54 protein-coding genes and 1 other annotated feature (2 of these 55 cut by a window edge) are annotated in these 57,098 nt (G+C 57.1%); of the genes, 29 read left to right on the top strand and 25 right to left on the bottom strand.

From position 1 onward, the window contains the following. From ppiB to mnmH, 6 genes are all read left to right on the top strand, one after another. Positions 1-373 carry the 3' portion of a peptidylprolyl isomerase B gene (gene ppiB, locus USH94_RS12780; RefSeq protein WP_111963369.1) on the top strand. Its footprint begins 122 nt before the window's first position, so only the last 373 of its 495 coding nucleotides appear in the window; its start codon lies beyond the left edge, outside the window; its stop codon occupies positions 371-373. Between the two features lie 3 nt (positions 374-376). Continuing rightward, the gene (gene lpxH, locus USH94_RS12775) at positions 377-1,099 is read left to right on the top strand and encodes a UDP-2,3-diacylglucosamine diphosphatase (RefSeq protein ID WP_111963487.1); all 723 of its coding nucleotides are present in this window, start codon (positions 377-379) and stop codon (positions 1,097-1,099) included. Between the two features lie 138 nt (positions 1,100-1,237). Continuing rightward, on the top strand, positions 1,238-1,447 hold the full coding sequence (locus USH94_RS12770; protein WP_111963370.1) for a YdgH/BhsA/McbA-like domain containing protein: 210 nt from the start codon (positions 1,238-1,240) through the stop codon (positions 1,445-1,447). Between the two features lie 171 nt (positions 1,448-1,618). Then, a complete protein-coding gene (gene purE / locus USH94_RS12765; RefSeq protein ID WP_014882834.1) occupies positions 1,619-2,128 on the top strand; it encodes a 5-(carboxyamino)imidazole ribonucleotide mutase in 510 nt (169 codons plus the stop codon). Next, positions 2,125-3,192 carry a 5-(carboxyamino)imidazole ribonucleotide synthase gene (gene purK / locus USH94_RS12760; RefSeq protein ID WP_111963371.1) on the top strand — a complete coding sequence of 356 codons (1,068 nt, stop codon included), beginning with the start codon at positions 2,125-2,127 and terminating at the stop codon, positions 3,190-3,192. The genes purE and purK overlap by 4 nt, the downstream gene beginning before the upstream one ends. Positions 3,193-3,276: 84 nt before the next feature. Then, complete coding sequence (gene mnmH, locus USH94_RS12755) at positions 3,277-4,347, top strand: tRNA 2-selenouridine(34) synthase MnmH (RefSeq protein WP_111963372.1); 1,071 nt, start codon at positions 3,277-3,279, stop codon at positions 4,345-4,347. 123 nt (positions 4,348-4,470) lie between these two features. On the opposite strand, the gene USH94_RS12750 is transcribed toward mnmH, so the two are convergent. From USH94_RS12750 to ybbA, 3 genes are all read right to left on the bottom strand, one after another. Then, positions 4,471-5,616 carry a porin gene (locus USH94_RS12750; protein WP_111963373.1) on the bottom strand — a complete coding sequence of 382 codons (1,146 nt, stop codon included), beginning with the start codon at positions 5,614-5,616 and terminating at the stop codon, positions 4,471-4,473. Positions 5,617-5,800: 184 nt separating this feature from the next. Beyond that, entirely contained in the window at positions 5,801-8,215 is a 2,415-nt protein-coding gene (gene ybbP, locus USH94_RS12745; RefSeq protein ID WP_111963374.1) for a putative ABC transporter permease subunit YbbP, read from the bottom strand. Continuing rightward, entirely contained in the window at positions 8,212-8,898 is a 687-nt protein-coding gene (gene ybbA, locus USH94_RS12740; RefSeq protein ID WP_111963489.1) for a putative ABC transporter ATP-binding protein YbbA, read from the bottom strand. The genes ybbP and ybbA overlap by 4 nt, the downstream gene beginning before the upstream one ends. Between ybbA and tesA the strand changes: the two genes are divergently transcribed. The 3 genes from tesA to USH94_RS12725 are packed head-to-tail and all read left to right on the top strand — an operon-like array spanning position 8,869 to position 11,204. Continuing rightward, entirely contained in the window at positions 8,869-9,492 is a 624-nt protein-coding gene (tesA, locus tag USH94_RS12735) for a multifunctional acyl-CoA thioesterase I/protease I/lysophospholipase L1 (RefSeq protein ID WP_111963490.1), read from the top strand. The two genes, ybbA and tesA, sit on opposite strands and share 30 nt — an antisense overlap. Before the next feature lie 28 nt (positions 9,493-9,520). Further along, positions 9,521-10,291 carry an SDR family oxidoreductase gene (locus USH94_RS12730; protein ID WP_111963375.1) on the top strand — a complete coding sequence of 257 codons (771 nt, stop codon included), beginning with the start codon at positions 9,521-9,523 and terminating at the stop codon, positions 10,289-10,291. Positions 10,292-10,349: 58 nt separating this feature from the next. Next, positions 10,350-11,204 carry a co-chaperone YbbN gene (locus USH94_RS12725; RefSeq protein ID WP_023310624.1) on the top strand — a complete coding sequence of 285 codons (855 nt, stop codon included), beginning with the start codon at positions 10,350-10,352 and terminating at the stop codon, positions 11,202-11,204. A 50-nt stretch (positions 11,205-11,254) separates the two neighbouring features. Here USH94_RS12725 and fetB read toward each other — a convergent pair whose 3' ends face one another. Then, entirely contained in the window at positions 11,255-12,037 is a 783-nt protein-coding gene (gene fetB, locus USH94_RS12720; RefSeq protein WP_111963376.1) for an iron efflux ABC transporter permease subunit FetB, read from the bottom strand. Further along, positions 12,030-12,701 carry an iron efflux ABC transporter ATP-binding subunit FetA gene (gene fetA / locus USH94_RS12715; RefSeq protein ID WP_111963377.1) on the bottom strand — a complete coding sequence of 224 codons (672 nt, stop codon included), beginning with the start codon at positions 12,699-12,701 and terminating at the stop codon, positions 12,030-12,032. The genes fetB and fetA overlap by 8 nt, the downstream gene beginning before the upstream one ends. A gap of 143 nt (positions 12,702-12,844) precedes the next feature. On the opposite strand from fetA, the gene USH94_RS12710 reads away from it, so the two are divergent. The 3 genes from USH94_RS12710 to USH94_RS12700 are packed head-to-tail and all read left to right on the top strand — an operon-like array spanning position 12,845 to position 15,104. Then, positions 12,845-13,696: a hypothetical protein gene (locus USH94_RS12710; RefSeq protein WP_111963378.1), complete on the top strand. Its 852-nt coding sequence runs from the start codon at positions 12,845-12,847 to the stop codon at positions 13,694-13,696. 44 nt (positions 13,697-13,740) lie between these two features. Beyond that, on the top strand, positions 13,741-14,655 hold the full coding sequence (locus USH94_RS12705) for an SPFH domain-containing protein (RefSeq protein WP_008499312.1): 915 nt from the start codon (positions 13,741-13,743) through the stop codon (positions 14,653-14,655). Continuing rightward, positions 14,652-15,104 carry an NfeD family protein gene (locus tag USH94_RS12700; RefSeq protein WP_032656590.1) on the top strand — a complete coding sequence of 151 codons (453 nt, stop codon included), beginning with the start codon at positions 14,652-14,654 and terminating at the stop codon, positions 15,102-15,104. Before USH94_RS12705 ends, USH94_RS12700 begins: the two co-directional genes overlap by 4 nt. Here the strand turns inward: USH94_RS12700 and cueR are convergent. Continuing rightward, positions 15,101-15,511 (bottom strand): Cu(I)-responsive transcriptional regulator, encoded by a 411-nt coding sequence (gene cueR, locus USH94_RS12695; protein WP_021241620.1) that lies wholly within the window; start codon positions 15,509-15,511, stop codon positions 15,101-15,103. The genes USH94_RS12700 and cueR overlap by 4 nt on opposite strands. 108 nt (positions 15,512-15,619) lie before the next feature. Between cueR and copA the strand changes: the two genes are divergently transcribed. From copA to ybaK, 3 genes are all read left to right on the top strand, one after another. Further along, positions 15,620-18,118: a copper-exporting P-type ATPase CopA gene (gene copA / locus USH94_RS12690; protein ID WP_111963379.1), complete on the top strand. Its 2,499-nt coding sequence runs from the start codon at positions 15,620-15,622 to the stop codon at positions 18,116-18,118. 50 nt (positions 18,119-18,168) lie between these two features. Continuing rightward, entirely contained in the window at positions 18,169-18,963 is a 795-nt protein-coding gene (locus tag USH94_RS12685; protein ID WP_111963380.1) for a TraB/GumN family protein, read from the top strand. A gap of 199 nt (positions 18,964-19,162) precedes the next feature. Then, entirely contained in the window at positions 19,163-19,642 is a 480-nt protein-coding gene (gene ybaK, locus USH94_RS12680; protein WP_023343509.1) for a Cys-tRNA(Pro)/Cys-tRNA(Cys) deacylase YbaK, read from the top strand. A 121-nt stretch (positions 19,643-19,763) separates the two neighbouring features. Here ybaK and ushA read toward each other — a convergent pair whose 3' ends face one another. After that, positions 19,764-21,416, bottom strand: a complete 1,653-nt coding sequence (gene ushA, locus USH94_RS12675) for a bifunctional UDP-sugar hydrolase/5'-nucleotidase UshA (protein ID WP_111963381.1) — start codon at positions 21,414-21,416, stop codon at positions 19,764-19,766. A 169-nt stretch (positions 21,417-21,585) separates the two neighbouring features. Here ushA and USH94_RS12670 point away from each other — a divergent pair, with 169 nt between their 5' ends. Together USH94_RS12670 and ybaL are read left to right on the top strand one after the other, a co-directional pair. Continuing rightward, complete coding sequence (locus USH94_RS12670) at positions 21,586-22,794, top strand: MFS transporter (protein ID WP_111963382.1); 1,209 nt, start codon at positions 21,586-21,588, stop codon at positions 22,792-22,794. Positions 22,795-23,024: 230 nt separating this feature from the next. Further along, positions 23,025-24,701: a YbaL family putative K(+) efflux transporter gene (gene ybaL, locus USH94_RS12665; protein ID WP_111963383.1), complete on the top strand. Its 1,677-nt coding sequence runs from the start codon at positions 23,025-23,027 to the stop codon at positions 24,699-24,701. Positions 24,702-24,792: 91 nt separating this feature from the next. Here the strand turns inward: ybaL and USH94_RS12660 are convergent, their stop codons facing one another. The 9 genes from USH94_RS12660 to USH94_RS12620 form a co-directional block, all read right to left on the bottom strand. Further along, positions 24,793-26,097: an inosine/guanosine kinase gene (locus USH94_RS12660; protein WP_111963384.1), complete on the bottom strand. Its 1,305-nt coding sequence runs from the start codon at positions 26,095-26,097 to the stop codon at positions 24,793-24,795. Between the two features lie 62 nt (positions 26,098-26,159). Then, the gene (gene hemH / locus USH94_RS12655; RefSeq protein WP_111963385.1) at positions 26,160-27,122 is read right to left on the bottom strand and encodes a ferrochelatase; all 963 of its coding nucleotides are present in this window, start codon (positions 27,120-27,122) and stop codon (positions 26,160-26,162) included. Positions 27,123-27,246: 124 nt separating this feature from the next. Then, complete coding sequence (adk, locus tag USH94_RS12650; RefSeq protein WP_006809841.1) at positions 27,247-27,891, bottom strand: adenylate kinase; 645 nt, start codon at positions 27,889-27,891, stop codon at positions 27,247-27,249. Positions 27,892-28,086: 195 nt separating this feature from the next. Then, entirely contained in the window at positions 28,087-29,961 is a 1,875-nt protein-coding gene (gene htpG, locus USH94_RS12645) for a molecular chaperone HtpG (RefSeq protein ID WP_111963386.1), read from the bottom strand. Positions 29,962-30,071: 110 nt separating this feature from the next. After that, positions 30,072-30,677 carry a recombination mediator RecR gene (recR, locus tag USH94_RS12640; RefSeq protein ID WP_008499298.1) on the bottom strand — a complete coding sequence of 202 codons (606 nt, stop codon included), beginning with the start codon at positions 30,675-30,677 and terminating at the stop codon, positions 30,072-30,074. Continuing rightward, complete coding sequence (locus USH94_RS12635) at positions 30,677-31,009, bottom strand: YbaB/EbfC family nucleoid-associated protein (RefSeq protein WP_003858972.1); 333 nt, start codon at positions 31,007-31,009, stop codon at positions 30,677-30,679. The genes recR and USH94_RS12635 overlap by 1 nt, the downstream gene beginning before the upstream one ends. Positions 31,010-31,064: 55 nt before the next feature. After that, a complete protein-coding gene (gene dnaX, locus USH94_RS12630) occupies positions 31,065-32,993 on the bottom strand; it encodes a DNA polymerase III subunit gamma/tau (protein WP_111963387.1) in 1,929 nt (642 codons plus the stop codon). Next, positions 31,671-31,735: a sequence feature (DnaX frameshifting element), on the bottom strand. (Overlaps the previous gene by 65 nt.) A gap of 88 nt (positions 32,994-33,081) precedes the next feature. Next, positions 33,082-33,633, bottom strand: coding sequence for an adenine phosphoribosyltransferase (gene apt, locus USH94_RS12625; RefSeq protein WP_000127359.1), 552 nt, complete (start codon positions 33,631-33,633; stop codon positions 33,082-33,084). A gap of 150 nt (positions 33,634-33,783) precedes the next feature. Further along, the gene (locus tag USH94_RS12620; protein ID WP_024906851.1) at positions 33,784-34,161 is read right to left on the bottom strand and encodes a DUF454 family protein; all 378 of its coding nucleotides are present in this window, start codon (positions 34,159-34,161) and stop codon (positions 33,784-33,786) included. Between the two features lie 50 nt (positions 34,162-34,211). Between USH94_RS12620 and priC the strand changes: the two genes are divergently transcribed. Together priC and rsmS are read left to right on the top strand one after the other, a co-directional pair. Then, positions 34,212-34,739 carry a primosomal replication protein N'' gene (gene priC / locus USH94_RS12615; RefSeq protein WP_111963388.1) on the top strand — a complete coding sequence of 176 codons (528 nt, stop codon included), beginning with the start codon at positions 34,212-34,214 and terminating at the stop codon, positions 34,737-34,739. Between the two features lie 14 nt (positions 34,740-34,753). After that, positions 34,754-34,930 carry a pleiotropic regulatory protein RsmS gene (gene rsmS / locus USH94_RS12610; RefSeq protein ID WP_111963389.1) on the top strand — a complete coding sequence of 59 codons (177 nt, stop codon included), beginning with the start codon at positions 34,754-34,756 and terminating at the stop codon, positions 34,928-34,930. Position 34,931: 1 nt separating this feature from the next. On the opposite strand, the gene mscK is transcribed toward rsmS, so the two are convergent. Continuing rightward, entirely contained in the window at positions 34,932-38,279 is a 3,348-nt protein-coding gene (mscK, locus tag USH94_RS12605) for a mechanosensitive channel MscK (RefSeq protein WP_111963390.1), read from the bottom strand. A gap of 113 nt (positions 38,280-38,392) precedes the next feature. Then, complete coding sequence (gene acrR / locus USH94_RS12600; protein ID WP_111963391.1) at positions 38,393-39,046, bottom strand: multidrug efflux transporter transcriptional repressor AcrR; 654 nt, start codon at positions 39,044-39,046, stop codon at positions 38,393-38,395. A gap of 140 nt (positions 39,047-39,186) precedes the next feature. On the opposite strand from acrR, the gene acrA reads away from it, so the two are divergent. From acrA to USH94_RS12570, 6 genes are all read left to right on the top strand, one after another. After that, positions 39,187-40,380 carry a multidrug efflux RND transporter periplasmic adaptor subunit AcrA gene (acrA, locus tag USH94_RS12595; protein WP_023310601.1) on the top strand — a complete coding sequence of 398 codons (1,194 nt, stop codon included), beginning with the start codon at positions 39,187-39,189 and terminating at the stop codon, positions 40,378-40,380. Positions 40,381-40,402: 22 nt separating this feature from the next. After that, positions 40,403-43,549, top strand: coding sequence for a multidrug efflux RND transporter permease subunit AcrB (gene acrB, locus USH94_RS12590; protein WP_029741964.1), 3,147 nt, complete (start codon positions 40,403-40,405; stop codon positions 43,547-43,549). Positions 43,550-44,059: 510 nt separating this feature from the next. Further along, complete coding sequence (gene tomB / locus USH94_RS12585) at positions 44,060-44,434, top strand: Hha toxicity modulator TomB (protein ID WP_008499288.1); 375 nt, start codon at positions 44,060-44,062, stop codon at positions 44,432-44,434. A gap of 27 nt (positions 44,435-44,461) precedes the next feature. Beyond that, positions 44,462-44,680 (top strand): HHA domain-containing protein, encoded by a 219-nt coding sequence (locus tag USH94_RS12580; protein ID WP_008499287.1) that lies wholly within the window; start codon positions 44,462-44,464, stop codon positions 44,678-44,680. Between the two features lie 204 nt (positions 44,681-44,884). Beyond that, a complete protein-coding gene (maa, locus tag USH94_RS12575) occupies positions 44,885-45,436 on the top strand; it encodes a maltose O-acetyltransferase (RefSeq protein ID WP_111963392.1) in 552 nt (183 codons plus the stop codon). A 117-nt stretch (positions 45,437-45,553) separates the two neighbouring features. Continuing rightward, positions 45,554-46,021 carry a YlaC family protein gene (locus USH94_RS12570; RefSeq protein WP_111963393.1) on the top strand — a complete coding sequence of 156 codons (468 nt, stop codon included), beginning with the start codon at positions 45,554-45,556 and terminating at the stop codon, positions 46,019-46,021. Here USH94_RS12570 and USH94_RS12565 read toward each other — a convergent pair. Then, on the bottom strand, positions 45,993-47,453 hold the full coding sequence (locus USH94_RS12565; RefSeq protein ID WP_111963394.1) for a PLP-dependent aminotransferase family protein: 1,461 nt from the start codon (positions 47,451-47,453) through the stop codon (positions 45,993-45,995). The genes USH94_RS12570 and USH94_RS12565 overlap by 29 nt on opposite strands. Before the next feature lie 101 nt (positions 47,454-47,554). On the opposite strand from USH94_RS12565, the gene USH94_RS12560 reads away from it, so the two are divergent. Next, entirely contained in the window at positions 47,555-48,265 is a 711-nt protein-coding gene (locus USH94_RS12560; protein ID WP_111963395.1) for a GNAT family N-acetyltransferase, read from the top strand. On the opposite strand, the gene ykgO is transcribed toward USH94_RS12560, so the two are convergent. Both ykgO and USH94_RS12550 read right to left on the bottom strand, forming a co-directional pair. After that, positions 48,262-48,402, bottom strand: a complete 141-nt coding sequence (gene ykgO / locus USH94_RS12555; protein WP_111963396.1) for a type B 50S ribosomal protein L36 — start codon at positions 48,400-48,402, stop codon at positions 48,262-48,264. The genes USH94_RS12560 and ykgO overlap by 4 nt on opposite strands. Before the next feature lie 2 nt (positions 48,403-48,404). After that, positions 48,405-48,665, bottom strand: a complete 261-nt coding sequence (locus USH94_RS12550) for a type B 50S ribosomal protein L31 (protein ID WP_010428154.1) — start codon at positions 48,663-48,665, stop codon at positions 48,405-48,407. Positions 48,666-48,885: 220 nt separating this feature from the next. On the opposite strand from USH94_RS12550, the gene USH94_RS12545 reads away from it, so the two are divergent. Then, complete coding sequence (locus USH94_RS12545) at positions 48,886-50,451, top strand: EAL domain-containing protein (RefSeq protein WP_111963397.1); 1,566 nt, start codon at positions 48,886-48,888, stop codon at positions 50,449-50,451. Here the strand turns inward: USH94_RS12545 and USH94_RS12540 are convergent. Then, positions 50,444-50,716: a metal-sensing transcriptional repressor gene (locus USH94_RS12540; protein ID WP_111963398.1), complete on the bottom strand. Its 273-nt coding sequence runs from the start codon at positions 50,714-50,716 to the stop codon at positions 50,444-50,446. The two genes, USH94_RS12545 and USH94_RS12540, sit on opposite strands and share 8 nt — an antisense overlap. Positions 50,717-50,850: 134 nt before the next feature. On the opposite strand from USH94_RS12540, the gene USH94_RS12535 reads away from it, so the two are divergent. Further along, complete coding sequence (locus USH94_RS12535) at positions 50,851-51,702, top strand: nickel/cobalt efflux protein RcnA (protein WP_111963399.1); 852 nt, start codon at positions 50,851-50,853, stop codon at positions 51,700-51,702. Positions 51,703-51,741: 39 nt separating this feature from the next. On the opposite strand, the gene USH94_RS12530 is transcribed toward USH94_RS12535, so the two are convergent. The 3 genes from USH94_RS12530 to USH94_RS12520 all read right to left on the bottom strand — a co-directional run bounded on the left by USH94_RS12530 (position 51,742) and on the right by USH94_RS12520 (position 56,694). Next, complete coding sequence (locus USH94_RS12530; RefSeq protein ID WP_111963400.1) at positions 51,742-54,831, bottom strand: beta-galactosidase; 3,090 nt, start codon at positions 54,829-54,831, stop codon at positions 51,742-51,744. A 102-nt stretch (positions 54,832-54,933) separates the two neighbouring features. After that, the gene (locus USH94_RS12525; RefSeq protein WP_111963401.1) at positions 54,934-56,004 is read right to left on the bottom strand and encodes a LacI family DNA-binding transcriptional regulator; all 1,071 of its coding nucleotides are present in this window, start codon (positions 56,002-56,004) and stop codon (positions 54,934-54,936) included. A gap of 78 nt (positions 56,005-56,082) precedes the next feature. Beyond that, on the bottom strand, positions 56,083-56,694 hold the full coding sequence (locus USH94_RS12520; RefSeq protein WP_111963402.1) for a YczE/YyaS/YitT family protein: 612 nt from the start codon (positions 56,692-56,694) through the stop codon (positions 56,083-56,085). An 86-nt stretch (positions 56,695-56,780) separates the two neighbouring features. Here USH94_RS12520 and USH94_RS12515 point away from each other — a divergent pair, with 86 nt between their 5' ends. Continuing rightward, on the top strand, positions 56,781-57,098 hold the start of the coding sequence (locus USH94_RS12515) for a PLP-dependent aminotransferase family protein (protein WP_111963403.1). Its footprint extends 1,104 nt past the window's final position; 318 of the gene's 1,422 nt are visible here — the first part of the coding sequence; it begins with the start codon at positions 56,781-56,783; its stop codon lies beyond the right edge, outside the window.

Raw genomic sequence — 57,098 nt, 5'->3', positions numbered from 1 at the left:
CCACCGCGTGATCAACGGTTTTATGATCCAGGGCGGCGGTTTCGAACCTGGCATGAACCAGAAAGCCACCAAAGAAGCGATCAAAAACGAAGCGAACAACGGCCTGAAAAACACCCGCGGCACGCTGGCGATGGCGCGTACTCAGGCACCTCACTCTGCTACCGCGCAGTTCTTCATTAACGTGGCTGACAACGACTTCCTGAACTTCTCCGGCGAAAGCCTGCAGGGTTGGGGCTACTGCGTATTCGCAGAAGTGGTTGAAGGTATGGACGTGGTTGACAAGATCAAAGCCGTCGCTACTGGCCGCAGCGGTATGCACCAGGACGTTCCTAAAGAAGACGTTGTGATTACAAGCGTGACCGTCAGCGAGTAATTGGTGGCGACACTCTTTATTGCAGATCTGCATCTGCAAACAGAAGAACCGGCGATTACCGCCGGTTTTCTGCGTTTTTTACGCGGTGAAGCGAAAAGCGCCGATGCGCTGTACATCCTGGGCGACCTGTTTGAAGCCTGGATTGGCGACGACGACCCTAACCCGCTGCACAGTGAAATGGCCGCCGCCATTCACGCGCTGGTAGATTCCGGCGTCCCCTGCTACTTCATTCACGGCAATCGTGATTTCCTGATCGGCAAGCGCTACGCCCGCGAAAGCGGCATGACGCTGCTGCCGGAAGAACGGGTACTCAATCTCTATGGCCGCAAGGTCCTGATCATGCACGGCGACACGCTCTGCACCGACGATACCGGCTACCTGGCGTTTCGCGCCAAGGTCCACACCCCGTGGATCCAGAAGGTGTTCCTTGCCCTGCCGCTGTTTATCCGCAACCGTATCGCTGCCAGAATGCGTGCGGGCAGCAAAGCCGCCAACAGCAGCAAATCCATGACCATCATGGACGTGAATCCGCAGGCCGTGGTGAGCGTGATGGAAAAGCATGGCGTTCAGTGGTTGATACACGGTCATACCCATCGTCCAGACGTGCATTCCCTTATCGCCAACGGCGAACCGGCCCATCGCGTGGTGTTGGGTGCCTGGCACACCGAAGGCTCCATGGTCAAAGTCACGCCAGAGGGCGTCGAGCTGATCGCTTTCCCGTTTTAATCCCCCTCAAAATTCATTCTATTTTTTTGAACAATATTGGCAAATTGTTTCGATTTTAATCAGTCCGTGGTCGGTCTACTATTTATCACATCAGGGCAAGACACCCTATCCCAAACAAAATACTTAAGGAATACGACCATGAAATCCATCAAAACTTTCGTTGCAGTTGCTGCTCTGTCTCTGGCTTCTTTCGGTTCTTTCGCTCAAAGCGTGAGCGCAACTGCCTCTACCCTTGACCGCGCAGAAGCGAAAATCGCTGCACAGGCTGCTGAACAGGGTGCGTCTTACAAAATCACCAGCGCGAAGGTCGACAACCGCGTCTATATGACCGCAGAACTGACGAAATAATGATTGCCCATCGACGAAAACAGACCGCCAGAATGCGGTCTGTTTTGTTATGAATTGACGGCAACAACGGCTCAAGATTTAACCGCGCAACCGTTTTCCTTGCCCGTATAACATGCTATTCTCTGTGCCCTCGAAAGCAGTGTGTTTCGCACCACAGGAGTTTTAAGACGCATGTCTTCCCGCAATAATCCGGCGCGTGTCGCCATCGTGATGGGGTCCAAAAGCGACTGGGCTACCATGCAGTTCGCCGCCGAAATCTTTGAAATCCTGAATGTTCCGCACCACGTTGAAGTGGTCTCCGCGCACCGTACGCCTGACAAACTGTTCAGCTTCGCAGAAAGCGCCGAAGAGAATGGTTATGAGGTGATCATTGCCGGCGCGGGCGGCGCAGCACATCTGCCGGGCATGATTGCCGCCAAAACCCTGGTACCGGTTCTGGGCGTCCCGGTACAAAGCGCCGCGTTAAGCGGTGTGGATAGCCTCTACTCCATCGTCCAGATGCCGCGCGGTATTCCTGTCGGCACGCTGGCGATTGGTAAAGCGGGTGCCGCCAATGCCGCCCTGCTGGCTGCGCAGATCCTGGCGACACACGATAAAGCGTTGCATCAGCGTCTGGCGGAGTGGCGTAAAGCCCAGACCGACGAAGTGCTGGACAATCCAGACCCGCGGGGTGCGGCATGAAGCAGGTTTGCGTCCTCGGTAACGGCCAGTTAGGCCGCATGCTGCGTCAGGCCGGTGAACCTCTGGGGATTGCCGTCTGGCCCGTCGGGCTGGACGCCGAGCCGGAAGCCGTCCCATTCCACCAGAGCGTGATCACCGCCGAGATCGAACGCTGGCCGGAGACCGCTCTGACCCGCGAGCTGGCGCGTCACAACGCTTTTGTTAACCGCGACGTGTTCCCAATCATTGCCGACCGTCTGACGCAAAAGCAGCTGTTCGACAAGCTCGGTTTGCCGACCGCACCGTGGCAGCTCCTGTCCGATAAAAGCGAGTGGAACGACGTCTTCGCCATGCTGGGCGAGCTGGCGATCGTGAAGCGCCGCGTGGGCGGCTACGACGGCCGCGGCCAGTGGCGCCTGCGCGCAAACGACACCGCCGAGCTGCCGGACGACTGCTACGGCGAATGCATCGTTGAGCAGGGCATTAACTTCAGCGGTGAAGTCTCGCTGGTTGGCGCGCGCGGGCATGACGGCCGCACGGTGTTTTATCCGCTGACGCATAACCTGCATCAGGACGGCATTCTGCGCACCAGCGTCGCCTTCCCGCACGCCAATGCTGACCAGCAGGCGCAGGCGGAAGAGATGCTCTCAGCCATCATGCACGAGCTGGGCTACGTGGGCGTCATGGCGATGGAGTGTTTTGTTACGCCGTCTGGTCTGCTAATCAACGAGCTGGCACCGCGCGTGCACAACAGCGGCCACTGGACGCAAAATGGCGCGTCCATCAGCCAGTTCGAACTGCACCTGCGCGCCATCACCGACCTGCCGCTGCCGCAGCCGGTGGTCAATAGCCCGTCGGTGATGATCAACCTGATCGGCACCGATCTGAACTACGACTGGCTGAAGCTGCCGCTCGTGCATCTACACTGGTATGACAAAGAGGTTCGCGAGGGTCGTAAGGTCGGTCACCTGAACCTGAACGACAGCGACACGGGCCGCCTGAGCGCCACCCTGGAAGCCATGATCCCTCTCCTGCCGCCGGAATACGCGAGCGGTATTGTCTGGGCACAGTCAAAGCTCAAGTAAGACATCTGCGCCGGGGAGTTGACCTTCCCCTTCCCCGGCGTAAAATCCCCGCCCATTGCTGCTGAGTTTTCTTCTGGAATAACCATGAACGATGGAACGGACTATCGCGCGATCCTCGCGTCTGATACCCCTTTAATCGACGTTCGCGCGCCGATCGAATTTGCCCAGGGTGCGATGCCCGCCGCCATTAACCTGCCGTTGATGAATGACGACGAGCGCGCCGCCGTCGGCACCTGCTATAAAAGCCAGGGCCCCGAGGCCGCGCTGGCGCTCGGCCATCGCCTGGTGAACGGCGACACGCGTGAAGCACGCATCAACGCCTGGCGGGAAGCCAGCCTTGCCCATCCTGAGGGCTTTCTCTGCTGCGCGCGCGGCGGCCAGCGCTCGCATATCTCACAGGCCTGGCTGAAAGAGGCGGGTATCGACTACCCGCTGATCCGCGGCGGCTATAAGGCCCTGCGCCAGACTGCGATTCAGGTGACCATTGAGCAGTCGCAAAAGCCGATGGTGCTTATTGGCGGCTGTACCGGGAACGGTAAAACCCTGCTGGTGAAGCAGCACGCGCAGGGTATCGATCTGGAAGGGCTGGCGCACCATCGCGGTTCGTCGTTTGGCCGCACGCTCACGCCGCAGCTTTCCCAGGCCAGCTTTGAAAATCACCTTGCGGCTGAGCTCCTGAAAAAAGACGCCGCGCGCTGGGTGCTGGAAGACGAAGGCCGGATGATTGGCTCCAACCACCTGCCGGAGTGCCTGCGCGACCGCATGGTTGAAGCCCCTATCGTGGTGGTCGAGGATCCGTTTGAGATCCGTCTTGAACGGCTGCGCGAAGAGTATTTCGACCACATGTGGGCGGATTTTTCTGCGGCCTACGGTGAAGAAGCGGGATGGAAAGAATACAGCGAGTACCTGCATCACGGCCTGTTCGCCATTCGCCGCCGCCTGGGGCTGCAGCGCTTTGCGGAATTTACCGCGCTGTTAGATTCCGCGCTGTTGGAACAGCAACGATCTGGCCGCACGGACGCGCACTTCAGCTGGCTTGCGCCGCTGCTGAACGACTATTACGACCCGATGTACGGCTATCAGCTGGAGAAAAAGGCGGAGAAAATTGTCTATCGCGGGACGTACGGCGAGGTCGCTGACTGGCTTAATCGCTGAAAAAAAGCCGGGTGGCGAGGTAAAAGCAAAACGGCAACCTGGGTTGCCGTTTTTAATGTTTTTTCCCTCTCCCCGTGGGAGAGGGTCAGGGTGAGGGCATCAGGCCGCACCCTACAACACGGCTTAGAAGTCGTAACGCAGACGCACCAGGTTCATGTCGCCCAGGTTGTCGGTGCTGGAAGTGAACACGTGTTCGTAATCCACGCGGAAACCGTAATCCAGCTGGAAGCTGATACCCACGCCGTTGTCGATGCGCTGGTAGTTACGGCCGTTCACGTAGTCAATACGGTCGCCCATGAAGTAAGGCTGGATGGATTTCACCGCGTACTGACCGACTGGGAATTTGTAACCTGCGAAGTACTCAATACCCCACGCGTCGCCCGCAAAGTAGTCGTTAACAGACACTTTTTTGGTGGTCATGAAGTTCTGGTACCAGCCGCCGCCAACGGAGAAGGTCCAGTTGTCCGGGGTCCAGCTCAGCGCAGTACCGAGGATGTTCTGGTCATAGGTTTTGCTGTCGCCGTTGTCCGGATTACGCATATCCGCGCGGGTGTAGTTCCACGCGGCGCCCCAGGTCAGATCGGTGGTCAGGTGGTAATCCAGACCCAGCGAGCCGCCGCCTTTACGCTTGTAGCGCAGGCCGTTGCCCGGCAGGTATTCGCTGTCTTCAAACAGGTAAGATGCGTAGATGTCAGCATCGCCCACGGTTTTCTTATATTTCAGCATCTTACGTGAACGGTAAGAACCGTCGTAATCGCCTTTGATCCCGTTACCCGGCGCCTGACCGATCATGTCGTAGTCCCAGATATCGGTTTTCGCACCCACCACATCATAGTAAACGCTGTTCTGTTGGCCGAAGGTCAGCGTACCCCAGGTGTCGCTCTTCAGACCGGTGTAGAGCATACGACGCGTCGTGTCGTGGTCGCTCTCGCTGTAGTGGTTATCCCAGTTGAACATTGCAGGGAAGTTCACGCCCAGCTCGTAGTAGCTTACCCAGCTGATGTCATCAAACAGGTAGTAATCTGCTGCAAAACGGAAGCGGGTACCGCCGTCAAAACCGTTACGCTTGTAGCTGTTTTTACCGTCGTCGCCGGTCATGTTCTGGAACTGAGGACGAATGCTGCCGCCAACGGTGAAGTTCAGGCGGCTCAGCGGGTTACCCGCCTGAGGATCCTGCTTAAGAACCGTGATTTCCGCCTGAGAAGCGAAGGTAGTCAATGCCACTGCCGCGCCGATCGTTACCGCCAGCGCTGATTTTTTTATAGTCATTATTTTTCCCTTAATAGACACGCTGCTAAATATTTAGCGGGTGAATATTAACTGGAAATAATCGGGCCGTGTGGTCGGTTTTTTAATGTTTTGTGCTACTAAATGAGTGGGTATTATCACTTTGTGCCATTTTAATACTACGCGCCGGAATTAAAAACCGACGCGTAATTATCACAGTGCTAAATCAACTGGCAAACTGACGGAACAGGGCTTTGCCCTTTAACAGCCGCGTGCCGAGCCAGCCTCCGCAGAGAGAAAGCAGCGCAGCGCCGCACAGAGGCAGGATCAACCAAAGACGCCAGTCAGGCTCCCACGGGAAGTCGAAGACCTTTGTCTGCAGCACCGCCAGCGCCGTCTCTGCGCCAATGGCGGCCACCAGACCGGCCACCAGCCCCAGCAGCGCAAACTCGCTCCAGAGCGTCATTCGCAGCAGCCGCTTTCCGGCCCCCAGCGTGCGGTAAACCACCAGTTCCTGATGGCGCTGGCGCATGCCCACCTGCACCTGGGCCAGCAGCAACAGCACGCCGCAGATCGTCACCAGCACCACCATCACCTCCAGCGCGCGGCTCACCTGCTCCAGCACCTGCCCCACCTGTTTGAGGATCGCGCCGATATCCAGCAGGCTGACCGTCGGAAACTCCCGGTTGAGCTGGGTCAGCATGCCGTTGCCGTTTTCCCAGCGGAAGCTGGTCAGCCAGCTCTGCGGCTGCCCGTCCAGCGCACCCGGCGGGAAGATAAAGAAGAAGTTGGGCCGCAGGCTCTCCCAGTCCACCTTACGCAGGCTGGTGACCTTCGCGGTGAAATCCTGCGTATCGCCTGTGAAGGTGACGCTGTCCCCCAGCTTCACGTTCAGCCGCGTCGCCAGCCCCTCCTCCATCGACACTTCCCCCGCTTTCGGCGGCCAGGTGCCGGCGGTTATCGGGTTGTGGTCAGGGCGTTTCTCCTGCCAGGTGAGGTTCAGCTCGCGGTTAAGCGACTCGTCCTTATTCCCCTCCGTTGGCTGCCCGTTGATCTGCGTCAGACGCGCGCGAACGATGGGATAGAACGACTCGGGAACGATGTGATGCTCCGACAGGAAGCCCTTCAGCGGCGTAACCTGCTCAGGCGCGATATTGATCAGGAAATAGTTCGGGCTTTCAGGCGGCAACTGCTGCTGCCAGCGATCGAGTAGATCGCCGCGCAGCACCAGCAGTAGCGCCAGCAGCATAAACGACAGCGAGAACGCCGACAGCTGGCTGAGCGTAGACCAGGGCTGGTGCAGCAGTCGGTTGACCGCCAGGCGCACGGGCAGCGATTTTACCGTCACCCTTTTCAGGAGGTTGAGTAGGATCCAGCCCAGCACACCGCACAGCAGCGCCAGCACAACCGCCCCGGCCAGCACCGCCCACAGCAGCGTGCTGCCCCCCATCAGCCACGCCAGCAGCCCCACCGCCACCGCAATAATCACCGGAAGGTAGAACTTCAGCGGCCAGACGTTCGCCACCACATCGTTACGGAGCACGCGCAGCGGCTGCGTGGCGAGCAGCAGGCGGTAGGGTCGGAGCCCCACCAGCACCGAGATCACCGTCATCGCGCCCATCGCCCACAGCCACGGCCAGAGGCTGGCAGGCGGCAATGCGGCAGGGAGCACCGGTTTCAGCATCACCATCAGCAGTTTTTCAAACAGCAGCCCCATTATGCCGCCGGTCAGCGCCGACAGAACCAGAAGCATCAGCCACTGGCCGACAATCAGCTTGCGCAGCTGCGCCCGGCCCGCCCCCAGGGTTTTGAGGATCGCCACCAGGTCGTAGCGGCTGCGGCAGTAGTGCCCCATCGCCACGGCCACCGCCGCCACCGCCAGCAGCAGGGTTAACAGTGCCGACAGCAGCAGGAACTGCTGAGAGCGCTCCAGAGATTTACCGAGCGCCCCCTCGTCCTGCTCCAGCCCGTACCAGCGGTGCTCTGGTTTGAGCTGCGGCATAAGCCATTTTTCATAAGCGGCAAGCTGGGCGGGCGTGCCGCCAAACTTATAGCGCCAGGTGACGCGGCTGCCCGGCTGTACGGCATGGGTGGCCGCGACATCCGCGGTGTTCATCAGCAGGCGAGGCGCAAGCTGGAACGGGTTAAAACCGCCGTCGGGCTCCTGCACCACTTCCCCGGCGATTTTCAGCGTGGCGTCGCCGACGTCGATACTGTCTCCAGGTTTCAGGTTCAGCAGCGCCATCAGACGCGATGCCAGCAGCACCGTACCGGGCGTCGGCTTTAACCCTGGCGGACTGGTTTGTAAGTCACCGTACATCGGGTAGATATCATCGACGGCCTTGACGCTCGCCAACTGCGGCGTGTCGCCCGCGAAGGTCATGGTCTGGAAGGTGATTTGTTCCCCCACCTTCAGCCCTTCTTTGCGCGCTGATTCAATCCAGCCCGACGGCACGGGGCGGGAGCTTTCCAGCGCCCTGTCCCCCGCCATAAACTCCCGGCTCTGCTGGCTGAGCCCTTTTTCCATGCGGTCACTGACGCTGCCGAGCGCCAGCACGCAGGCCACTGCCAGGCTTAGCGCCAGCCAGACAATCAGCAGCGAGGGGGAGCGCCACTCGCGCCAGAACCAGCGGGTAATCATGCTTCCTCCTGCAGAACGCCGTTCACCAGCCGCAGACGACGGTCGCAGCGCGCGGCGAGCTGCGGATCGTGGGTCACAAGGATAAGCGTAGTGCCGTGCTCGCGGTTGAGCGAAAACAGCAGGTCGGCAATCCGGTCTCCGGTGTTACGATCAAGGTTGCCGGTAGGCTCATCGGCAAACAGCACCTCAGGGCGGCCGTTAAACGCGCGGGCCAGCGCCACGCGCTGCTGCTCACCGCCGGAAAGCTGGGCGGGAAGATGGTTGAGACGTTTCCCCAGACCGAGCTGTTCCAGCAGCGCCTTCGCGTGAGCGCGGCTTTCACGGCTATTTTCACCGCGCAGCAGCGCCGGGAGCTCGACGTTTTCCAGCGCGTTCAGGGTCGGGATCAGCATAAAGGACTGAAAGACAAAACCAACGTGACGCGCGCGCAGCGCGGCCCGCGCCTCTTCATCAAGCTGATGCAGCGGCTGTCCGACAAGATGGACCTCGCCGCTGCTGCCGTCGTCCAGACCGGCCAAAATCGCCAGCAGCGTGGACTTGCCGGAACCGGATTCGCCAATCAGCGCGATGGTTTCAGCGCGTTTGACAACGAGTTCAACTCCAGTAAGGATGGAAAGCTCGTGCTCCCCCTGACCGACGGACTTCTTAAGATGATGAACTTCAACACTGTTTTCCGCTGGCATTTGCCCTTCCTGTTTTTGATTCTGATGACCTTCCGCGCGGCGGCAGCGGACACGTTACTGGTTCTCGGCGACAGCCTGAGCGCAGGCTATCGCATGGCGGCCAGCGCGGCCTGGCCCGCCCTGCTCAATGACAAATGGCAAAGCAAGACCGCTGTAATCAACGCCAGCATCAGCGGCGATACCTCGCAGCAGGGTTTATCGCGCCTGCCTGCGCTGCTCAAACAGCATAAGCCGCGCTGGGTGCTGGTTGAGCTTGGCGGTAATGATGGATTGCGCGGTTTCCAGCCTCAGCAAACCGAGCAAACGCTGCGTACCATTTTGCAGGACATCAAGGCGGCAAACGCCCAGCCGCTGCTGATGCAAATTCGCCTGCCCGCCAACTACGGTCGTCGGTATAATGAGGCCTTTAGCGCGATCTACCCTAAGCTTGCCAAAGAGTTTGATATTCCGCTGCTGCCATTTTTCATGGAAGAGGTCTATCTCAAACCCCAGTGGATGCAAGACGACGGGATCCACCCCAATCGCGATGCGCAGCCGTTTATTGCCGACTGGATGGCAACGCGGCTGGCTCCTTTAGTTAAACATGACTCCTGATTAAGCGGAGATCCTGACAGGTAAAGTTATGCAAAAATCGGTCTTAATTACAGGATGTTCCAGTGGAATCGGCCTGGAAAGCGCGCTCGAACTGAAGCGCCAGGGGTTTCGGGTTCTGGCGGCCTGTCGTAAACCTGACGACGTCGAACGCATGAACGGTCTGGGCTTTACCGGCGTGCTGCTGGATATGGACTCGCCGGAAAGCGTTGAGCGCGCCGCCGATGAGGTGATCGCGCTGACCGGTAATCGTCTGTACGGGCTCTTTAATAATGCCGGCTACGGCGTGTATGGCCCGCTGGATACCCTCACCCGCGAAACGCTGGAGAAGCAGTTTTCGACCAACTTCTTCGGCGTGCATCAGCTCACCATGCGTCTGCTCCCCGCGATGCTGCCGCACGGTGAAGGGCGCATCGTGATGACGTCGTCGGTGATGGGACTGATTTCCACCCCGGGCCGCGGCGCCTACGCCGCCAGCAAATATGCGCTGGAGGCCTGGTCCGACGCCCTGCGCATGGAGTTACGCCACAGCGGCATTAAGGTCAGCCTGATTGAGCCCGGCCCGATCCGCACCCGCTTTACCGAAAACGTGAACCAGACCCAGGCGGATAAACCGGTCGAGAACCCCGGCATCGCCGCGCGTTTTACCCTCGGGCCCGAAGCGGTGGTGGCCAAAGTGCGCCATGCTTTTGAGAGCGACCATCCCAAAATGCGCTATCCGGTAACGCTGGTCACCCATGCCGTAGGCTGGTTAAAACGCCTGCTGCCGGGCAGGATGATGGACAAAATTTTGCGCGGTTGAGTTGAAGCGACGACGCTCATCCCCATGTAAAGAACAAACCGACAAAAGAGAAAGCCGCATGTCCGTACAGAATATCGTCAATATCACAGAAGCTAACCTGCAACAGACTCTTGAACAGTCGATGACCAAACCGGTCCTGTTCTACTTCTGGTCTGAACGCAGCCAACACTGCCTGCAGCTGACGCCGGTGCTGGAAAGCCTTGCCGCCCAGTACAACGGTCAGTTCATTCTCGCCAAGCTGGACTGCGACGCCGAGCCGATGGTAGCGTCTCAGTTTGGCCTGCGCGCCATCCCTACCGTCTATCTGTTCCAGAACGGCCAGCCTGTTGACGGTTTCCAGGGGCCGCAGCCGGAAGAGGCGATTCGCGCCCTGCTGGATAAAGTGCTGCCGCGCGAAGAAGAGCTGAAAGCGCAGGAAGGCATGGCGCTGATGCAGGAAGGCAAATACGACGAAGCGCTGCCGCTGCTCAAAGAGGCGTGGCAGCTGTCGAATCAGAACAGCCAGATTGGCCTGCTGCTGGCGGAAACGCAGATCGCCCTGCACCGCTCAGAAGACGCGGAAGCCGTACTCAAAACGGTTCCGCTCCAGGATCAGGACACCCGCTATCAGGGGCTGGTTGCACAAATTGAGCTCCTGAAGCAGGCGGCGGACACCCCGGAAATTCAGCAGCTGCAGCAGCAGGTAGCCGACAACCCGGCAGATGCCGCGCTGGCAAGCCAGCTTGCGCTGCAGCTGCATCAGGTGGGGCGTAACGAAGAAGCGCTTGAGCTGCTTTTCAGCCATCTGCAAAAAGATTTAGCCGCCGCAGACGGTCAGGCGCGCAAGATGTTCCAGGAGATCCTGGCCGCGCTGGGCACCGGAGACGCGCTGGCGTCGAAGTATCGTCGTCAGCTTTACGCGCTGTTGTATTGATAAAAAAGCCCGGTGGCGGCTTCGCCTTACCGGGCCTGGAAATGCCGATATTACCCCATCTTTTTCAACTGCGTCACCACCAGCTGGTGGCGCGCGTTGTAGAACTTCCGATAGGTCAGGTAGCAGGCAATGATGGTCGACAGGCTTGCCGTGGAAAGCAGCATAAACGTCACCATGATCTGGTACTTAATCGCTTTTACCGGATCGATACCGGCAAAAATCAGCCCCGACATCATGCCCGGCAGGCTCACAAGCCCCACCGTTTTGGCGGAATCCACGGTCGGGATCAGCGATGAGCGAATGCTTTCGCGAATCAGCCGCGCCGAGGCCACTTTAGGCGTCGCCCCCAGGCTTAGTTTCTCCTGCAGCTGCTGCTGTTCGCTGCTGAAACGCTGGCCGAGATTGTTGTAACAGAGCCCAACGGCCACCATCGCGTTCCCCGCAATCATCCCCGAGATAGGGATAACCTGCATCGGCGTAAACTCAATCGAGCCGGAAAGTACCAGCACCGCCAGCGTGAGCGCCGTTCCGGTGGTAATCGCGATAAACGATGAAACAAACGCCTTATCAATGTATTTACTGCGCTTTTGCGCATTCCACGCCGCGTTAAAGCAGATAAAGAGCACCATCAGCAGCGTCAGCACCGCGTGGTTAACGTTGAAGATATACTTCAGCACATAGCCGACGATGATGAGCTGAACCACCGCGCGGCAGATACTCCACACGATATCTTTTTCCAGCCCCAGCTTTTCCCGGTAGCTGACCACAATCGCAATCAGCACCAGCACCATCGAAAAGGCCAGAGATTCGTTGGTAATGTTATGTTCACCCACGGTTTGCCTCCTGCATTTTTCCGCCGTGCGGCTGGAGCGTAATCACGTCATCCGCATGGGTTATTTCGTTAGCGTCGTGCGTCACCCACAGCACGGCAATGTTCTGCTCCCGGGCGTAGCGATGAATTATCTCGTTGACGTTGCGCTTGTTAACGTCATCAAGCGCGCTGGTTATTTCATCCAGCAAAAGCACCTTCGGTAAAAACTGCAGGTTGCGGATCAGCGAGACCCGCTGCTTTTCGCCGCCCGACAGCGCGTTGATGGATTTGGTCAGCGTCTCCTGCGCCAGGCCAAAGCGGGCCAGATCGTGGGTAAACGTTTCCGGCTCCGGCGTTTTATTGCGAATTTGCCACGGGAAAATCAGGTTGTCGTAAACCGTATCGCCAAAAAGCGCGGGCGTTTGCACGCAGTACGAGACCTGCTGGCGATAGCTTTCCGGGGAAAGCGACGCGATATCCTCGCCTTCAAACAGAATGGCTCCCTCCGTCGGGCTGAGGAGTGAAGCCACAATCTTCAGCAGCGTGCTTTTCCCACAGCCTGAGGGACCCGTGATTAATTTAAACTCGCCCGGCGACAGGCTAAACCCGACGTGCTGCAGGATCGTGTTTTCCCCGACTCGAAACCCGACGTCCCTGAGATGCAAAAGGTTTTTTTTATCGTTCATTGCGCTTCCGTTAACCGCTTCGTGTAATAACCGCCTGTAGCATAATCCTTTCGCCCGCACAGCGCGAATAGCCTCACGCTGAAGCAAGTGTTAAACTTTTTGTTTATAAATTGTCACCACCATCACTACAGGAAGTATGCAGCATGGCACATATCTTTTATGAGTTTCCTTCCCTGAAGCCTGGTGTTCCTGATGTCGAAACATTAATGGAAGTCATCAAATCGTCGGAACTCACGCGTTTTGTGATAGGTGCAGAGGTGGTCGATTTTGTTAAGAAGGCGCTCATCGTGAACACCACGATCGGCAGCTTCAAAAATTGCTATTTCGCCTTCGACAACGGGACACACTTCCTTGAATTTGACGGTAAAGGCAAATCAAAACGCTTCAATGAAGTGCCGGACTGGTTCGTCTCTCCGGCGGAATTTTCACGCACACAGTGGCTTATCAACCACGATCTTGCGGATGTGAAAGCCACCCGGTTCATTGAGGTCCTGATGTCCTACCCGCTGAAAGCGCGCCGTGCGCACTGTAATTTGTTATTCGGGCTGGAGCTGGAAAAGGTGAATGCGGTTCCGGCCGCGGCGTCAGCGGCAGGCAAAATCGGCAATAAAAACGGTAAAACGACCAAACCCCGCGTCACCGATCTGGGATCGTTCGAGCTGTTCAGCCAGTTCTTTGCGCGCATGAAAACCGCCGTGCAGGCCGATGAGTTCCCTACTCTGCAGATCCTGACGGGCATGGATAACCTGGCAAAAGCGCCGCATAATTTAAAGCAGGGCATCAGAACCTGGTTTAAAGCCATCGCGGGCGACCTTCCACCGAATAACAAACGCGTTGAGGCGGGAAATGCCGTTCTGTTCTGCGCCCCCATTCGCGAACAGATCCAGCGCATCGAAGCGCTGGGGCTGGAGAATTACTACCAGGGATTATCCAAAGCCATTGCCGAAGCGGGTGATGGCTTCATCTCTGACTTTACCTATACTTACGAGCAATAAACACACACTTTCACTCATCACGGCATGCAAAACAGGAGGTTTTTATGCTTATCGTTGTTCCCGTCCTTATTTTCGTTGCGCTGGTTATCGTGGGCGCTGGCGTCAAAATTGTCCCTCAGGGTTATCAGTGGACCGTCGAGCGTTTCGGCCGATACACCAACACGCTCCAGCCCGGCTTAAGCCTGATTGTCCCGTTCATGGACAGAATTGGACGCAAGATCAACATGATGGAACAGGTGCTGGACATTCCTTCCCAGGAAGTGATCTCAAAGGATAACGCCAACGTCACCATCGACGCCGTGTGCTTTATTCAGGTGATTGACGCGCCGAAGGCGGCCTATGAAGTCAGCAACCTGGAGCTGGCGATCGTCAACCTGACGATGACCAACATCCGTACCGTGCTCGGCTCGATGGAGCTGGACGAGATGCTTTCCCAGCGCGACAGCATTAACACCCGCCTGCTGCACATTGTCGATGAGGCCACCAACCCGTGGGGGATCAAAGTCACCCGCATCGAGATCCGCGACGTGCGCCCACCGGCGGAGCTGATCGCCTCCATGAACGCCCAGATGAAGGCCGAGCGAACCAAGCGCGCCTACATTCTGGAAGCCGAAGGGGTACGCCAGGCGGAGATCCTCAAAGCGGAAGGGGAAAAACAGTCGCAGATCCTGAAAGCGGAAGGCGACCGTCAGTCCGCGTTTTTACAGGCGGAAGCGCGTGAACGTTCAGCCGAAGCGGAAGCCCGCGCCACCCAGATGGTGTCCGAGGCGATTGCCGCCGGTGATATCCAGGCCGTGAACTACTTTGTTGCGCAAAAATATACCGACGCGCTGAAAGAGATCGGCTCCGCGAACAACAGCAAAGTGGTGATGATGCCGCTGGACGCCAGCAGCCTGATGGGCTCTATCGCGGGCATAGCCGAACTGATCAAGGACAGCGGAAACGAGCGTAAAAAATGATTGAGCTGATTGTTGCACATCCTCACGCCTTCTGGCTAAGCCTCGGCGGCTTATTGCTGGCGGCGGAGATGCTGGGCGGCAACGGCTACCTGCTCTGGAGCGGTGTTGCCGCCGTCATTACGGGTCTTCTGGTCTGGATCCTTCCCCTGGACTGGGCGTGGCAGGGCGCGCTGTTCGCCGCGCTGACGCTGGTGGCCGCCTGGCTGTGGTGGCGCTGGCTTAACCGGCGGGTCAAAGAGCAGAAACCGGTCGACGCCCACCTTAACCAGCGCGGACAGCAGATTGTCGGCAAGCGTTTTACGCTCGACACCGCGCTGGTGAACGGACGCGGACACATGCGGGTGGGCGACAGCTCGTGGCCGGTGGTGGCCGACGATGACCTCAGCGCCGGCACGCGGGTGGAGGTCATTGCCGTGGAAGGCATTACCCTGCGGGTGAAAGCCTGCTAAGCGTGGGTTTTACGGTGGCAGCAGCCGGCAAGATTATCGATAATCGGGCAGTCGGCGCTGTCATCCCCCGGACAGGAGTCCGCGAGCTGCAGCAGCTGTTCGCGCATCGCCTGCAGCTCGACGATGTGGCGTTCAATTTCGGCCACTTTTTCCAGCGTGCGTTTTTTCACGTCGGCGCTGTGACGCTTCGGATCGTTGAACAGGTTAACCAGCTCGCCGCACTCTTCCAGATTAAACCCAACCTGTCTTGCCTGGCGAAGCAGCGTCAGCTCATCCAGATGCAGCTGCGTGTAGCTGCGGTAGCCGTTTTCACTGCGCAGCGGCGGCGTGACCAGCCCCTTCTCTTCATAAAAGCGGATCGCTTTGCTGGTTAAGCCGGTTTTTTTTGCCACGTCACTGATATTCACATTTCCCCCTTGACCTTCCCCTTGATGGAAGGTTTAACCTTCATAACAGTTAGCGAAAAGCGTTACTCCGGTCAACAACTGACCAATATATTATACGGGAGTTTTGTTATGTCTCACACTATCGACCTGACGTTGGACGGCCTCTCCTGCGGCCACTGCGTCAAACGCGTTAAAGAAAGCCTGGAACAGCGCCCTGATGTGGAAAGCGCTGACGTCACTATCGATCATGCGGCCGTGACCGGCAGCGCCAGCGCGGATGCGCTGATTGATACTATCAAGCAGGCCGGTTACGGGGCGGAGTTAAGCCACCCAAAGGCTAAACCGCTGGCAGAGTCATCATCCCCGTCGGAAGCACTGACAGCGGCCACTCCTGAGCTTCCGGCAGCGGATGATATTGATGACAGCCAACAGCTGCTGATCAACGGCATGAGCTGCGCCAGCTGCGTCTCCCGGGTACAAAACGCCCTGCAGGCGGTACCGGGCGTCGCCCAGGCACGGGTCAATCTTGCGGAGCGTACTGCGCTGGTGATGGGCAGCGCCTCCGCCGCAGAGTTAGTGCAGGCCGTTGAGAAAGCGGGCTACGGCGCGGAGGCCATCGAAGACGATGCCGAGCGTCGCGAGCGCCAGCAGGAAACGGCTATCGCCACCATGAAGCGCTTCCGCTGGCAGGCGATTGTCGCCCTGCTGGTGGGTATTCCGGTGATGGTGTGGGGCATGATGGGTGACAATATGATGGTCACCGCTGACAACCGCACCCTGTGGCTGGCGATCGGTCTGATTACCCTGGCGGTGATGGTATTCGCAGGCGGTCATTTCTATACCAGCGCCTGGAAGAGCCTGAAAAACCGCACCGCGACGATGGATACGCTGGTTGCGCTCGGTACCGGCGCGGCGTGGCTCTATTCGATGAGCGTGAACGTCTGGCCCCAGTGGTTCCCGATGGAAGCGCGGCATCTCTATTATGAAGCGAGCGCAATGATTATCGGCCTGATCAACTTAGGCCATATGCTGGAAGCCCGCGCCCGCCAGCGCTCATCGAAAGCGCTGGAAAGATTGCTTGATTTAACCCCGCCGACGGCCCGCGTGGTCACGGACGAGGGGGAAAAGAGCGTTCCATTGGCTGAGGTTCAGCCCGGCATGACGCTGCGTCTGACCACGGGGGACCGCGTTCCCGTTGACGGTAAGATAACCCAGGGCGAAGCCTGGCTGGATGAAGCGATGCTGACCGGGGAGCCTATTCCCCAGCAGAAATCAGATGGCGACGCCGTGCATGCCGGTACGGTGGTGCAGGACGGCAGCGTGCTGTTCACCGCCAGTGCCGTCGGCAGCCACACCACGCTGTCGCGTATTATCCGCATGGTGCGCCAGGCGCAAAGCAGCAAGCCGGAGATAGGCCAGCTTGCTGATAAAATCTCGGCCATTTTTGTGCCGGTGGTGGTCGGCATTGCCCTGCTGAGCGCGGCTATCTGGTATTTTTTCGGCCCGGCACCGCAGATTGTGTATACCCTGGTAATCGCCACCACGGTGCTGATCATCGCCTGTCCTTGCGCCCTGGGCCTCGCGACGCCGATGTCGATTATCTCCGGCGTAGGCCGCGCGGCCGAATTTGGCGTACTGGTGCGGGACGCGGACGCGCTGCAGCGGGCCAGCACCCTGGACACGCTGGTGTTTGATAAAACCGGCACGCTGACCGAAGGTAAACCACAGGTGGTCGCCGTTACGACCGCTGGCATTACCGAAGAACAGGCGCTTCGGCTTGCCGCCGCGCTGGAGCAAGGCTCAAGCCATCCGCTGGCGCGCGCCATTCTCGATAAAGCCAATGCGTCTGCCCTGCCGCAGGTGAGCAATTTCCGCACCCTGCGCGGGCTCGGCGTGAGCGGTGAAGCAGAAGGTCACGCGCTGCTGCTGGGCAATCAGGCGTTGCTCAATGAAAACGGTATTGATACCGCCGCGCTGGAAAACGAGCTGAAGGAGCAGGCGTCACAGGGCGCCACCCCGGTTCTGCTGGCGGTGGATGGCAAAGCCGCCGCGCTGCTGGCCGTGCGCGATCCGCTTCGCCAGGACAGCGTGGATGCCTTACAGCGCCTGCACCGTGCGGGCTACCGTCTGGTGATGCTGACCGGGGATAACCCGACCACTGCCAACGCCATCGCAAAAGAGGCCGGTATTGATGAGGTCATTGCAGGCGTACTGCCGGACGGCAAAGCGGACGCCATCAAGAAACTGCAAAGCCAGGGTCGTGAGGTGGCGATGGTCGGCGACGGCATCAACGATGCCCCGGCGCTGGCCCAGGCGGACGTGGGGATCGCAATGGGCGGCGGGAGCGATGTCGCCATCGAAACCGCAGCCATCACGCTGATGCGCCACAGCCTGATGGGCGTTGCCGACGCGCTGGCCATTTCAAAAGCCACGCTGCGTAACATGAAGCAGAACCTGCTGGGGGCGTTTATCTATAACTCGCTCGGCATCCCGATTGCTGCCGGCATTTTGTGGCCGCTGACCGGCACGCTGCTTAACCCGGTGGTCGCGGGTGCGGCAATGGCGCTCTCCTCCATCACCGTGGTCAGCAACGCCAATCGGCTGTTGCGGTTTAAACCGAAGGATTGAACCTTGTACCCGTACGCGCTAGCATGAACCTTTCCGTTTATGGAGCGCGTATGGGTCTGTTTCATCGTATAAAAACATCGTTTCGCGCCCTTTTCCCTCGCCGTTACGCCTGGCCCGGTCTGGATATCTCGCTTCCCGGCGGGCAACACCTGCACCTGGTCGGCAGCATCCATATGGGCACGCAGGATATGTCTCCCCTGCCTCCGGGCCTGATAAAACTGCTTAAACACGCCGACGCGCTGGTCGTTGAGGCGGACATTTCGGGTCAGGAGTCGCCGTTTGCCGGGCTCGAAAGCGATCTCACCCTGGCGGAACGTCTGGATGAAACACAGCTTGCGGAACTGACGCGCGTCGCCGATGAAACGGGCGTCTCGCTCTCCATGATTGACACCCTGCCGCTGTGGCAAATCGCGATGATACTGCAGGCCACGCAGGCGCAGCGTCTGGGCCTGCGCGGTGACTACGGCATTGATTACCAGTTGCTGAACGCGGCAAGGGCGCGCCGTCTGCCCATCATCGAGCTGGAAGGGACGGACAGCCAGATTGCGCTTCTGCGGCAGCTTCCCGACGACGGCCTGATGCTGCTGGACGATACGCTGACCCACTGGCACACCAACGCGCGCCTGCTGCAAACGATGATTGGCTGGTGGCTGGATGCGCCGCCCGCGGACGGCAGGCTAGCGTTACCGTCAACGTTCAGCGAATCGCTGTATGATGTGCTGATGAATGCGCGTAACAAAGCCTGGCGAGAGACGCTGCATGCTTTACCTGCGGGGCATTACGTGGTGGCGGTTGGGGCGTTACATTTGTACGGGGAAGGGAACTTGCCGTCGTTGCTGAAATAAAAAAATGGCCAATATTTCTATTGGCCCGTCAAAGAGGAATTTCATCGTTTTTATTATGCCGAAGGAGACCTTCGGTTGAGCCGATTGTCGCTCAAAGTGACCATCACTGCCAATACTATTGCGCAAGATGGTGCTATTTTTTAGACAAACGTCAGGCGTATGCTGGCTGCATGAATTGTCTGTCGTAAGAAGGATAGCTATGACTCCCGCCGTTAAATTACTCGAAAAAAACAACATTTCTTTCCGGATCCACACCTACGATCACGATCCGAATGAAACCAACTTTGGTGATGAAGTGGTGCGCAAGCTGGGGCTGAACGCTGACCAGGTTTATAAAACGCTGCTGGTGGCGGTGAACGGCGATATGAAGCACCTCGCCGTCGCGGTGACTCCCGTGGCAGGACAGCTGGATCTGAAGAAGGTCGCCAAAGCGCTGGGGGCGAAAAAGGTGGATATGGCGGATCCGATGGTGGCGCAACGCACCACGGGCTATCTGGTGGGCGGGATCAGTCCGCTCGGACAGAAAAAACGCCTGCCGACGCTGATCGATGCTCCTTCACAGGAATTTGACACCATCTTTATATCCGGCGGCAAGCGCGGGCTGGATATTGAGCTGGCGGCGGGCGACCTGGCGAAAATGCTGGACGCGAAGTTTGCGGATATTGCGCGCAGGGATTGAGAAAATTGCCCAGTGGCGGCTACGAGGTAAAAGCAAAACGGTAACAGGCGTTACCGTTTTTTTGTGTTCGTGCCCTCTCCCGGTGGGAGAGGGTTGGGTGAGGGCATCAGGCCGCACAACGCTACTGCCAGCTCACCTCACCTTTCGGCTCGTAGGCATTCACGTCAATCGGCGAATTCTGCTCGATATACTGCTTCAGCACTTCCGCATCGATAAAGCCGGTATTCACGTATCCCGGTTTATTATCAAGATGCGGATAGCCGTCGCCGCCGGTGGCGTTAAAGCTTAACGTCGCCAGACGGTAGGTTTTCGCCGGGTCAACCGGTTCGCCTTTGATCCTGAGGTCGTTAAGCTTGCCGTCTTTCGCTACGAAGCTCACGTTGGCAAACTGCGGATAGGCCCCGGAATCCGGCTTCATCTGCGCCACGGCGGTCAGGTACTCAACAACCTCTTTCCCGCTCATGTCGGCATAGACCACCACGTTACCGAACGGCTGCACCTTCAGAACGTCTTTATAGGTGATGTTTCCACCTTCGATGGAATCTCGAATACCGCCGCCGCTCATCACCCCAAAATCAGCCCCGGTGCGCGCCATTTGCGCCGCCAGCACCAGGTGACCCATGTTGGTCTGCACGAAGCGAACTTTACTGCGGTCCCCCTCCAGACGCCCGTTCAGCGTGCCGATTTTCACGTCCAGCTGCGCCTTGCCTTTGTTCTGGAACGGCGTCAGCAGGGAGAGCATCTGCTGGTTTTCTGCGATTTCTGGCGTGTAAAGTACGCGCTCGCTCTTCCCGTCCGGGTAGGTCACTTTCTTCTTCAGGTTGACCGGAATGAGCTGATAATGCACCAGCTTCATCTCGCCGTTCCGGAACTCAAAGTCCGCCCGGCCTACGTATTTGCCCCACTCGTGCGCCTGCACAATCCAGATACCGTTCTGACGGTCTGGCGCACACGGCGTGCCCGGCACGTAGTCCACCTGCTTTTTATTCTCCGACGCCATGCAAACCGGATCCTGTGAGTGACCACCCACAATCATCGCCAGCGAACCCGCCGGCAGGCTGCGCGCCATCTCCACGTCGCCCGGCGCATTGGAGCCGTGCTCACCGTTGTCGTAGTGCCCCATGTGGGTGGTGGCGATAATCACGTCCGGCTTTTCGTTTTGCTGCAGCTCCTGAATCACCAGCTTCGCTTCGTCTGCCGGTTTGCGGAATTCGATATCGGTAAAGAACTCGGGATTGCCAATTTTCGCCGTGTCGTCGGTGGTTAAGCCGATGACCGCGATCTTCAGATCCTGACGCTTAAACAGCGCCCACGGCTTAAACAGGCGCTCGCCGGTGCTTTTCTGGTAAATGTTGGCGGAGAGGAACGGGAATTTGGCCCATTTCTCCTGCTGACGCAGCACGCTGAGCGGATTATCAAACTCATGGTTACCGACGGCCATCGCGTCGTAGCCAATCAGATTCATGCCGCGAAAGTCGGGCTCGGCGTCCTGCAGGTCGGATTCCGGCACGCCGGTATTGATATCGCCGCCTGAGAGCAACAGCACGCTGCCACCCTGGGCCGCCACTTCTTTACGAATGCCGTCCACCAGCGTTTTTTGTGCCGACAGGCCATATTCGCCGTATTCACTGCGCCAGAAATGGCCGTGGTGGTCGTTGGTATGCAGAATGGTGATTTTATAGGTTTTGTCTTTTTCATACGCCTGCGCGGGCAGGCTTACCAGACCCCACGCCGCGATGAGCGCCAGCGCGACGCCCCGCTTCATTAACTTCATCTTCTCTCTCCCTGACCAATAGACAAAGGCAGAAATTACAGTGACTAATAAGAATAGACAAATAAGTTTTCAGAATTGCGACTTTCTTCAAATGTCCCGGGCGGGTATGTTAGTCGGATAATAATTACACCCTGCACCTCTAATAACTAAAGACGTGGTACTTCTCTCTATGGCAATCAGTGAATCAACTCAGCCCGTTCCGGACGCGCCAGCGTCGCGCACCTCCTTTAAAGTCTTAGGCGCAATCAGTCTCTCGCACCTGCTCAACGATATGATCCAGTCGTTGATTCTGGCAATTTACCCGCTGCTGCAGTCCGAATTTTCGTTAACCTTCGTGCAGATCGGGATGATCACCCTGACCTTCCAGCTGGCTTCCTCGCTGCTGCAGCCGGTGGTGGGCTACTGGACGGATAAATACCCGATGCCGTGGTCGCTGCCGGTTGGCATGTGCTTTACCTTAAGCGGCCTGGTGCTGCTGGCCATGGCGGGGAGTTTTGAAGCCGTGCTGATTGCCGCCGCGCTGGTAGGCACCGGCTCGTCCGTGTTCCATCCGGAGTCTTCCCGCGTGGCGCGCATGGCGTCCGGCGGTCGTCATGGCCTGGCGCAGTCACTTTTCCAGGTGGGCGGTAATTTTGGTAGCTCTCTCGGCCCGCTGCTGGCCGCGGTGATTATTGCCCCGTACGGTAAAGGCAACGTGGCGTGGTTTGTTCTGGCCGCGCTGCTGGCGATTATCGTGCTGGCACAGATTAGCCGCTGGTATGCCGCTCAGCATCGCGTGAATAAAGGAAAACCTAAAGCGAAGGTTATCAATCCCCTGCCGCGCAATAAGGTTATCCTGGCGGTTTCCGTCCTTCTGGTGCTGATTTTCTCGAAATACTTCTATATGGCGAGCATCAGCAGCTATTACACCTTTTATCTGATGCAAAAATTCGGATTATCGGTACAAAACGCGCAGATCCACCTGTTTGCCTTCCTGTTCGCCGTCGCGGCCGGTACGGTCATTGGCGGGCCCGTGGGTGATAAGATCGGGCGGAAATATGTCATTTGGGGCTCTATCCTCGGCGTGGCGCCCTTTACCCTCATTTTGCCGTACGCCAGCCTTGAATGGACGGGCATTTTAACCGTGATTATTGGTTTTATCCTCGCCTCCGCGTTTTCCGCCATTCTGGTCTATGCCCAGGAGCTGCTGCCCGGACGTATCGGTATGGTTTCCGGACTGTTTTTCGGTTTCGCTTTCGGCATGGGGGGGCTTGGGGCAGCGGTTTTAGGGATGGTTGCGGATCACACCAGCATCTTCCTGGTTTATAAAATCTGCGCTTTCCTGCCACTTCTTGGGATGTTGACCATATTCCTGCCTGATAACCGCCACAAAGCGTAAATTACGGGCAGCCAAAGTTTGACTTTGGCTGCCTGACACCCTGATGCCATAAGGGTTTCTTCTTTCTCCACTCGCTGAATTTATCAAAATGCGCTTTTTTACGTGCATATTGCTGTTTTATTCAAACTTCAACAATTATTCATAAACATAAGGGTAAAAATTGTCATAAACTATTACTCGGTTTTTTGGTTTTTCACCAAAAAGGAACACCCACAACGAAAGGAGACGGAATGCACCACGCCACACCGCTTATCACCACCATTGTTGGTGGACTTGTGCTCGCTTTTATCCTCGGCATGATTGCCAATAAACTGCGTATTTCTCCTCTTGTCGGTTATCTGCTGGCAGGTGTGCTGGCGGGACCGTTTACCCCAGGTTTTGTTGCGGATACCAAACTGGCCCCTGAGCTGGCGGAATTGGGCGTGATTCTGCTGATGTTTGGCGTCGGTCTGCATTTTTCCCTGAAGGATTTGATGGCGGTAAAGTCGATTGCCATACCGGGAGCGATCGCCCAGATAGGGGTGGCGACGCTGCTTGGGATGGCGCTTTCGGCCGTGCTGAGCTGGTCGCTAATGACCGGCATCGTATTTGGGCTGTGTCTCTCAACCGCCAGTACCGTGGTGCTGCTGCGCGCGCTTGAGGAGAGACAGCTGATTGACAGCCAGCGCGGGCAGATCGCGATTGGCTGGCTGATTGTTGAAGATCTGGTTATGGTCCTGACGCTAGTGCTGCTGCCCGCCGTCGCCGGGATGATGGAAAAAGACAACGTCGGCTTCGCCTCGCTGGCGCTGGATATGAGCATCACCATCGGTAAGGTTGTGGCGTTTATCGCCATCATGATGCTGGTGGGCCGCCGTCTGGTACCGTGGATCATGTCCCGCAGCGCGGCGACCGGCTCCCGCGAGCTGTTCACCCTCTCCGTGCTGGCGCTGGCGCTGGGTATCGCCTTTGGCGCCGTTGAGCTGTTTGACGTCTCCTTCGCGCTGGGTGCGTTCTTTGCCGGGATGGTGCTGAACGAATCCGAGCTGAGCCACCGCGCGGCGCACGACACCCTGCCGCTGCGCGACGCCTTTGCCGTGCTGTTCTTCGTCTCCGTCGGGATGCTGTTCGATCCGCTGGTGCTGATCCAGCAGCCGCTGGCCGTGCTGGGCACGCTGGCGATCATTATTTTTGGTAAGTCGCTTGCCGCCTTCTTCCTGGTGCGGATGTTCGGCCACTCCCCGCGGACGGCGCTGACCATTGCCGCCAGCCTGGCGCAGATCGGTGAGTTCGCCTTTATTCTGGCCGGTCTGGGCATGGCCCTGAACCTGCTGCCGCAGGCGGGACAAAACCTGGTGCTGGCGGGGGCGATCCTGTCGATTATGCTGAACCCGGTGCTGTTTGCCCTGCTGGAAAAATACCTCGATAAAACCGAAACGCTGGAAGAGCAGACGCTTGAAGAAGCCATCGAAGAAGAGAAGCAGATCCCGGTTGATATTTGCAATCATGCCCTGCTGGTCGGCTTTGGCCGCGTGGGCAGCCTGCTCGGCGAGAAGCTGATGGCGCAGGGCATTCCGCTGGTGGTGATTGAAACCTCACGCACCCGCGTCGACGAGCTTCGCGAGCGCGGTATTCGTGCGGTACTGGGCAACGCGGCGAACGAAGAGATCATGAATCTGGCGCATCTGGACTGCGCGCGCTGGCTGCTGCTGACCATACCCAACGGCTATGAAGCGGGTGAGATTGTGGCCTCCGCGCGCGCGAAGTGCCCAACGATTGAGATTATCGCCCGGGCGCACTATGACGACGAGGTGGAGTACATTACCGAGCGCGGTGCAGATAAAGTGGTGATGGGCGAGCGCGAGATTGCCAACACCATGCTGACGCTGCTGGAGAAACCACCGGTTGAAGAGGCGGTTACGGGGTAAGTTTGGTGCGATCTGGTCCCCTCACCCTTGCCCTCTCCCACAGGGAGAGGGAATCAACACTAAAACGGCAACCTGGGTTGCCGTTTTGATTTTACCTGTCCCAATAAGCCTCTTCGAGGCTGTCTTCCCGTTCAGGCAGGCCACGCGTTAAGCGCGGTGAGTGCTGGTTCAGCACCTGATAGCTTACGCGGTTGGCGTACTTGCATACCTGCGCCAGCGACGAATAGGTCAGCCAGCTGAACTTATGCTTGCTGGAATTCGGCACGTTGGTTTTGTGGTAGGCATTGGCGGTAATGTCGTGCAGCAGCGCGGCCAGCGCGCCGTCGCCCGCGCCGTTGGTGTTCATGATCTTCTCCGGTCCGCCCATGTAAGGGGCGATGTGCGAGTAGATGCGCAGCGGGTTAATGCAATCTTTATAACGCATGCCGCGGCTGAACTCGTACTGGTTAAACTCGGCAATCGCGCCGGGCAGCAGCGGGTGCTGGGTTTTGCGTTTGCTCTCTTCTTCCGTGAAGCCTGCCATATACAGCCCAACCGGACCCGCGGTGCAGAGCACCAGATCCACCCAGTCCAGCGCTTTGTCAGAGGCCAGCAGCGGATCGCTTTCGCCGGTCAGCGCTTCGGCCTCTTCTTCGTTCATCGCCAGAATCGAGACGTGCTCTTTCAGGAACGCCTGCCACCATTCAGGATTATCGGCGATAACGAATTTAGTACCCAGCGTAAGAACGACGGGCACGTCGTTCTTCTTCGCGTACTCAATCGCCTTCATGGTCGCTTCCGGCATCGGCTCGTCCGGCTTACAGCGCACCAGATAGGAAGTCAGCACGAGCGCCGAGGCACCCGCAATCACCTCTTCCGGAATACTCTCGGCGCGCAGCTTGTTCATATGACCCGGGCTGATGGCGAAGGTGCGCTCGCCGGATTCACCAATGAGGGTAAAGCAGCGGCCAATCGGGCCGTCAACGCCCTGCAGGTAGTTCAAATCGGTGCGGCTGGAGGTGTTGCACAGATAGCGGTAGGCGTAGCCGCCGATTTCAATGTTGCTGCACATCACGCCGAGCAGCACCGAGCGGTCGTCGGCCAGCACGGAGTAGTTGTGCATGGTATTGCCGATGGTACCGCCGGCGAACTGGTGGGTAATCAGGTTTTCGCGCACCAGCTCCTGATACAACGCTTCGGCAACGTCGTCTTCAATGACCAGCGAGTGGCCGGCACTCAGACCATAACGGGCGACAAACGCATCATCCACTTTCGCTTCAATGTCCACCAGCGTCTGGTCGATACCGACGACCCAGGCCGCGCTGGTTTCATTTTCAGGCTGGATTTGCTGCAGGAGCGGATCGCGGGCATCGACGGGGAAGTAGTGTTTGGATTTGCGTTTACCGGGAAATTTCATGGTCTGAACTGTACGAAGAATATGGGCCGGGAATGGTAGCACAAACCCGGCCCGAAGTGCGATTAGCGACCGTTCGTTACCAGCGAGACCATCATGTCGATATGCTCAGACGAGTCGTTAAGCGCCGGAATATACTCGTACTTTTCGCCGCCTGCCTCCAGGAAAAATTCCCGGTTTTGTACCGCAATCTCCTCCAGCGTTTCCAGACAGTCTGCCGAGAAGCCCGGCGACATCACCTGGATGTGCTTCACGCCTTTCTCACCCAGCATTTTGAGGGTTTCATCGGTGTATGGCGTCAGCCACGGCTCGCGGCCGAAGCGCGACTGAAAGGTCATCATCACCTTCTCAGGCGGCAGGCCAAGGGCGGAGACCAGTTCGCGCGTGGTATCGCGGCAGCGCTGCGGGTAATCATCCCCTTCATTGGCGAAGCGCTGCGGGATCCCGTGATAGGAGAGCAGCAGCAGATCAGGCTCGCCGTGTTTTTCAAACGACGCGCGCGCGCTGTTGGCGAGCGCCTTGATATAGAGATCGTTATCCGCGTAGTCGCGAATAAAGGTCACGCCCGGAATGCGGCGGCGGGTCGCCAGTATTCGCGCCAGCTCGTCCCAGACGGCGGCCACCGTCGAGCAGGAGTATTGCGGGTAGAGCGCCAGCACCACGATATGGTCCACGCCCTGCGCCAGCAGGGATTCCACCGCGCTTTCCAGGGACGGTTTTCCATAGCTCATGCCGAGCGCGACGGGCATATCCGGCAGGCGGGCGGCCAGCGCTTTTTCCTGGCGACGGCTGTAGACCATCAGCGGCGAGCCCTCTTCCATCCAGACGGACTGATAGAGTTTGGCGACGCGCGGGGAACGAATCGGCAGAATGACGCCACGCAGCAGCGGCCACCACAGCAGTCGCGGGAAATCCACGACGCGCGTGTCGCTTAAAAATTGTCGCAGGTAGCGTTTTACCGCGTCTGATGTAGGTGCTTCTGGAGTGCCCAGATTGGCAAGCAGGATGCCGGTTTTCGCCTGACTCATTCACGCCTCTTAACCATTTGATAGGTTGTCAATTGTAGCGGAAATGCGTTTAAACGAAACCCATTGCTGTAATAGGTAAGATGAGAATATTTCTCACCCGGGAGACCGGGTGAGAGGCGCGCGATTAGCCGAGGATTTTTTCCAGCTCTGCACGTACGTCAGCCACGGCTTTGGTGCCGTCAACTTTGGCGTATTTGGTGTTACCCGCCTGCGCTTCTTTGGTGTAGTAGCCGATCAGCGGCGCGGTCATCTGATGGTATTCCACCAGGCGTTTACGCACGGTCTCTTCCTGATCGTCTTTACGGGTGGTCAGCTCTTCGCCGGTCACGTCGTCTTTGCCTTCAACCTTAGGCGGGTTGAATTTGATGTGGTAAACGCGGCCAGAAGCAGCGTGTACGCGACGGCCAACGATACGGTCAACGATCAGCTCGTCCGGTACGTCAAACTCCAGAACGTAGTCCACGTTGATGCCCGCTTCTTTCATGGCGTCAGCCTGAGGAATGGTGCGTGGGAAGCCGTCCAGCAGGAAACCGTTACGGCAGTCTTCCTGAGCAATGCGCTCTTTAACCAGAGCAATCACCAGCTCGTCGGTCACCAGCTTGCCTGCGTCCATGATGTCTTTCGCCTGTTTACCCAGCTCGGAGCCAGATTTAACAGCGGCGCGCAGCATATCACCGGTGGAGATTTGCGGAATACCGTATTTCTCCATGATGAACTGAGCCTGAGTTCCTTTACCCGCGCCCGGAGCGCCAAGCAGAATAATACGCATTGCGAAAATCCCCTCAAAAGTCGTTTCAATTTTTCAAAAGCGCTAAACAATACCACCAGAACGGGCATCGCTCAAGGAAGGGAGGAAGGCTGAAACGGTTAATGAGGGGTGATTATTTGGAGTCGTGCGGTCTGTTGCCCTCACCCCGGCCCTCTCCCACAGGGAGAGGGAGAAGACCAGGGGAGGCGTGGTCAATTACGCCAGCAGCAGCGCATTCACACGTTTAATGAACAGGTTAGGATCTTCCAGCGTGCCGCGCTCGGCCAGCAGGGACTGATCCAGCAGGAGTTCAACCCACTCGGCAAAGCAGGCGTCGTCCTGGGTATCCGCCGCGCGTTTCACCAGAGGATGATCCGGATTAAGCTCAAAGATATATTTCACTTCCGGTACCGCCTGGCCCGCCGCGGCGAACAGCTTCGCCATCTGGGTGCTCATTTCGTCGGCATCGGTGGTGACAATAGCCGGGGTGTCGGTCAGACGGTGGGTGAAACGTACCTCTTTCACGCGCTCGCCCAGCAGGGTTTTCACACGATCAATGAACGGCTCCAGCGCCTTCTCGGCTTCTTTCGCGCTTTCGTCAACTTCATCCGCCAGCTTGTCGATGGACTCGTCGGCTTTGGCAACGGACTGGAACGCCTTACCGTCGAACTCGGTCAGGTAGTTCATCATCCACTCGTCGATGCGGTCAGAAAGCAGCAGCACTTCGATACCTTTCTTACGCAGCAGCTCCAGGTGCGGGCTGCTCTTCGCCGCGGCGTAGCTGTCGGCGGTGATGTAGTAGATCTTCTCCTGCCCTTCTTTCATGCGGGAGACGTACTCTTCCAGCGACACGGTCTGGGCGGAGGAGTCGGTGTGCGTAGAGGCGAAGCGCAGCAGTTTGGCGATGGTTTCAACGTTCGCCATGTCTTCAGCCGGGCCTTCTTTCAGCACCAGACCGAACTGTTTCCAGAAGGTCTGATATTTTTCCGCATCGTCTTTCGCCAGTTTTTCCAGCATCTGCAGCGCACGTTTGGTCAGGGCGTTGCGCAGGTTACGGGTGACGGCGCTGTCCTGCAGAATTTCACGGGAGACGTTCAGCGGCAGGTCGTTGGAATCTATCAGACCACGCACGAAGCGCAGGTAGTTCGGCATGAACTGCTCGGCATCGTCCATGATGAAGACGCGCTGCACGTACAGCTTCAGGCCGTGCTTGTGATCGCGGTTCCACATGTCCCAAGGTGCCTGTGCCGGGATGTACAGCAGGCTGGTGTACTCCTGCTTACCTTCCACACGGTTGTGGCTCCAGGTCAGCGGGTCGGTAAAATCGTGGGCGATGTGCTTGTAGAATTCGTTGTACTCGTCGTCCTTGATTTCAGCCTTGTTGCGCGTCCACAGCGCCTGCGCCTTGTTGATTTTCTCCCAGGAAACGATGGTTTCACCGTCTTTCTCTTCCTGTTTTTCAATCTCAACCGGTAGGGCGATATGGTCGGAATATTTGCTGATGATGGAGCGCACGCGCCAGTCGTTCAGGAAATCATCTTCCCCTTCACGCAGGTGCAGGGTGATTTCGGTGCCGCGGTCCGCTTTAGTGATGTCATCAACGGTGTATTCGCCTTCCCCTTTGGATTCCCACAGCACGCCGTTTTCAGCGCTGTCGCCCGCCGCGCGGGTGCGCACGGTGACTTTATCCGCCACGATGAACGCCGAGTAGAAACCGACGCCGAACTGGCCGATCAGCTGGCTATCTTTCGCCTGGTCTGAGCCCATGGACTCCAGGAACGCCTTGGTGCCGGATTTCGCGATGGTCCCGAGGTGGTCGATCACCTCGTCGCGGTTCATCCCGATGCCGTTATCGGCGATAGTCAGAGTGCGGTTCTCTTTATTAAACGAGACGCGCACGCGCAGCTCGCCGTCGCCTTCGTACAGGTCCGGGTTAGACAGCGCGCGGAAGCGCAGCTTGTCCGCCGCATCCGAGGCGTTGGAAATCAGCTCACGCAGGAAAATTTCTTTGTTGGAATACAGGGAATGGATCATCAGGTGCAGAAGCTGTTTTACTTCTGACTGGAAACCACGGGTTTCTTGTCCTTTCATCTATGTCGACCTCAACAATGCCATTTAATGGGGTTTTAAAACGTTGAGTGAGAGATGGGGATACGGGGGGAAATTTTCAAGCGGAGGCCGCGCGCGCAGCCTCCGTTTGGTCAGAAAATAATCTTGTGACGTCCGGCCAGAGAGTGTGACAGCGTGGTGCCGTCCACCATCTCCAGCTCGCCGCCGACCGGCACGCCGTGGGCGATGCGGCTGGCGTCAACGCCATACTGCGAGCACAGCTCGGCGATATAGTTGGCGGTTGCCTCCCCTTCCACCGTGGGGTTAGTGGCGAGGATCACCTCTTTGATCGTTTCGGACTCAAGACGCTGTTCAAGGCGGTCAAGACCGATATCGTCCGGGCCAATACCGTCCAGCGGGGAGAGATGCCCCATCAGCACGAAATAGCGGCCGGAAAACTGCCCGGTTTGTTCGATGGCGTAGATGTCCGCTGGACTCTCCACCACGCAAATCTGGCCGTTTTCCTGACGACGCGGGTTCGTGCAGATGTTACACACGTCCTGCTCGGTAAAGGTACGGCAATCCGCACAGTGACCGATTTCTGACATGGCGCGGGTTAAAGCCTGCGCCAGGCGCATCCCGCCGCTGCGGTCGCGCTGCAATAGCGTAAACGCCATGCGCTGCGCCGACTTCGGGCCAACGCCCGGCAGGCAGCGCAGTGCTTCCATTAACTGCGTGAGCAGCGGACTGGTTTGCATCAGAACGGCATCTTGAAGCCAGGCGGCAGCTGCATGCCGCTGGAAACGGAGGCCATTTTCTCTTTCTGGGTTTCGTCGATACGGCGAGCTGCATCGTTAAACGCGGCTGCAACCAGATCTTCCAGCATCTCTTTGTCGTCTTCGAGCAGGCTCGGGTCGATTTCAACGCGACGGCAGTTGTGCGCACCGTTGATGGTCACCTTGACCAGACCGGCTCCGGACTCACCCGTGACTTCCAGCTGAGCGATCTCTTCCTGCATCTTCTGCATTTTTTCCTGCATCTGCTGAGCCTGCTTCATCAGGCCACCCAGACCGCCTTTTCCACCAAACATAGGCTTCTCTCTTCTTTCACGTTTAAGGGATTACAACCGTAAGTCAGACTCACGATCAAATGGGGCGAATACTCTCTTCATCCAGATCGGCGTCGAAGAACCGGCGCAGGGTCTGAATGTTGTTATCCGCAATAATCGCCTCGCGCGCCTGCGCGAGCTTCTCTTCATAAATGGCCTGGCGCCACTCAAGCGGCGTTTTCACTGCCGGATTATCATCTTCAATGATAGTCAATTCAACCGGCGCACCCTGTAATGCGGCGAGCGCCTCGGCCAGCGCCTTTTGCGCGCCAGGGGAATTGAGGTGCCGCTGGCCCGGACGCAGGTGCAGACGTACCTGATTGCCGTCCTGCTCTTTCCAGGCGTTCAGCGCGACCTGCTCGACCAGCTTCGGCAGCTGGAGCTTACTGACCTCGGCGGCCCAGGCGTCGCGCGCGATGGACTCTTCGGCAAGCTTCGCGGAAAGCTCCGGCGTTTTTTCATGCTCCAGCGCCTTTTTCAGCGCTTTCGGCGTGGCGACCTCTTCCTTCACCGCTTCGGTGATGGTGGTTGCCTTCCAGCGGTAAGCCTCTTCTTTCACCGGGGCTCTCTGCTCGAGCGAGGACGGTGCCGGACGCGACTGTACGCGCTCCGTTACCGAGGCCAGTCGTTCAAGCGCGGCGTTGTTCACCGGCCGCGCTCTTCCTGGCGCTGCCGGTTCACTCTTTTTTGGTTTGGTTACTCCTTGCGCACGCTGCAGCTGGCTGCGTGCGGCAAGCACCGAACTGGTGGCATCCGACAGCGGCACGTTTTGCTGCGGCGGCGGTGTCGTCTGCGGTGGGACCTGCTGCGGCGACATCACCGCCGTAGGGGCGACCGGCGCGAAAGACTGCCGCGGCACTTCCGGCTCCGGCAATGGCATACGCGGATGAAACGCCAGCGCGCGCAGCAGCGTCATTTCAACACCCATCCTGGGGTCCGGCGCGAACGGTAACTCTTTGCGGCCAATCAGCAGCGTCTGGTAATACAGCTGCACGTCGGCAGGCGGCACGGTGCGCGCAAGCTCACGCATCCGCTGTTCAATGGTGGCCATATCCGCACCGATGGCGGACGGAGAAAGCTGCAGCATCGCCACGCGGTGCAGCAGGCTGAGCATCTCAACCAGCAGTCCTTCCCATTCAATACCCCGGGCAGCGGCGGCATTCACCAGCGACATCACGCGTTCGCCGTTGGCGGCAATCATCGCTTCGATAAGCGACAGCGCCTGATCGTCATCCAGCGTGCCGAGCATGGTGCTGACCGCCTCGGTGGAAAGCTTCCCGTCACCGCTGGCAATCGCCTGGTCGGTCAGGCTGAGCGCATCACGCAGGCTGCCGTCCGCCGCGCGGGCCAGCAGCTGCAGGGCGCGCGGTTCGTGGACAATCTTCTCTTCATCAAGAATATGCTCAAGCTGCGCGCGGATCTGCTCAACGTCCAGCGCCTTCAGGTGGAACTGCAGGCAGCGCGATAAAATCGTGACCGGCAGCTTTTGCGGATCGGTAGTCGCCAGCAGGAACTTCACGTGCGCGGGCGGCTCTTCCAGCGTCTTCAGCAGGGCGTTAAAGCTGTGGCGCGACAGCATGTGCACTTCATCGATCAGGTAGACCTTGAAGCGGCCGCGCGCCGGGGCGTACTGGACGTTATCCAGCAGGTCGCGCGTATCTTCCACTTTAGTGCGCGAGGCGGCGTCGATCTCGATCAGATCGACAAAACGCCCCTGCTCGATCTCCCGACAGTTATCACACACGCCGCACGGCGTGGCGGTGATCCCGGTTTCGCAGTTAAGACCTTTTGCCAGCAAACGGGCAATAGAGGTCTTGCCGACGCCGCGGGTGCCGGAAAAAAGATAGGCGTGATGGATGCGACCTAGCGACAAGCCGTTCGCCAGGGCCGTCAGCACATGTTCCTGACCGACAACGTCAGCAAAGGTTTGTGGTCGCCATTTACGGGCTAACACCTGATAACTCATGGGCAGGCTCTGCAACGCTGGAAGGTGAATTTATGGAGGGGAATGCTATCACAACCTCACCCATTGAGCGAGGTTGTGAAAACCGGGATTAGTGACCCGGGAAAGGCACCAGGCTATAGCTGGTAATACCCTGTTTTTCCAGGCGCTGTTCACCGCCGAGATCGAACAGGTTGATGATGAAGGCCGCGTCGGTCACTTCCCCACCCAGACGGCGGATCAGCTTCACGGTCGCTTCAATGGTGCCGCCGGTCGCCAGCAGATCGTCAACCACCAGCACTTTGTCGCCAGGCTTGATCGCGTCAACGTGGATCTCAAGCTGATCGGTGCCGTACTCCAGTTCGTAACTTTCTGCGATGGTTTCACGCGGCAGTTTGCGCGGCTTACGCACCGGCACAAAACCCACGCCCATTGCCAGCGCAACCGGTGCGCCAAACAGGAAGCCACGGGCTTCGGTACCTACTACTTTGGTGATCCCGGCGTTTTTATAACGCTCGACCAGCAGTTCAATGCTGAGCGCGTACGCTTTCGGGTCTTCCAGCAAGCTGGTGACATCACGGAAAAGAATGCCAGGCTTTGGATAGTCCTGGATGCTTTTGATGCTGTTTTTCAGATATTCAAGCTGCTGTGCAGTTGCGGTCATCGGTTTTGCCTAAATGAAACAGTGTTACTCACAGCGCGCAACGAGTCGGCCAAGGCAACAATTGTTTAACCTTTGACCAGGCGCACCTGTGCTCGAAAACGGTCGAATTTACTGGCTGCGCGTGATAATTGCAACAGCCATGATGAGGCTTCAGTGCTTTTGTTGCTTTTCATCAACCACGGGGATCCGCCACATAAAGAAAAGCAGGCAGGTCAGGATCGCCAGCAGCAGAATACGTACCCACATCATTTTCACGAGCCATAATGAAATAGCGAAGGTGATGAGAATCACTGCGATCGCGCGCGGCTTCGCGCCGGGCGGCATGGCCCGGTGTTTTTGCCAGTGCCGCAGATAGCCGCCAAACCATGAGCGGTATAGCAGCCAGTGGTGAAAACGCGGCGACGAGCGGGCGAAGCACCAGGCCGCCAGCAGGATAAATGGCGTGGTCGGCAGCAAGGGTAAAAACACCCCCAGCGTGCCAAGCACTACCGCAAGCCAGCCAATGATGATTAAAATAGTACGCTTCATAATGCGAATCGTTATCAAACTGAACGGCTACTTTACCACTGGAGAGCGCCTTGAAAACAGCACTGCTTCTTGAGAGGCTGCAAAATCAGCTGATTGCTCTGCGGGAGCAGGCCACGCCGCTAATGGGGCACGCCACGCTGAAGCCGCGCTTTGACCGGCAGCTTTTTCGTACCCGCAGCACCGTCATTCAGGATTACCTTGCTGAAGCGCAGACGAACCTCGACGAGCTTCGCCATGCGGTTGAGAGTGAACAGCAGGAGCAGGTGGCGTGGCTTGCAGAGCATCTCACTGAGCAGATCACCGCCCTGCATCGCGAGATTACCGCCTGGCCGCTGCGCGCTTGGGACAGCGCCTCGCCGGGACTCGGTAAATGGCAGCGCAAGCGGCTGGAGAACCAGGAGTTTGAGCGCCGGCTGTTTGAGATGAAGCGCGAACGCGAAGTGCGTCTGAACCACAGCGAAACGCTGGAAGAGCAGCAGCTATTGATGCGCGAGATTAGCGCGCTGGAAGGACGTATAGTCCGCTGCCGTCAGGCGCTGGATGAGATTGAGCATGTCATCGAACGTTTGACCCGTTAACAGGAGCCACACCCATGTCACTGGAAAATGCACCCGATGAGGTCAAGCTGGCCGTCGATTTGATTATGCTGCTGGAGAATCATGAGATCCCCGCCGGGACGGTGCTTAAGGCACTGGAGATTGTACGGCGGGATTTTGAGGGGAAACTTCCCCCTCACCCTAACCCTCTCCCAGGGGGAGAGGGAAAATAGATTAAGCCGGAGTCGGGTCGTCGCCCTTAATGTCGCGCTTCACTTCCGTATGCTCATCACCTTTCTCGTTACGCAGGTGAACCTCAAGCTGGTTGAAGGCGATATTAATATCGTTTTCACGGCACAGTCGATCGATAGAGCGGTTAAGCTCATCCACCGTGTAGCTGCGGTCGCGCAGCTCACGCACGTATAAACGCAGCTCGTGATCCAGCGTACTCGGCCCAAAGGTGGTAAAGAACACCGCCGGAGCCGGATCGTGCATCACTTTCGGATGCTCAGACGCCGCCTTCAGCAACACCTCTTTCACCTTATCCAGATCCGATCCATAGGCTACGCCCAGGCGGATCACCACGCGCGTTACCGTATCCGAAAGCGACCAGTTGATCAGACGCTCTGTCACGAACGCTTTGTTCGGGATGATCACCTCTTTACGATCGAAGTCGGTAATGGTGGTAGCGCGGATACGGATCTTGCTGACAGTTCCCGAGAACGTGCCGATAGTGACGGTATCGCCGATACGTACCGGACGTTCGAACAGGATGATCAGGCCGGACACGAAGTTACCGAAGATCTCCTGCAGGCCAAAACCAAGACCGACCGAGAGGGCCGCCGCCAGCCACTGCAGTTTATCCCACGAGACGCCAAGCGAGCCAAAGACCGTCATCGCCCCAACAATAATGATCACGTAGTTGAGGATCGTGGTAATGGCGTAGGACGCCCCCTGGCGGAGATTCAGACGTGACAGGAGCAGCACTTCAAGCAGGCCTGGCAGGTTGCGGATCAGCGCCCAGGCTACAACCGACGACACCAGTGCAAACAGCAGGCTACCCATGGTCACGCTTTTCATGACCGCAGCGCCCGCTTCGGTACCGTTGTATTGCCAGAGCGTAATACTATCGAGATAGGCGAAAACGGTAATAAGATCGGACCAGATAGCCCAGAACATCACCGCAAACAGGGCGATCATCACCAGCATGGTAATGCGCAGCGTCTGCTGGTTAACCTGCTCCAGCGCGATGGTCGGCTCTTCCTGCGGCTCAGCGCCTTCGGCCCCCTCTTTCACCTGATGCTGACGACGCGCGATGGCGCGGCGATAGGCAATGCGGCGGGCCGCCACGCTCAGGCCGCGCAGCACGGTCTGATAAAGCAGGTTCCAGACGATCACCAGATAGACCGTTTCAATCCAGCGCCCGGACAGGCGCAGCGTGGTATAGAAGTAACCCGTTGCCGTCAACACCATCAGCGCCAGCGGAATGATCGCCAGCACCGTCACGGTGACCAGGCGAATATTGTGGGACTCTTTATCACGCCAGCTGTCACGGCACATCGGCCACATCAGGATCGCAATCAGCAGCAGGTTCAGCAGGATCACCAGCTGGCCCAGCACATCATCCATCAGATGCAGCGGGGAAAGTTCAGAGACAACCGACCAGAAGTGCAGCGGCAGAAGCGCGAGGCTGATGCGCACAATCTGCCGACGCCAGTGGCTGGTCAGCTGCGCAGGCATGTTGAAATGACGCACCGCCACGCCGTCTTTTTCCAGCACCTTCCAGCACACGCCAAACACCAGCCAGAACAGCGCCAGTTTTTTACTGAACGCCCACAGCAGGTCGCTGACGTTGAGCTGCATGGTGAGCAGAATCAGCCCCACGGCCAGAATAATCAGGCACACCGGCAGGGCGCGGATGAGATCGATCAGAATCGCTTTTGGCGTATGGAGCTGGCTATCGTTGCGCAGCTGCCCTACTTCGGAGGCCAGCTTCGCCTGGTATTTTTTCAGCCAGCCCAGACGCCAGCGGATCAGGCCGGCAATCAGCAGCAGCGGTAAACCGGCCAGGAAAGCAATCATTACCGCAGGCCAGGCTTTCTCCCAGTTTACGGTGATCTTCATGCTCTTGATCTGCGTTTTCAGCGTCTCAGGGAAGGATTTGACCCAGTCCCAGTCCATCGGCTTGTTGCTGTTCACCCAGAAAATCTGCTGGGTCAGGATTTCCTGCAGACTTTTCGAGACGCTCACCAGCTGCTGCTGGTTGATCTGCAGGTTTATGGCCATCATCAGCTGGTTGCCCAGCTGCTTGTTGAGCTGGTCCAGCAGTTCGCGACGCATATCCACAACCTGGAGCAGCGCATCGTGCACTTCCGGGTTAACGTCGCTTGAATGCCCCTCTTCAATTTTGGCGACAAAAGTATCGCTCTGGAAAAGGGCATCGCGCTGCTGGTTGACGTCAAACTGTTCCAGACGTAAATCCGCGATGCGGTTGGTCATGTCCTCCAGCTCGTCGGCGGACGGGAGCGTCTGCTGCTGCTGGTAGAGAATACGCGACAGCAGGAGGCTGCCCTTCAGAACAGCAATCTGCTCTTTGATGTTGCGTTCAGCCTGCAGGGCGCGATCCAGCCAGTTCTTCACTTTGATATTTTGCTGAACCAGCGAGTTGCCGTTTTCCGTCGCCAGTATCAGGCGCTGGCTAAGCTGGTGGTTGGCCTCGAGCTCCTGTTTCACCAGCGGATTCGCCTGAATGCGGGCGGTTTCGTCAGGCGATACGGCTTCCTGAGCGGTTTTTTCCGTTAGCGTCAGGCGCTTGCTGTTAACCGCTTCCTGCAGCAGCTGAAGCTGGTGTTCCAGGCGATTAATATTCGCGGTGACGTAATCACGCTGTTTCTGAAGCGTGTCCTGCAGCACCGTATTCCCTTCAAGGCTTTTACGCTGCTGTTCGATTTGCGCATTGAGCAAGGTCTGCTGAACCAGCAGCAGGGTTTGCTGCGTCGGGCGCAGCGTGCCTTCGCCGACCGTCGTGCCGTTCAGACGGTTGCGGATCTGCTGCAGCTGCTGAGACGCGGCGTACATCGCGTTTTGCACGCGCTCGGGCTGGGTCTGCAGAGAGACAAGCTGGCTATTATACGTTGCGAGATCCGACTGTGCGGTTTGCAGGTCGTCGAGCAGTTGAGCCACGCGGGACTCGAGCTGACGTAAGGAGAGCGTCGAGAGCGTCTTGCGCGTCTCGTCGTCGTTATCCACATCGCTGAGGGCATTCAGCGCTTCGGTGGCCTTACGCATGTTTTCAGGTGCCTGCGCCACCTTCTGGCGAAGCTGGACGGTTTCTGCTTTTACGCGTTCAATTTTATCCAGCGTTTCCAGCGTTTCTGTCAGATCCTGCTGGATGAGTTTCTCCTGAGGGGAGAGATCTTTTTGTTTGTTCAGCGTGTCGAGCTGCGACTGAACATCGCCGCGCGAGGGAATATCGTTGCTGTTATCGGCGCGGGCCCAGGTCAGCGGCGCCGTGGCGAAGAAAAATAGCATCGCAAAGAGCAATGCAAAAACAGGATGTTGCGAGCGATTGATGGGCAGCATAGTTGTGAATGATGTCAGAAGATGACCGAAAATAGTCCGGCGTGAAGAATATCACGCTCGCCGAAAGCAGAATAGCGCGAACGTTATCCTCTGAGATAAATCCTGGAAAGGGATCAGGGCGTTAGCGAAGGCGCGTCGCTGCGCAGCGTGGGGCAGAGCTGCAGCATTTCCAGTAAAATCGCCACGTAGCTGCGGGCTTCCTCTTTAAGGTCAAAGGATTGCGGCGCGAAAAGCCAGTTCTCCATCAGACCTGAAATGTAGCTGCGCATCAGGATTGCCGCTCGTCGGGTCAAGAGATTGGCCGGTAATAGTTTTGCCTGCATACACAGGTTCAGGTTCTGTTCAATACGGTCATAGCTCTCCAGGCTTAGGCTGCGCTGTGCCTGCTGCACAACCGCCATCTCGCCCACGAACTCGCATTTATGAAAAATAATCTCCATCATTAATCTGCGACGTTCTTCAACTACCGTTGCTTCAAGGATATATACTAATATTTCTCTCAATACTGAGAGTGGATCGTCAGGGAATTTTGCCCGATACTCACTCTCGAGATCGCTAATGCTGGACTCTGAAAGCTCCCAGATTTCACTGAACAGATCTGACTTATCTTTAAAATGCCAGTAAATCGCTCCTCGCGTCACACCGGCAGCCTGAGCAATCTGCGCCAGCGAGGTGGATGAAACACCCTGCTGCGAGAACAAACGTATTGCCACATCCAGAATGTGTTGTCGGGTTTCCAGCGCTTGTTGTTTAGTTTTTCGTGCCATAGGTGGGTGAATTTACAGGAGTCAGATTTACATACATTTGTGAATGTATGTACCATAGCATGACGATAATATAAACGCAGCAATGGGTTTTAGACTCAGGACCCTTGATCAATTTGAAATCGGACACTCGAGGTTTACATATGAACAAAAACAGAGGGTTAACGCCTCTGGCGGTCGTTCTGATGCTCTCAGGCAGCTTAGCGCTAACAGGATGTGACGACAAACCAGCTCAACAAGGAGCTCAGCAGGCGCCAGAAGTAGGCGTCGTGACGCTCAAATCTGAACCTCTACAAATCACCACCGAATTACCAGGCCGTACAAATGCTTACCGCATTGCGGAAGTGCGTCCTCAGGTTAGCGGCATTATCCTGAAGCGTAACTTCACCGAAGGCGGTGATGTGAAGGCCGGTGAGTCTCTGTATCAGATTGATCCCGCAACCTATCAGGCGTCTTATGAAAGCGCGAAAGGCGATCTGGCTAAAGCACAGGCCGCGGCTAAAATTGCTCAGCTGACGTTGAACCGCTACCAAAAACTGCTCGGCACTAAGTACATCAGCCAACAGGATTACGATACCGCCCTGGCAGATGCACAGCAGGCTAACGCAGCCGTGGTGGCAGCCAAAGCGGCCGTCGAAACCGCGCGCATTAATCTGGCCTATACCAAAGTGACCTCCCCTATCAGCGGACGTATTGGTAAGTCTTCCGTCACGGAAGGGGCTCTGGTGCAGAACGGTCAGACCACTGCGCTGGCGACCGTGCAGCAGCTCGATCCGATCTACGTTGACGTGACGCAGTCCAGCAACGATTTCCTGCGCCTGAAACAGGAGCTGGCTAACGGCACCCTGAAACAGGAAAACGGCAAAGCCAAAGTGGAGCTGATTACCAACGACGGTATCAAGTTCCCGCAGGAAGGTACCCTGGAATTCTCTGATGTGACGGTCGACCAGACCACTGGTTCCATCACCTTACGTGCGATTTTCCCGAACCCTGACAAAAATCTGCTGCCAGGTATGTTCGTTCGCGCACGTCTGGAGGAAGGAACAAATCCAACCGCACTTCTGGTTCCACAGCAGGGTGTGACCCGTACGCCACGCGGCGATGCGAGCGCGCTGGTTGTTGGGGCTGATGACAAAGTCGAAACGCGCAATATCACCGCCACTCAGGCGATTGGCGATAAATGGCTGGTGACGGAAGGTCTGAAAGATGGCGATCGCGTGATTGTTACTGGTTTGCAAAAAGTTCGTCCTGGCGCGCAGGTTAAAGCACAGGAAGTGAAATCTGACGATAAACAACAAGCTTCGGCCGCTGGCCAGTCAGAACAAACCAAGTCTTAACTTAAACAGGAGCCGTTAAGACATGCCTAATTTCTTTATCGATCGCCCCATATTTGCATGGGTGATCGCCATTATCATCATGCTGGCCGGGGGACTTGCGATCCTGAAGCTGCCTGTCGCGCAATATCCAACGATTGCGCCACCGGCGGTGACAATTTCCGCAACCTACCCGGGGGCTGATGCGAAAACGGTGCAGGACACCGTCACCCAGGTTATCGAACAGAACATGAACGGTATCGATAACCTGATGTACATGTCCTCAAACAGTGACTCTACCGGTACGGTGCAGATCACCCTGACCTTCCAGTCAGGTACGGATGCTGACATTGCGCAGGTTCAGGTGCAGAACAAACTGCAGCTGGCGATGCCTTTGCTGCCGCAGGAAGTACAACAGCAGGGCGTGAGCGTCGAGAAATCGTCCAGCAGCTTCCTGATGGTTGTCGGGGTTATCAACACCAACGGCACCATGACGCAGGAGGATATTTCCGACTACGTGGGCGCCAACATGAAGGACGCCATCAGCCGTACTTCCGGTGTGGGTGACGTGCAGCTGTTCGGTTCCCAGTACGCGATGCGTATCTGGATGGATCCGAACAAGCTGAACAACTTCCAGCTGACCCCGGTTGACGTGATCAGCGCGATTAAAGCGCAGAACGCCCAGGTAGCGGCCGGTCAGTTAGGCGGTACGCCGCCGGTGAAGGGCCAGCAGCTTAACGCCTCGATCATCGCGCAGACCCGTCTGACCTCTGCCGATGAATTCAGCAAAATTCTGCTGAAGGTGAATCAGGACGGTTCGCAGGTTCGCCTGCGCGACGTGGCGAAAGTTGAGCTGGGCGGTGAGAACTACGACATCATCGCGAAGTTTAACGGTAAACCGGCTTCCGGTCTGGGTATCAAACTGGCGACAGGCGCTAACGCCCTGGACACCGCCACGGCGATCCGCGCAGAGCTGAAGAAGATGGAGCCGTTCTTCCCGTCAGGTCTGAAAATCGTTTACCCGTACGACACCACGCCGTTCGTCAAAATTTCGATTCACGAAGTGGTTAAAACGCTGGTAGAAGCCATCATCCTGGTGTTCCTGGTGATGTACCTGTTCCTGCAAAACTTCCGCGCGACGCTTATCCCAACGATTGCCGTGCCGGTTGTTCTGCTCGGGACCTTTGCGATCCTGTCGATATTTGGCTACTCGATAAACACCCTGACGATGTTCGGGATGGTGCTCGCCATCGGCCTGCTGGTGGATGACGCCATCGTGGTGGTCGAGAACGTCGAGCGCGTGATGGCGGAAGAAGGTCTGCCGCCGAAGGAAGCCACCCGTAAATCGATGGGTCAGATCCAGGGCGCGCTGGTCGGTATCGCGATGGTGCTGTCTGCGGTATTTATCCCAATGGCCTTCTTCGGGGGCTCTACCGGTGCGATTTACCGTCAGTTCTCCATTACCATCGTTTCCGCGATGGCGCTGTCGGTGCTGGTGGCGTTGATCCTGACCCCTGCCCTGTGTGCCACCATGCTGAAGCCGATTCAGAAAGGCGGTCACGGCGAGCACAAAGGGTTCTTCGGCTGGTTTAACCGCATGTTCGATAAAAGCACGCACCACTACACCGACAGCGTGGGTAACATCCTGCGCAGCACCGGTCGTTACCTGCTGCTCTATATCATCATCGTGGTGGGCATGGCTTTCCTGTTCGTTCGTCTGCCAAGCTCGTTCCTGCCGGATGAAGACCAGGGCGTGTTCCTGACGATGGCGCAGCTTCCGGCAGGTGCCTCGCAAGAGCGTACCCAGAAAGTGCTGGATGAAGTGACGGACTACTATCTCACCAAAGAGAAAGACAACGTTGAATCCGTGTTTGCGGTTAACGGCTTTGGCTTTGCGGGTCGTGGTCAGAACACCGGTATTGCCTTCGTTTCTCTGAAAGACTGGTCTGAACGTCCGGGCGAAAAGAACAAGGTTGAAGCCATCACCGGCCGTGCAATGGGCACCTTCTCGCAGATTAAAGATGCGATGGTCTTCGCCTTTAACCTGCCAGCGATTGTTGAACTGGGTACCGCGACCGGCTTCGACTTCCAGCTGATTGACCAGGGTGGCCTCGGTCACGAGAAACTGACGCAGGCGCGTAACCAGCTGTTTGGTGAAGTCGCTAAACACCCTGACCTGCTGGTCGGCGTACGTCCAAACGGCCTGGAAGATACGCCGCAGTACAAAATCGACATCGATCAGGAAAAAGCCCAGGCGCTTGGCGTATCCATCAGTGACATCAACACCACGCTGGGCGCAGCCTGGGGCGGTAGCTACGTTAACGACTTCATCGACCGCGGTCGTGTGAAGAAAGTGTACGTGATGTCAGAGGCGCAGTACCGTATGTTGCCGAACGATATCAACAGCTGGTTCGTGCGCGGCAGCAATGGTCAGATGGTTCCGTTCTCGGCGTTCTCAACGTCACGCTGGGAATACGGTTCACCGCGTCTGGAACGCTATAACGGTCTGCCATCGATGGAGATCCTGGGTCAGGCTGCACCGGGCCGAAGCACCGGTGAAGCCATGAACCTGATGGAAGAGCTGGCGAGCAAACTGCCTGCGGGTATCGGCTATGACTGGACCGGTATGTCCTATCAGGAACGTCTGTCCGGTAACCAGGCCCCTGCTCTGTACGCCATTTCACTGATTGTGGTCTTCCTGTGTCTGGCGGCACTGTACGAGAGCTGGTCGATTCCGTTCTCCGTTATGCTGGTGGTTCCACTCGGGGTTATCGGTGCGCTGCTTGCGGCGACGTTCCGTGGGTTGACTAACGACGTTTACTTCCAGGTAGGCCTGCTGACAACCATTGGCTTGTCGGCGAAGAACGCGATACTTATCGTTGAATTCGCCAAAGATCTGATGGAGAAAGAAGGCAAAGGTCTTATTGAGGCGACGCTTGAGGCGGTTCGTATGCGTCTGCGCCCGATCCTGATGACGTCACTGGCGTTTATCCTCGGCGTACTGCCGCTGGTTATCAGTTCCGGAGCGGGCTCCGGCGCGCAGAACGCAGTAGGTACTGGTGTGATGGGCGGTATGGTTACCGCGACCGTATTGGCTATCTTCTTCGTACCGGTGTTCTTCGTGGTGGTTCGCCGCCGCTTTAGCCGAAAGAATGAAGATGTTGAACACAGTCATTCGGTAGAACCTCACTGATACCGGTTTCACATGATAAAAAGGCCGCATTAGCGGCCTTTTTCATTTTCAGAAAAAATCATAAATTACGCTTATTGTGATTCAATTTATTTTCTGCCATCTTAAATAGACATATCATAATTAACTGATAACTTAATCGGTGAAATCGGGATTTTTTTAATTTCATTTCCCCGCCTAAGGTATTAGGAATATTCCTAATAAGAAGTTCTTACAAAGATAAGTCTTAATCTGAACTTTTCTCAGCATTTTTGCTAAGCCAATGAAACGTAAGGAAGCGATAAAACACCGTCGTTAATTTGGATAAAAACGTTGAGTCCAGGGGGACCATTTGCGTTCAAGCTCCCAGCCTGCGGTTTTATTTGTAATTTTTCGTAATAGCGCGGTGAAATCCAGGAAGGAGTGGCTTATAGTTAGGTTATCAGGAACACAGCACTCATGTAGCTAAGTCAGTTGTATCCATCCCGACAATGATGTTCGGTGAGTAAGAAATCACTCAGAAGGGGATGCGCTATGGACGAGTACTCGCCAAAAAGGCATGATATCGCGCAGTTGAAATTTCTCTGCGAATCCTTGTACCATGACTGCCTTGCCAATCTTGATGAAAGTAACCATGGCTGGGTAAACGATCCAACGTCTGCCATCAATTTACAGTTGAATGAGCTGATAGAGCATATCGCAACCTTCGCACTTAATTATAAAATTAAGTACAATGAAGATAATAAGCTCATCGAGCAAATTGATGAATACCTGGACGACACCTTTATGTTGTTCAGTAGTTACGGCATTAACGCTCAGGATTTGCAAAAATGGCGTAAATCGGGAAATCGACTATTCCGCTGTTTCGTCAACGTGAGCAGAGCTAACCCGGTGAGTCTTTCCTGTTAAAATTATTACAATTACTAAGGTGAATTTATGTCTGATAAACCACTCACAAAGATCGATTATTTGATGCGCTTACGACGTTGTCAGTCAATTGACACGCTTGAACGCGTCATTGAAAAGAATAAATACGAGCTTTCTGATAATGAACTGGCGGTATTTTATTCAGCCGCTGACCATCGTCTTGCTGAACTAACAATGAATAAGCTGTATGACAAAATCCCTACTTCTGTGTGGAAATTTGTCCGTTAATCTTTGAAGGGTGTCTGTAGAGTTCTACGCCTCGTTCTGAGTTTTACCTATCCCGTTATGCCCCCTGTGCGTAAGCCAGGTCTCCGTGTAAAACGCGTTCAACAACAGCAATGTTGTGACGATGGTCACATCGGCTTTCCGGGAACGTTCCCCTCCTGGCCAGTTCCGATTAATCTGCGGTAATAACATCCAGAGAGGTTTCCAGTGAGCTTAGAAAAACAGAAAATGATTGCCGGTGAACATTATCGCCCCGGCGATGAGACATTACGGGCTGACCGACTGCGGGCCCGCCATCTGGTTTACCGCTATAACCACACTGCGCCTGATGAAAAAACAGAACGCCAGAACATTCTGGCGGAACTTCTCGGACAAAGCGCAGGCGCTTATATAGAGCCGAGCTTCCGCTGCGACTACGGATATAACATTTATCTGGGCAAAAACTTTTACGCTAACTTCGACTGCGTGATGCTGGATGTCTGCCCTGTTCATATTGGCGATAACTGTATGCTCGCGCCGGGTGTTCATATTTATACGGCAACCCACCCGCTGGATGCGGAGGAACGAAACAGCGGCGTGGAGTTTGGAAAACCCGTCAATATTGGAAATAACGTCTGGATTGGTGGCCGGGCGGTCATTAACCCTGGCGTCACCATTGGTGATAATGTGGTGGTGGCCTCCGGCGCGGTCGTGACGAAAGACGTCCCGGCTAACGTCGTCGTTGGCGGCAACCCGGCAAAAATTATCAAAGCGCTGTGAAGTCGCGGGGAGTCAACTGTTATAGTCTTTTAGCGCCAGACTGTTACTTTTTTCAGCCTAATGGCTCCCCTAAAATTGGCAGACACCCTGTATTGTCAACTCTCATGAAGGCAAAAAATGACCGAGATACAGCGCCTGCTTACCGCCACCATCGACGATCTTAACCTCCGCGAAAAGCGCGATAATCGCCCGCGCTTTAGCATTAGCTTTATTCGCAAACATCCTGGCCTGTTTGTCGCCATGTATGCCGCCTGGCTGGCGACGCTTATTGTTATGATGAAGTCCGAAACGCTGGTGGACTCCGTCTGGCTGCTGGTTGTACTGTTTGTCGTCTTTAACGCCTTTTTCTTTTTCGACGTGAATCCGCGCTACCGTTACGAAGATATCGACGTGCTCGATTTTCGGGTCTGCTATAACGGCGAATGGTACAACACGCGTTACGTGCCAGAGGAGCTGATCGAAAACATCATGCACTCTCCGGCAGTTGAAGCCGGGCAAAAAGAGAAGCTGCAGAAAATGGTCTCCACCAAAGGACAGCTCTCTTTCTATGATGTCTTTACCCTTTCCCGCCCTGCTGCTGCGTAATTAACGCCTGCAGACGTCGGATCCCCGGCGCAAACTGAGAAGCAGAGGTATTACCGTAACCTAAAACCAGCCCGGTTTGCCCCTGCTTCGCCTCCAGGTAATACCCGCTCAGTGCAGCGGGTGCCAGCTGAAACGCTCTCGCCTTCGCCACCAGCTTCTGGTCGTCAATACCCTCTATCGCCAGCGTCAGATGCATCCCACCTTCGCCTGCCAGAATGCGGTGCGGAGAATGAAGCTCGGCGCCCAGCACCTCCCGCAGCTGGCGGTAGCGTTTACGGTACAGCCGACGCATGGCGGCAAGGTGGCGGGCGTAATGACCTTCTTCAATGAACAGCGCCAGGGTACGCTGTTCGGCACGATGCCCACCCCGCAACAGCGAGCCGATGGCCGGACGAACCGCCTTAGCCAGCGCTGGCGGTAACACCATGAACCCCATGCGAAGTGACGGAAACAGCGTTTTACTGAACGTCCCCAGATACACAACGGGCGCATTGTTGACCATTCCCAGCATCGCCGGTACGGGCTCACCGGCATAACGGAACTCGCTGTCGTAATCATCTTCAATGATCCACGCGTTGTGCTGCCGGGCCAGGTCAAGCAGCGCCAGCCGCCGCCGCGCGCTGAGCACGCTCCCGTAAGGGAACTGATGCGAAGGCGATGTAAAGATCATTGAGGGGGCAGGCGCATCCAGCCCTTCCCAGCACATTCCCTCGTCATCAACCGGTATCCCCGTCATCGCCAGGCCGGTTTTAACAAACGCACTCTTTGCCCCGCTGTAGCCAGGGTTTTCTACCCAGGCGACATCGCCAGGCTCGCTTAATAGCATCGTGCAGAGATTGACCCCCTCGAGCGCACCTTCGGTGAGCACAATCTGGCTGGCGTCGCAGTCGATACCGCGGGACAAGGCGAGATGCCGGGCAATCGCTGCCCGCAGAGACGGTTCACCGGCCGGGTCACCATAGCCTAACAGGGCACTTCCCTCCTCGCGCAGAACACGATCGTACAATCGCCGCCACAGCGGCAAGGGGAAATAGTTAATGGCAGGCGTTCCCGGCGTGAACGCCATCACAGGGGTATCGCGCTGCACAGGGGCGGGCAGCAGGGCGACACGTTTTGTCAGCCTGACGTCAGGATCCGGCAGCGTTCGGGCAATCGTACGATGAGCGAATTGCCCCACCCGTGTCCCCTGACGGTTACGCAGCAAATAACCTTCGAGCGTGAGCTGGTCCAGCGCCGCATTGACGGTGTTTCGGGAAACCGAGATCTGCTGCGCCAGCGTTCGCGAACCGGGCAGCTGGCTGCCGGACCGAAGCCTGCCGCACAGTATCGCCTCCCGCAAAGCATGATAGAGCGTGCGCTGGAGCGTCTCTTGCCCACGCTTTTTCAGCGCAGCATGGAGCAAAGTGTAAAGCTCATCACCCGGTATATTCATCTTTCCTCCATGTGGTACCAGAAAAACATAGCCTGGTGGTTCTTTTTAAGGAACCAGCAATTCACTAATCTGGAGTTCTTTTCAACGACTTGGAAATAAAAATGAATACATTCAATGAGTTTGGACAGCCTGTAGGTGAAGCCCTTAACGACTGGCAACCTCGTCAACACCCGTCCCGGGTGGTCCTTCAGGGTCACTATTGTCGGCTTGAGCCGCTGCGCGTGGAGCATGCCCACGCGTTGTTCTCCGCCTATTCCCTGGCCGAAGATACCCGCAGCTGGACGTGGCTACTGCGTGAACCCGATGCCACCGCAGAAGAGTTTGCCAAATGGGTGGCGAGCGTAAGTGAGTTATCCGATCCCATCCACTTTACCGTTATGGATAACCAGACCGAGTCTCCTGTCGGGACGCTGTCCCTGATGCGGATCGATCCTAAAAACGGGGTCGTGGAAGTGGGGCACGTTCACTTCTCTCCTCTGTTAAGCCGCACGCCAGGGTCGACAGAGGCGCAATATCTGCTGATGCGGTACGTGTTCGATACCCTGGGCTACCGACGTTATGAATGGAAGTGCAATAGCCTGAACGAGCCTTCCCGTAAAGCGGCGCTGCGTCTGGGCTTTCAGTTTGAGGGGCGCTTTCGCCAGGCGCTGGTCATAAAAGGCCGTAACCGGGATACCGACTGGTTTTCTATTCTCGACAAAGAGTGGCCGGCGCTGGCGAGCGCCTTTGAAAGCTGGCTTGCCACCGACAATTTTACTGCCGATGGCAAACAGAAAAGATCCCTGGAAAGCTGGCGAGAAACGCGCGTCTAGCGTCTTTTTTTACGTCCCTGAACCGCCTTATAGCGCGGATTAGATTTGCAAATCACGTATAAGCGTCCCTTGCGTTTGACTATCTGGCAATCCGGGTGACGCTGCTTTGCACTGCGTAATGAGTTAAGTACCTGCATGGTTAGCCCCGCTTCGCATTGAGAAAACCGCCAAAACGCTTGCGGAAGCGCGCGGCGCTACCGTCCGTGGAGAACGTTTTCTGCTTACCGGTATAAAACGGGTGCGATTTTGAAGAAACCTCAATGGTGATGTACGGATACGTTTCACCGTCGAGTTCAATTTCGCGGTCGGTCTTAATGGTTGAGCCAACCTTGAAGTATTCATTAGCACTGGTGTCGTGGAATACCACGGTGCGATAGGCTGGATGGATATCAGGCTTCATCGTAAATCCTTTGTGTTTTGTTATAACATAACAAAATAATATCCAGGCCAGTTCGAAAAAACAACCCCCTCTCGCCTGGCGATATTTTCTCGTTTGCCAGAGATAAAATGAAAACCTGGCTGCCCACGTGCTATAACTATATCATTTCGCGGTAAAATCTTTCTCTTCAGGCAAGGAACTCAATGCCCAGGAACGGGTATACGAGGAAGGACACGACAGCATGAAAACCCGACATCTGGTCAGTCTGGTGACTGGCATACTTATCTTTTCTGTGCTGGTTCCCATTTGCCTGAGCATCTGGCTGGCCCATCGCCAGGCGGAAGATAAGTTTGCCAATGCGCTGGATAACTATGCGTCACGCGTGTTGGTAAGAACCGACAGAGTTGTGGATCAGGCAAAAGAAGCGCTCGATCACCTGCAGGCCTTTGAAGGGGTGCCGTGTAGCCCGTTGCAGTTAAGAGAGATGCGCCGGGTCGCTTTTTCGTGGCGATATGTTCAGGAAGTGATTTATATCGATAACCTTCAGCCGCTCTGCTCCTCCCTCGAGCAAACCAGTCATGCCCCCCCTTTCCCTCCTCCGATGCGCATTACCGAAGATGGTTACAGCGCATGGCTGACCACGCAAAACGATCTTGGGTTTAACCGCTACATGGCAGTGCTGGGAAAAGGCCACTACCTTGTCATGGTCGATCCTGCCTCGCTGGTGGACGTTATCCCTTTCGGCGAGATAGCGATTGATGCCGCCCTGGTAGGCACTACAACACACCGCATATTCGCCAGCAGCAGTAAGCTCAATTCTCACATCCGCGACATGGTTCAGGAGCGGGATGTCAAAAGCGTGCAGTACAACGGTTCAATGTACGTCATGAAGTCTGTACCTGAGCTTGGATTTACCGTCGTCGCATGGGCAACGCTCAAACCGCTGGCTGAAACCTGGCACCGGCAGCTTCTTTTCTGGTTACCGTTCGGCATGTTAATAAGTCTGCTCGCCGCGCTGTTTGTCCTGCGGATCCTGCGTCGTATCCAGTCGCCTCGCAATCGCCTGCTTGACGCCATTAACAGCCGGGATTTTGTGGTTCACTATCAGCCCATCGTGGCGCTCTGTAGCGGAAAAATTGTGGGCGCAGAAGCGCTGACGCGCTGGCCGCAGCCAGACGGAAGCAGCCTCTCGCCGGATATTTTTGTCCCCCTTGCCGAGCAAACGGGGCTCATCTCGCAGCTGACGCAGTTAGTCATCGAAAAGGTGTTTGAAGATATGGGCCACTGGCTGCAACGCCATCCCGATCAGCATATCTCCATTAACCTCGCCCCTGCCGATTTAACCTCCGGCATCCTTCCACCTTTACTGAGTCAGCTACTGAATAAGTGGCAAATACATCCCCGACAAATCGCCCTTGAGCTCACCGAGCGCGGCTTTGCCGATCCCAAAATTAGCGCGCCGGCTATCGCAGCGTTTCGCCGTTCAGGCCACCCTGTCTATATTGATGATTTTGGCACGGGCTATTCCAGCCTGAGCTATCTGCAGGATCTGGACGTCGACACGCTAAAAATTGATAAATCGTTCGTCGATGCGCTGGAGTATAAAAACGTGACGCCGCACATCATTGAAATAGCAAAGTCGTTGAAGCTGGCGATGGTGGCGGAGGGCATCGAGACCGCAGGGCAGCTCGCCTGGCTACACCGTCACGGCGTGCAGTACGGGCAGGGGTGGTACTACAGCAAGGCACTGCCAAAAACGGAATTTATTCTTTGGGCAGAAAATAACCTCGGCACGCACGCTACTTGAGATAGGATTTGATCACCCGCAACACCACGCCAAGATCGGCTTCACGCTGCGCTTCTTCAGGCTCTTTCACCACGTGATCGGTTAAATGCCCTTCGATCACCTGCATCATCATGCCATTGACCGCCCCGCGGATCGCCGCCAGCTGCTGTAACACCTCGGCGCATTCGTGATCGCTGTTAAGCATTTTTTCCAGCGCGGTGCTTTGCCCCTGAATTTTCTTCAGGCGAGTCAGTAACATCTTCTGGTCTCTAACGGTATGTGACATCTCTGTATCCCTAATTTTTTGGCTTTTAAAGCATATCACGCTCTACTCCCCCTGAGTATTTTTCTACTGGGGGGTAGTATTAAGCTACTGGGGGGGAGTAGTATCTCCGCACGCTTTCCACTCCGGAATTTCCCATGACCGATTTTGCTTCACTTCTTCAGCAGGGCAATGCCTGGCTGTTTGTTCCCAGCGCTATCCTGCTCGGTGCGCTGCATGGCCTGGAACCGGGCCATTCAAAGACAATGATGGCAGCCTTTATTGTTGCCATCCGCGGCACGCTGAAACAGGCGGTACTGCTTGGCCTGGCGGCAACGCTCTCCCATACGGCGGTGGTCTGGCTCGTTGCGATGGCGGGATTATGGTTTGGTCGGGGCTGGGATGCGCATACGTCCGAACCCTGGTTCCAGCTGATCTCCGGGGTGCTGATCGTTGCGATCGCCTTGTGGATGGCGTGGCGAACCTGGAAAGAGAGCCAGCCGCACGATCATCATCACGACCATGATCGCCATCACCACCACGACCATGACCATGACCATGACCATGACCATGACCATGACCACCATCATGATCATTATCACCACGAACACACGCTGATTGAAGAAGAGTGGCAGGACGCCCACCAGCGCGCTCACGCGCAGGATATTAACCGCCGCTTCAGCGGTCAAAATGTCACCACCGGACAGATTATGATGTTTGGCCTGACCGGCGGACTTATCCCCTGCCCGGCGTCCATCACCGTGCTGCTGATCTGCCTGCAGCTTAAGCATTTCGCCCTCGGCGCGACGCTGGTGTTCAGCTTCAGTATTGGTCTGGCGTTAACGCTGGTCGCTTCCGGCGCGATTGCCGCCTTAAGCCTCAAGCACGCGACCAAACGCTGGCCCGGGTTTAGCGAATTCTCCCGTAAGGCACCGTGGATCTCCGCTGCGCTGATTACCGTGGTAGGAATTTACATGAGCCTGCATGGCCTGAGCGGCATTCTGGCGTAAGCCTGCGGCCACGCTCTGTGGCCGCATCTCCACGGTCAGTTAAGGGTTCTGCTGCCAGCTGAAGGTATAGCGCAGCTGACGTGTCTGCAGAATGAATTCCGGTGAAACGCTGGGGCTCCAGGAGTCGTCGCCGCCCACGCCCATATGGAACGCATCGAGGTTAAGCCAGCATCCCGGCTCTTCCCGCAGCAGATGATGATGGGTTGTCTCCCGCAGCTGCTGCTGGCTATAGCGGCTCACCGAGAAGTGGAACTGGCCATTTAGCTGATGCGTTCCCAGCGTCAGCTCCCGCGTATCACAGCGCAAACCATTTTCCGTCGGGAAGATATACGGCGTGTGCATCTCCGCCAGGGGTAATGTCCAGCGCCCCTGCTGTGCCGCCAGCTTTCTGTCCGGATAGTTTTCATGCGGCCCCAGTCCCAGCCAGGAGACGTTTTCCGGCGTTTCGGCGAGATGAACACTCAGGCCAACGCGCGCAGGCTCCGGGATATCAGATGCAATATCGACCTGAATATCGCCATGCAGAACGCCTCGCTCGTCCACCCTCCAGACTTTACGGCTCATGAACAGGGCTTTGCCGCGATACTCAAGGACGTGCTGTGTTGTGACCACTACTTCGTCTGCGTGCTGCTCTGCCTCACAGTGCAGAACGCGCGAGGTGAGATCGTACATGCCCGCCGCTTTCCAGCGTTCAACCCAGGCGTTTGGATCGATCTTCGTCGCTTCACTTACGCCAATGTCGTTGTCCAGCGGCGCGCGGCTGACGTTATCCGTCAGAGGTGAAAGCAGCGTTTCAACGCCATTTCGCCACCACTGGGTCAGATTTCCGGTTGCGCGATCGAATTGCCAGCGCTGTTGACGATGGGAGATCTCCTGGACGCGATCGTTTTGCGTCAAGACCGGCGGCTCGCCCACCGGAGCTGGCGGAGCAATAAAGAGTGGAGCCGGCAGCGGCCACTGCTCCCACGCGCAGCGATGGTCAGCCGGTGACCACGGCGTTGCCCGCGGCTGGCGAACTTCAACGTTCAGCCAGACCTCACCCGGCCCGGCTTTCAGCTCCGGCAGGTCGATCTCCAGACGCTGGATACCTTCAGGCGACATCGAGAGCGTCACCTCTCCCGCGGCCAGCACGTCCCCGTCCCGGGCAACCGTCCAGCTCAGCACTTCGTTATCGGTGTGGCGGAACAGGTAGCCGCTTTGCACCTCAATCACCAGCGGCGAGGTGCTGACCCGCGTAAAGGTAAAGAACTGCTGGGCGCGCTGCGCCTCGTACAGCGCCGGGTGCGGCGTGCGATCGGGGAATACCAGGCCATTGAGGCAGAACTGCCGATCGTTCGGCTTATCGCCAAAGTCTCCCCCGTAGGCCCAGAACGCGTTGCCAGCTTCGTCCTGTTTCGTCAGGGCCTGATCGACCCAGTCCCAGACAAATCCCCCCTGCAGGCGAGGGTGACTGCGAAACGCCTGCCAGTATTTCGCGAACCCGCCAAAGCTATTCCCCATCGCGTGAGCGTATTCACAGAGGATCAGCGGACGCGTTTCGTCCGGCATACCGATCCATTTTTTGATTGACCATTTAGGCACTGCCGGGAAGGGCTGATCCTGATCGACACGGGCATACATCGGACAAACAATATCGGTAGCCGTCGTGTTCGCGCCGCCGCCTTCATACTGCACCGGACGCGTCGGGTCCGTGGATTTCACCCAGCGATACAGTGCGTCGTGGTTTGCGCCGTGCCCGGACTCATTGCCCAGCGACCAAATGATAATTGAGGGATGATTACGATCGCGCTGCACCATTCGGGTCACGCGCTCGCTCATGGCGGGCAGCCAGCGCGGATCGTCTGCAAGGCGGCTCATCGGCACCATACCGTGGGTTTCGATGTTGGCTTCATCAACAACGTACAGCCCGTAGCGGTCGCAAAGCCGGTACCACAGCGGATGGTTCGGGTAGTGCGAGCAGCGCACGGCGTTGAAGTTGTGCTGCTTCATGATTTCGATATCGCGGCGCATGGTCGCTTCGTCCATCACCTGGCCGTTTTCCGGGTGATGCTCGTGCCGGTTAACCCCTCGGATCAGCAGCGGTTTACCGTTGAGCTTCAGCAGACCATTGCTGATATCAACGCGGCGGAAGCCCACGTCGCACGCCTCAATCTCAAGCACTTCACCCTGCGGGTTGATAAGCGCAATCGTCAGGCGATACAGTTCTGGCGTTTCAGCGCTCCAGAGCGCGGGCTGTTCAACGGGCATCGCCGCCGTTAAGCGCTCTGCCCAGCTGCCGCGCTCGTCGACGATGGCTGACCCTGGACGCCGGGAAACGCAGGCGCATTTTTCCTCCGCGCGCCACAGGGTAAAAACCACCTCGCAGTCTGCAAAGCCAGCGCCTGCCAGCGCGACATCAACCTTCAGCACCGCGCGGTCCAGCTCCTTATTCAGGTCCGTCACCACGTGATAATCGGCAATCCGGGTATCGGGTTTATGCAGCAAAGTCACATCGCGGAAAATGCCGCTCATGCGCCACATGTCCTGATCTTCAAGATAGCTGCCGTCGCACCAGCGCAATACCATGACCGCCAGGCGGTTCTGCCCGGGGCGTAATGCCGCCGAGAGGTCAAATTCGGCGGGCAGTCGACTGTCCTGGGAATAGCCTATCCACTTCCCGTTGCACCACAGATGGAACGCCGAGTTCACACCGTCAAAGATGATGCGGGTTTGCCCGCTCTGAAGCCAGGCGTCATTCATTTCAAATGTGAGCGAGTAACAACCTGTCGGGTTTTCCTGCAGCACAAAAGGTGGGTTAACGGGGATGGGATAGGTGACATTGGTGTAGATGGGCGTGTCGAACCCCTGCATCTGCCAGTTCGACGGTACGGGCATTACGACGGCATCCGCGCAATCCTCAATGGCCCATGCTTGAGGAACCTGCTCCGGCGCTGAAAAATAGCTAAACCGCCATAGCCCGTTGAGAGAGCGCCTGCTGGTAGATCCGGCGTCATCTCTGGCGGAAGATTCATTGCGCCAGCTGTGTAACGGCGCATGTGCGGGCAGACGGTTCCACTGTGTGACGCCGGGGTTTTCCCAGTCCCGACGGGCCAGAATGGCGCTGAGGGTCAGCGGTGAAGTGGTGGACATAGTAACCTCTTTGCGAAGCGCTCACAATTTTGGTTAACATGCCCTGGCACCCGGCGATGGTAAAGCGCCCATTCGCAGGGTAGCGAGTCAGATCACAAAGTTTTATTTGCGGGCAATCTGCTCGGCAAGGAGTGCCAGGCTTCTCAGCTGCTCTGCCAGATCCTCGCGTTCAGCCTGCTTCGGGTTGCGGCGTGCGCTTGAATGACGGGTAACCAGCGTCACCGGCAGTTGAACCTGCCAGCACGCCTCCTCCCCGGTGGGGGCCAGCAGCCATTCCACGCTGCGTTCACCCGCATCGCGAAACGCCTGACGAATGGTCGTCAGCGGCGGGGAAAACCAGGCGCTGTCGGCCGTATCGTCAAACCCGACCACCGACATCTGGCCAGGAATAGCGATCCCTTTTTCCGCGCAGGCGCGCATTACCCCGAGCGCCATCTGATCGTTAGCCACCAGAATGGCATCCGGTAATATCGTCCCCGACAGAAGGACATGCCCTTTCTCATAGCCGCTGGCGGCGCTCCAGTCACCGTAAGCCACCTCAACGGCTTCATGCCCCGCGCGGGCCAGAGCGGCTTTCCACCCCGCCAGACGCGCCCGAGCAGAGACCGAGCTTTCCGGCCCGCTCAGCAGAGCAATATGTCGATGCCCCAGCGAAAGCAGATGCTCAACGCCCAGACGCGCCCCCTGCTCCGCGTTAAACACGAGGCTGTTTACCCGCGCTGAAGGTGCCACATCGAGGAACAGCACTGGGACGGGCGACGCCAGTGCCCTGAGTTCTTCAGCGTCACGATCGTCAAGCGGAACATTCACCAGCAGCGCGTCCACCCGCTGCGCCAGCAGCGCCTGAAGCGCGACCTGACAGTGCTGCGGCTGTTCCACCATGGAGATAAGAACGCTCGCCCCCTGTTCCGCCGCGCGGGATTTTACCGCCGACACAATTTGCGAGGGCGCATGCAGGGCCAGATCGGTGGTGATAAGTCCCAGCGTGCGGGTGCGTTTACCCGCCAGCTGCTGTGCCCGCAGGTTAGGCACGTAGTGCAGCTCCGCCATCGCCTGCTGCACCTTTTCCCGCGTGCGGGCAGAAACATGCTCCGCGTCGTTAATGACGCGGGAAACGGTCTGATAAGAAACCCCCGCAAGGAGGGCGACATCGTAGAGAGTGATAGCTTTCATGCATTGTGGCATCGCGTGAGTCGGGGCCCATTATTGTGGCACAGCGACGCCGTTAAAACATGTGAGCGCTTCGCAAAATTAAACAACCCGCTCCGGCTGGGGTATTTCCGCAATGCGCGGCTTCTGGCGGAACCAGGGCAGACAGAGCTGGATAAGCGGGCCAATGGTCAGGGCATAAAGTACGGTTCCCACGCCAAAGGTGCCGCCAAGCACGCACCCAATCAGCAGGACGGACACTTCAATTGAGGTGCGCACGCTACGAATGGACCACCCCAGCCGGGCGTGAATGCCGGTCATCAGACCGTCGCGCGGGCCTGGCCCGAAACCGGCCCCGATGTACATGCTGGTCGCAATCGCGTTCATCACGATGCCCGACACCAGGAAAGCGATTCGAACGGGTAACGATTCCAGTTCCGGGATAAGCGCCATGCTGGCGTCCGCCGCCAGACCGATACAAATCACGTTACTGATCGTGCCAAGCCCCGGCATCTGGCGCAGCGGGATCCACAGCAGCAGCACCGCAGCGCCGGTCACAATAATCACCGTTCCGATAGTCATTCCCAGCTGTAACCCCACCCCAAGGTGAAATACATCCCAGGGGTCGACGCCCAAATCGGAACGAATAAACATCGCAGTGGACAGGCCATACAGTCCTAAACCGACATAGAGTTGTAGCAGACGACGTACCATTTTTATCTTCTCCAGTGAACCAGGCTTTCATCCTGACCTAAAATGGCACTATGATTAATGTCCAGTTTTCAAATAGTGGACTGCATATGTCATCACGCCGCTTCGGAAGTCAGTCTCTGGTACGCCTTTTAGGCCACTGGCAACAAGCCTCATCCCGAACCCCGCTCTGGCGACAGCTGGCCGACGCGCTGCGTTTATTAATCCTTGATGGACGGCTGGCACTGAATACGCGGCTGCCGGGCGAGCGTGAGCTGGCCGCGGCGCTGGACGTGAGCCGTACCACCGTCAGCAGCGCGCTCGCCCACCTGCGTGAAGAGGGATATCTTGAAAGCCGCCACGGCAGCGGGTCACGCGTGATCCTCCCGGATACGCGCGCCGTTCCCACTCTTTCCGCGGCGAGCGCC

This window comes from Enterobacter sp. 148H3, from assembly GCF_034107425.1.
GTDB lineage: Bacteria > Pseudomonadota > Gammaproteobacteria > Enterobacterales > Enterobacteriaceae > Enterobacter > Enterobacter vonholyi.
The sequence above is the reverse complement of the archived record's forward strand: the minus strand, read 5'-3'. Positions and strand labels throughout refer to the sequence as shown.

Coding starts and splice junctions, on each gene's coding strand:
- USH94_RS12770 (WP_111963370.1), top strand. CDS start 1,238: ATGAAATCCATCAAAACTTTCGTTGCAGTTGCTGCTCTGTCTCTGGCT.
- purE (WP_014882834.1), top strand. CDS start 1,619: ATGTCTTCCCGCAATAATCCGGCGCGTGTCGCCATCGTGATGGGGTCC.
- purK (WP_111963371.1), top strand. CDS start 2,125: ATGAAGCAGGTTTGCGTCCTCGGTAACGGCCAGTTAGGCCGCATGCTG.
- mnmH (WP_111963372.1), top strand. CDS start 3,277: ATGAACGATGGAACGGACTATCGCGCGATCCTCGCGTCTGATACCCCT.
- USH94_RS12750 (WP_111963373.1), bottom strand. CDS start 5,616: ATGACTATAAAAAAATCAGCGCTGGCGGTAACGATCGGCGCGGCAGTG.
- ybbP (WP_111963374.1), bottom strand. CDS start 8,215: ATGATTACCCGCTGGTTCTGGCGCGAGTGGCGCTCCCCCTCGCTGCTG.
- tesA (WP_111963490.1), top strand. CDS start 8,869: ATGAACTTCAACACTGTTTTCCGCTGGCATTTGCCCTTCCTGTTTTTG.
- ybbA (WP_111963489.1), bottom strand. CDS start 8,898: ATGCCAGCGGAAAACAGTGTTGAAGTTCATCATCTTAAGAAGTCCGTC.
- USH94_RS12730 (WP_111963375.1), top strand. CDS start 9,521: ATGCAAAAATCGGTCTTAATTACAGGATGTTCCAGTGGAATCGGCCTG.
- USH94_RS12725 (WP_023310624.1), top strand. CDS start 10,350: ATGTCCGTACAGAATATCGTCAATATCACAGAAGCTAACCTGCAACAG.
- fetA (WP_111963377.1), bottom strand. CDS start 12,701: ATGAACGATAAAAAAAACCTTTTGCATCTCAGGGACGTCGGGTTTCGA.
- USH94_RS12710 (WP_111963378.1), top strand. CDS start 12,845: ATGGCACATATCTTTTATGAGTTTCCTTCCCTGAAGCCTGGTGTTCCT.
- USH94_RS12705 (WP_008499312.1), top strand. CDS start 13,741: ATGCTTATCGTTGTTCCCGTCCTTATTTTCGTTGCGCTGGTTATCGTG.
- USH94_RS12700 (WP_032656590.1), top strand. CDS start 14,652: ATGATTGAGCTGATTGTTGCACATCCTCACGCCTTCTGGCTAAGCCTC.
- copA (WP_111963379.1), top strand. CDS start 15,620: ATGTCTCACACTATCGACCTGACGTTGGACGGCCTCTCCTGCGGCCAC.
- USH94_RS12685 (WP_111963380.1), top strand. CDS start 18,169: ATGGGTCTGTTTCATCGTATAAAAACATCGTTTCGCGCCCTTTTCCCT.
- ybaK (WP_023343509.1), top strand. CDS start 19,163: ATGACTCCCGCCGTTAAATTACTCGAAAAAAACAACATTTCTTTCCGG.
- ushA (WP_111963381.1), bottom strand. CDS start 21,416: ATGAAGTTAATGAAGCGGGGCGTCGCGCTGGCGCTCATCGCGGCGTGG.
- USH94_RS12670 (WP_111963382.1), top strand. CDS start 21,586: ATGGCAATCAGTGAATCAACTCAGCCCGTTCCGGACGCGCCAGCGTCG.
- ybaL (WP_111963383.1), top strand. CDS start 23,025: ATGCACCACGCCACACCGCTTATCACCACCATTGTTGGTGGACTTGTG.
- USH94_RS12660 (WP_111963384.1), bottom strand. CDS start 26,097: ATGAAATTTCCCGGTAAACGCAAATCCAAACACTACTTCCCCGTCGAT.
- hemH (WP_111963385.1), bottom strand. CDS start 27,122: ATGAGTCAGGCGAAAACCGGCATCCTGCTTGCCAATCTGGGCACTCCA.
- adk (WP_006809841.1), bottom strand. CDS start 27,891: ATGCGTATTATTCTGCTTGGCGCTCCGGGCGCGGGTAAAGGAACTCAG.
- htpG (WP_111963386.1), bottom strand. CDS start 29,961: ATGAAAGGACAAGAAACCCGTGGTTTCCAGTCAGAAGTAAAACAGCTT.
- recR (WP_008499298.1), bottom strand. CDS start 30,677: ATGCAAACCAGTCCGCTGCTCACGCAGTTAATGGAAGCACTGCGCTGC.
- USH94_RS12635 (WP_003858972.1), bottom strand. CDS start 31,009: ATGTTTGGTGGAAAAGGCGGTCTGGGTGGCCTGATGAAGCAGGCTCAG.
- dnaX (WP_111963387.1), bottom strand. CDS start 32,993: ATGAGTTATCAGGTGTTAGCCCGTAAATGGCGACCACAAACCTTTGCT.
- apt (WP_000127359.1), bottom strand. CDS start 33,633: ATGACCGCAACTGCACAGCAGCTTGAATATCTGAAAAACAGCATCAAA.
- USH94_RS12620 (WP_024906851.1), bottom strand. CDS start 34,161: ATGAAGCGTACTATTTTAATCATCATTGGCTGGCTTGCGGTAGTGCTT.
- rsmS (WP_111963389.1), top strand. CDS start 34,754: ATGTCACTGGAAAATGCACCCGATGAGGTCAAGCTGGCCGTCGATTTG.
- mscK (WP_111963390.1), bottom strand. CDS start 38,279: ATGCTGCCCATCAATCGCTCGCAACATCCTGTTTTTGCATTGCTCTTT.
- acrR (WP_111963391.1), bottom strand. CDS start 39,046: ATGGCACGAAAAACTAAACAACAAGCGCTGGAAACCCGACAACACATT.
- acrA (WP_023310601.1), top strand. CDS start 39,187: ATGAACAAAAACAGAGGGTTAACGCCTCTGGCGGTCGTTCTGATGCTC.
- acrB (WP_029741964.1), top strand. CDS start 40,403: ATGCCTAATTTCTTTATCGATCGCCCCATATTTGCATGGGTGATCGCC.
- tomB (WP_008499288.1), top strand. CDS start 44,060: ATGGACGAGTACTCGCCAAAAAGGCATGATATCGCGCAGTTGAAATTT.
- USH94_RS12580 (WP_008499287.1), top strand. CDS start 44,462: ATGTCTGATAAACCACTCACAAAGATCGATTATTTGATGCGCTTACGA.
- USH94_RS12570 (WP_111963393.1), top strand. CDS start 45,554: ATGACCGAGATACAGCGCCTGCTTACCGCCACCATCGACGATCTTAAC.
- USH94_RS12565 (WP_111963394.1), bottom strand. CDS start 47,453: ATGAATATACCGGGTGATGAGCTTTACACTTTGCTCCATGCTGCGCTG.
- USH94_RS12560 (WP_111963395.1), top strand. CDS start 47,555: ATGAATACATTCAATGAGTTTGGACAGCCTGTAGGTGAAGCCCTTAAC.
- ykgO (WP_111963396.1), bottom strand. CDS start 48,402: ATGCAGGTACTTAACTCATTACGCAGTGCAAAGCAGCGTCACCCGGAT.
- USH94_RS12550 (WP_010428154.1), bottom strand. CDS start 48,665: ATGAAGCCTGATATCCATCCAGCCTATCGCACCGTGGTATTCCACGAC.
- USH94_RS12545 (WP_111963397.1), top strand. CDS start 48,886: ATGAAAACCCGACATCTGGTCAGTCTGGTGACTGGCATACTTATCTTT.
- USH94_RS12540 (WP_111963398.1), bottom strand. CDS start 50,716: ATGTCACATACCGTTAGAGACCAGAAGATGTTACTGACTCGCCTGAAG.
- USH94_RS12535 (WP_111963399.1), top strand. CDS start 50,851: ATGACCGATTTTGCTTCACTTCTTCAGCAGGGCAATGCCTGGCTGTTT.
- USH94_RS12530 (WP_111963400.1), bottom strand. CDS start 54,831: ATGTCCACCACTTCACCGCTGACCCTCAGCGCCATTCTGGCCCGTCGG.
- USH94_RS12525 (WP_111963401.1), bottom strand. CDS start 56,004: ATGAAAGCTATCACTCTCTACGATGTCGCCCTCCTTGCGGGGGTTTCT.
- USH94_RS12520 (WP_111963402.1), bottom strand. CDS start 56,694: ATGGTACGTCGTCTGCTACAACTCTATGTCGGTTTAGGACTGTATGGC.